This window comes from Caballeronia temeraria, assembly GCF_001544795.2.
GTDB classification, from domain to species: Bacteria; Pseudomonadota; Gammaproteobacteria; order Burkholderiales; family Burkholderiaceae; genus Caballeronia; species Caballeronia temeraria.
Genome location: NZ_FCOI02000028.1, coordinates 57,461 through 99,194 on the forward strand (window position 1 = coordinate 57,461; position 41,734 = coordinate 99,194).

Genomic DNA, 41,734 nt, shown 5'->3' on the forward strand with positions numbered 1-41,734 from the left:
AGCGGCAGGCGAACCGCTGTTCCGCCTTTAGTCCGCCATGCGATTGCCGAGTTATTTCCGTTTCAATAACGCACCCGCGGGTCGTCATCTCACGTTGCGACTCATCGAAAGCATTTTCGTCGCGATCTGCGCGATGGTCATGCACAGGCATGCCGAAGGCAGTGCTCTGGCGGCCTATCGCAGCACGGCTGTCGCACTCACGATCATCTACGCGTGGTGCGCGATGGATGCAAACCCGACGCCACGCGCGACGCCGGTTCGGGGCGCGCTTTTGACGGCGCTCGGCTGGGTGTTCTGCGAAGCCCTGGCCGTGGGAACGGTCAAGCTGATGCATCCGGACTACGAGCCGTCGCTTCGATCCTTCGCGGGCCTGGCGGCGTTGACGGCGGCCGGCATCTTCGCGTGCAGGATCGCCCGTGCGCCCGGCACGCGCGTCCACTCGGTGGCGGTCGTCGGACGCGGCGATCATTGCGCTGTCCTCATGCGCAACCTCGACGCGATGCGCGAGCCGATTTACCGGATCGAGGCGCAATTCGAGACGGGCGGCGAGGCAGCGGCGCCGCTCGACGGCGTGCAGCGCTTTTCCGACATCGCGGCGTTCGTATCGCATTTGCGAGCGCAGCGAATCGACGAACTGTGGCTCGCCTTGCCGCTCACCGATGAAGACGCGCTGCATCGTTTCATCGATGCGTTCCGCAATGAACTGGTGAACATCCGCTTCATCCCGGACGTGAGCAACCTGACGCGCTTCCAGAGCGGCACGGTCGATCTCGACGGCGCGCTCGCGATCAACCTCGTTGCCTCGCCGCTCAATGCGGACGCACTCGCCGTCAAGACGATTTTCGACCGTGTGTTTGCCGCCTGCGCGATTCTCGCAAGCTCGCCGGTGCTGCTCGCGATCGCGCTTGCCGTCAAGCTCTCGTCGCCGGGACCGGTGCTGTTCAGACAGTTGCGCCGGGGCGCGAGCGGAAAGCCGTTCGAGATCTACAAATTCCGCACGATGCGCATGCACGCGGCGGGCGACGGCGTCGTCGTCCAGGCCACGCGCGGCGATCCGCGCATCACTCGTGTCGGCGCCTTTCTGCGCCGCACGAGCCTCGACGAACTGCCGCAATTCCTCAACGTGCTACGCGGCGAGATGTCGGTCGTCGGGCCGCGCCCGCATGCCATCGAGCATGACGCGCTTTATCAGGACATCGTCGACGACTACATCCATCGCTATCGCATCAGGCCGGGCATCACCGGCTGGGCGCAGATCAACGGTCTGCGCGGCGAGACCGATTCCATCGAAAAGATGCAGCGGCGTGTCGAACACGATCTCTATTACCTCAGCAACTGGTCGTTTGCGCTCGACATGCGCATCGTGCTCGCGACCATCGTGCGGGGATTCGTACATCGCAATGCGTATTGACGCGCAGGACCCATCATGAAGCAATCGATTGAACGCGTTCGCCCTACGTCGTGGCGCGCCTCGTTTCCACGGACGGCATTGACCCTCGCGCTGACGGCCTTGCTTGGTGCTTGCGCGGCCGCGCCAGGCTTTCGCATGCCGGTGAGCGCCGATCCGGCGACGAGCGCGAGCGAAGCCGGCACGCACGTCGAAGCCACTGCGGCGACGCCCGCAATTCCCGTCACGGAACTCGATCTCGCGGTCGTGAAACGCTTTGCGGGGCAACGCAAGGCGCGTCTGGATCAGCAGGTGACGCAGCTTTTCGGCGCACCGCAAACCTACACGGTCGGTACGGGCGACGTGCTGCAGATCGTGGTCTGGGATCACCCGGAACTCGCGGCGGCGGCCGGTCCGGGCCAGTCTCAGTTGCCTGCGAAGCCGAGCGATCCGGCGGCGGGCTTCGTCGTCGATCAGAAGGGCAACCTGCGTTTCCCGTATGCAGGGACGATCGCGGTCGCCGGACTGCGCACCGATGAGATTCAGCAGAAGCTGACCACGGCGCTTTCGACGTATCTCGTGAAACCGCAGGTGACGGTGCGCATGGCGTCGTATCGCGCCCGCCAGGTGTATGTCGATGGTCAGGTGCACAGCCCCGGCGCGCTCTCGCTGACGGACGTGCCGCTCAGCTTCTACGACGCGATCGCGCGCGCGGGCGGCTTCAGCGACAACGCCGATCAGAGCGATGTGGTGCTGGTGCGCGGCGGTGTTTCGCATCGGATCGACGTGCCGCAACTGCTCGCGCAAGGGCTCAATCCGTCGAAGCTGTATCTGAAGTCGGGCGATCTGCTGCGTGTCACTTCGCGCGACGACAACATCGTCTATGTGATGGGCGAAGTGAACAAGCCGGGCTCGGCCACGCCGCGTCGCGACGGCCGCATGTCGCTAGCGGATGCGCTCGCGCAGGCGGGCAGCATCAATTCGAACACGGCCGACACCGCGCAGATGTTCGTGATCCGCCCGGGCGACGACGCGCCGCAAGTGTTCCATCTGGATAGCCGTTCGCCCGTCTCGATGCTCGTGGCGAATGAGTTCGAGCTGCAGCCGAAGGACGTCGTTTATGTCGACGGTAACGGTCTCGTGCGCTTCAACCGCGTGATCAGTCTGTTGATGCCGCTGATCAGCTCTGGGCTTACGGCTGGGGTGATCGCGAAATGATCCGGTCGGTTTTGATGGTGTGCGAGGGAAACATCTGCCGCAGCCCGATGGCCGCGGCCCTGCTTGCGCGTGAGTTGCCTGAGCTCGAGGTCACGTCGGCGGGCACGCATGCGGTGGTGGGGGCGGGTGCGGATGCGGTGATCGTCGAGATCGCGCAGGCGCACGGCCTTGCACTCGATACGCACGTCGCAACCCAACTCGATGCTTCCCGCGCGCAGGCCGCGGATCTGATTCTCACGATGACACAGGCGCAGCGCCAGTGGATCGAGTCCAACTGGCCGTCGCTGCGCGGCAAGGTGTTCCGGCTTTGCGATGAAGAACGCGTCGACGTAATGGATCCGTATAGACGCCACCGCGCAGTGTTTGACCTGGCCTTCGTCCAGATCCGGGGTGGCATCTCGCAATGGAGCCGCAGTCTGGCGGCGCAACGATGAAAGAACTGCATATCAAAACTTCCCAGCCCTCTTCCGACGCCGGCAGCGACGATGAAATTCGACTGTCCGAGGTCGTCGGCGTGCTGCGCGAGAATCGCAAGCTGATCGCGATCGCCACGGCGTGCACGTTGCTGGTCGGATCGGTATACGCGTTTCTCTGGACGCCCACCTACCGGGCCGACGCGCTTATTCAGGTCGACGATGACAGCGGCGCCGGTACGCTCAACGACAAGCTGGGCGATCTGGCCGCGCTGTTCCAGAACAAATCGAGTTCCGATGCGGAAATCGAACTGATGCGCTCGCGCATGGTGGTCGGCGATGCCGTTTCGCGGCTCCATCTCGATATCGATGCGCATCCGCATTACTTCCCGCTTCTCGGTGCGCCCTATGTCCGCTATACGGCGGGTGACGGGCTCGCGAGTGCGCCGCTCGGTCTGTCCAGTTACGCCTGGGGCGGCGAGCGCATCATCGTCTCGACCTTCGACGTGCCAGTCTCGTTGCATGACAAGACCTTCATGCTGGTCGCACGGGAAGGTGAGCGTTACGAATTGCTATCGCCGGACGGTGATGTCGTGTTGCGCGGAAAGGTCGGAGAAACTGTGTCGGCTCAATACAAGGCCGGTGCTATCAGACTGACCGTCATGTCGCTTCTCGCACACCCCGGCACGCGCTTCGAACTGACGCGAGCGTCGACACAGCAGACCGTCGCTGATCTGCAAAAGGCACTCAAGATCGACGAGAAGGCGAAACAGTCTGGGATTATCAGCATGTCGCTCGATGACGCGGACGCCGAAGCCGTTACCGGAACAGTAAATACGATCGCGACGATCTACGTCCAGCGCAACGTCGATCGCAAGTCCGCGCAGGCGGAACAGATGCTCGCCTTCCTGGCCGACCAGCTACCGCAACTGCGCGCTGACCTCGACCGGGCCGAGGCGCGCTATAACGAGTATCGCGCAAAGCACGGTGCGATTGACTTGGAAGAGCAAAGCAAGCTGCTGCTGCAGACGGTCGTAGAGAACCGCACGAAGATCATTGAATTGCAGCAGCAGCGTGGGAGTCTCGTGCAACGTTACACCGCGTTGCACCCGTCAGTTACGGCTATTGATGCGAGCATCGTTGAACTGCAACGCCAGTCCGACGAGTATGAGAAACAGGTCAGCAGTCTTCCAAACTTGCAGCAGGACGCTGTGCGCCTCCTGCGAGATGTGAAGGTGAGCAACGATCTCTACACCAATCTTCTTGACAGTACTCAGCAGTTGCGCGTGCTGAAGGCCGGGCAACTCGGCAACGTCCGGACGGTTGATTATGCTGTTACACCAGAGAAGCCGGTTGCGCCGAAGAAAGCTTTGACGATCGTGCTTTCCGCGCTAATCGGACTATTCCTGGGAAGTGTTCTCGCGATAACGCGTCGTATACTCAATCGCGGGCTGGAAACGCCCGGGGACATCGAGGCCGCTATCGATGTTCCTGTGTACGCGATCATCTCGCGTTCGGAGCAGCAAGCTGCGCTTGAATCCGCGCGGGGACGCGATAAATCAAAGGTCAGCGTGCTCGCGCGTCTTTCGCCAAATGACGTTGCGATCGAGGGATTACGCAGCCTGCGCACCGCTCTTAACTTCAAAATCCTAAAGAAGCGTAACGAGGTTCTGATGTTCACCGGACCTCGTCCCGGCGTCGGGAAGTCATTCGTCTCTCTCAACTTCTCCGCCGTGCTTGCCGAAGGCGGCGACAAGGTATTGCTCATCGATGGCGATATGCGGCGCGGCAATCTGCACGGCTTGCTCGGTCTCTCGCGCAAACCGGGGCTCTCAGAACTTCTCAACGGTGCCGAACCCGATCTCGTCATCAAGCGCGATGTGCTTCCGGGTCTCGACGTCGTCACCGGTGGATCAATTCCTTCGCATCCTTCCGAGCTGTTGATGGGGAGTCGGTTGGCCGATGTACTTGCGCGCTTGCGTCAACGCTATGACTACGTGATCGTCGACTCGCCTCCAGTGCTCGCAGTAACCGATCCCGGCCTGATCGGTCGCCATGTGGACGCGACCCTGCTTGTCGCACGGCACGGCCGCCATACAGCGGCGGAACTCAGCGAAACGATGCGTCAACTCGCGAGTGCCGGCGTTCCGTTGGATGGAGCGCTGCTCACGGATACACCAGCAAGCGGGATGTCCTATGGCGCGTTTTCCAAGTATCACGACCGTGACGAGTGAATTCATTAAACGACTCTCGTTGCCCTGGGAAAGCATGCGAATCGCCGGATCATCGTTGGTCGTTTAACCCGCTTCAAATAATCAAGAGCATCTGATGTCAGTCAAACAACTTTCCATTATCGGCACGCGCGGGATTCCGGCGAGTCATGGCGGATTCGAAACTTTTGCAGAACGTCTGGCCCTATACCTCGTTCAACGAGGCTGGCACGTGACGGTGTATTGCCAAGGCGCGACCGATCAAATCGAAACGATGGAGGATATCTGGCGAGGTGTGCATCGGATCGTGATCCCGGTCAGCCGGTCCGGCGCGCTGGGCACGATGGAGTTTGACTGGAAGTCTGTAAAGGATGTGGTGCGGCAGCGGCCGGCGCTTGTATTGACGCTTGGCTACAACACCGCTGCCTTCTGCACGTACCTTCGCTGGAACGGGATCACCAACCTGATCAACATGGACGGACTCGAATGGCGACGTGAGAAGTGGAAGTTCCACGAACGCATCTGGCTCTGGATCAACGAGCGGATCGGGTGTTGGACGGGCAATCACCTCATCGCAGATCACCCGGCAATCGCGGCGCATCTCGCCACGCGAGTCAAGCGCTCCAAGATCACGACCATCCCCTATGGAGCCGATGCGGTTGGCGATGTCGCGCGTGATCCGCTCAAGGCGCTAGGTCTGGAAGGCATGCGGTACGGCATCGTGATCGCGCGGCCAGAACCCGAAAACTCAGTGCTCGAAATCGTTACGGCCTTTTCCCGAAGAGTGCGAAACGCGAAGCTTGTCGTGCTCGGCAAGTACGATTCCAACTCGAACGCGTATCACCGTCAGGTGCTTGCCGCTGCGAGCGACGAAGTGCTGTTTCCCGGCGCAATCTACGATCAGGCGTTCCTGCGCGCATTGCGTCGGCATGCGGAATTCTATTTGCACGGGCACCGCGTGGGGGGAACCAATCCGTCGCTGGTCGAGGCATTAGGCGCAGGGAATGCTGTAATCGCCCACGACAATGTCTTCAACCGCTGGGTCGCAGGTCCAGGCGCGCGCTTTTTTGCGTTCGAAGCCGAGTGCGACATACATATCTCAGCACTGCTTGGTGATCCCGACACAGCTCGCGCGATGAGCCAGGCGAGCACGCAACGATTCGAGGGCGCGTTCCGGTGGCGTAGCGTGTTAGCACAATATGAGGCGCTGCTAGACCGTCATTTGAACGACAGCGCGCGCGTTCCGACGAGCGTATCCGAGGCACTTGACAAACCTGAGCGTGTGCGCAATCTCGCTCCGAAGGCCCAACACAATGAGGCGACAGACGACCCGATCAATGCGCGATCCCTGAGAGAGCTTGAAGAGGAAAAGTGAGTTGCTCTCGAAGAGTGCGAGGATGGATGCGTTGCGCCGACTTTCGATCCAGCAATTGAAATAACGGATCGATAACTGAGCGCGTTCTTACCGCTCGCCTTCGAAGATTCCGGGAGTTGCAACTTGCTGCCAGCGTAAGGCCCCCATCCGGGATCCGCTACATGAAGTTGACGCAGTTTTCGAGTTAGGAGTCTGCCGCTTAGTGTCCGCCGCAGTGTGCCTCAATCGCTGGAAAGTTCCTCCATCGACATGCGCTCACTACAAAGACGCTTTCCGTGAATTTCCTCGTTCCAGCCCGGTGTTGAACGACTGGATTTGGAATGCCGAATTCGCTCAACGCATCAGATCAAGCGCGCCGAAGTTGGGGACGTATGTCTCGAGAACAGCAGTGCCCGCGCTGCTTCCGCTTCAGAGTCCTGAAGTTATTATCAGTCAATTAAAGGTCAGTCCGTGAAAACCGTCCTTGTCGTAAATGAGCTTGACTCAACAAACATTGGGGATCAAGCGATTTTTTCAGGAATTGAGAGTGCCCTTCTAGAACAGCGTTGCGCAGTACTCGCTGCAGGTCTCCAATCCGGGAAATGGTTCGGCGGGGAACGGCCTGCGAACATTGCGGCAAATCATACTGCCGCAAGCTCGTTCGCACCTATGAAGCGACTCAAGGGCGTGCTTCGGCGCCTCTATCTTCCTATCTGGACCGCACGCTATCTTCTGAGAGCTTGCCGCGATATAAGACGGATTCCCAACGATGCCCTAGTGATGATCGGCGGGGGCGGCGTTCTGATGAATAACAATTATCATTTTCCCCTCGCGATATTCTTAAGAACGCTTATTGCCCGCATATGCTCCCGTTCGATTGGGTTCGTCGGTGTAAGCCTTGGAGGACATCTCAATTGGATGTGCCGTCTGCTGATTAAGCGCAGCCTTTTAAGCGCCGACTTTGTCTATGTAAGAGATGAAATAACGCTGAGCTATCTGCGTGAAACCCTGAAATTTCCTTCGGCCCAGATTGGGCCTGACTGTGCTTTTTTGGGCCAACCTCCTGCACCAACATCGATTCCAGCCAGTTCGACGGACTCGGTTCCGCCCGAGGCAGAACTGAGTGTTGCAATCAACGTGATGGAGAATTCAACGGGCCTTTCAGCGATGAAATTCGCGCTGTATCGCCAATTTATCAGTCAGCTTGTCGTCCAGAACGCGTCGCGGGTGAAATTTATCTTCTTCACCACAGGCTGGCCCGCGGATCACGGAGTGGCAAAGGATCTTGCTGAACGTCTAAGGGAGAGTACAAACGGGGCAGTGAAAATCGAAGTGGCGCACGTCACCAATGTCAATAGTCTTAATTTGGTGCTGCTCCATGCTGATCTGGTGATCGCGTCGCGGCTGCATTCAGCCATCTTGAGCATCAAACTCGAACTGCCCCCATTGTGTTTGAACGTAAGTCGTAAGAATTCCGGCTTTATGAACTCTATTGGCTTGGATGATCTGGTGTTGGATTTTACCTCACCTCCTCCATCTTTAGACGCCCTCCAAAGCATGGCGGAAGCGAACCGAGGCAAAATTGCCGAGATTGTGAGGCGTCAACGCGAATTGGGCGCTTGCATGCTAAACGCAGTCCTGTCGTGCGAGAAACAATAACTCTATGAACTTTGCATCCAGCAGATTGCGCGATCCACGCTTACCCGGTTTTCTGCAAGTGTTCTTTGCCGCGACAGCATTCATCATCCTGTTCAAGGAGTTGATCACCCGCTTAGAGATTCCCCTCGGCCTGGTTGATGATCTTGTCGTTGCAATGGTCCTGGGGTGGACAGTTCTTCGAGCGACGGTGAAGCGCAGGGTGTCGCGTTTCGATTTCATATTGATCGGAACGGCCGTTTATCTCGTCCTAATCTCGCTCAGGGGGCTTCAGCCCAATGTTTGGAGGCAGATTGGGCAAGTCGTCATCCACATGAAGTTTTTCTGTCTTTATATATTCGCGCGAAACCTCAGTGCCGGCGCGTTCCGACGTCTATGGGCGGAACGGATTTTTTTCGCGCTTTTTATCTTTTCAGTCATCGGATTCGTGGCGAATCTCATCCTTCAGGATACGTTCTTGGCGATGTTCAACGTCAAGTTTGTCGAAACGTCTCGCGGCGGGCTCGCACGAATCGTTGGCTTCCAATTGAAACCGAATGATATTGCATTCTTGTTTTCCCTATTTTACGCCTACATCGTTTCAAAAAACATCAACAGATGGAGTTTTCTGAAGAGTATTCTCGTATCGCTGATCTTTTTGCTTTTAATTTTTCTTAACGGATCACGAACGGCACTCGCTATCTTCCCGCTTGTCGCATTTCTGATATGCGCAGAGCGGAGATCAGCTAGGCTTCCGATAATTTTTTTCTGCTTGGCTGCTGCCCTACCTTTATTCGCTAGCAACGCCTTGGACTACGCGATAACGGAAACCACGAAAAACATCGGGGAATTGTCTCGAATCGATCAATCGCAATATATTCGCGCGATCATGGTCTACTTTGGGGCGATGCTCATGTATCAATATTTTCCTATCGGAGCGGGCGCTGCAACTTTCGGAAGCGTGCTTTCAGATAATAGTCCAGTGTACGCTCAGTTACATCTTCTTTACCTACCGTTCTTCGAGAAAATGGAGGGGGTCTATGACAGCAATCTTGCAACGGTCATGGGGGAGTTTGGTTTCGTGGGTGTTCTTCTTTTCTATGGCATCTTGGTCACGATCTATCGGGACTTGAAAAGAAATGGAGATGGCAGCGCTTTTCAGAACAGATATTGGAAAATTGTTCTGATATTTGCCGCCTTCTTATCGATAACAAATCCGTTTTTTCAATATTCTTACAACGGCTTGATATTTGCGATCGCGTTGGTCATCCGACCGCATTCGGAAAAGAAAACATGATTCGTTCTTATTCCCCCTCAAGATTGAGAGGCTTAACGATATTGAACATTGGGCAGAACCATCGTATAACCGGCGGCTCGGATCGCTATTTTTTTGATCTAGCTCAAATGCTCGAGGCCGAAGACAATACGGTGGTGCCGTTTGCGGCGCAACACCCCGAAAATTTACATTCGAAATGGGAAGCCTATTTCCCTCGTGGTGCCGATTTCCAAAGTATTTCGCCTCTCAATCTCGCGCGATTTCTTCATTCTCCGGAAGCGGCGCAGCGACTGGCGACACTGATAAGTCGCGTCGGGCCACAACTCGCGCATTTACATATTTATTATGGAAAACTGACATCCTCAATCCTCAAAGTATTGAAGAGCAACAGCATTCCCGCGGTCCAGACACTGCACGAATACAAACTTATTTGTCCGGTTTATACGCTTAACAGTAATGGGGAAAACTGCCAGAAATGCTCAGTCGGCCACTACGCACCTTCGATCTTGGGAAGATGTAATCAAGGTTCCCTCGCTCGGAGCATGTTAAGTGCAGTGGAAGCTTCTATTTCGGTGCGCGCCGGAGCCGTAACCATTCCGGACCGTTTTATCGCGGTCAGCGAATTTGTTCGTCAACGTGCGATAGAAGGAGGCATACCGTCAAGCAAGATCTCTGTGTTGCACAACTTCACGTTTCCAGATCGACTACGGCCAACTGTGAACGAGGGCTCATATTTCGTCTATTACGGTCGAATCGAGCGACTCAAGGGAATCTTCACTCTGCTCAGAGCAGCAGAGGCTGCGGGCGTGAAACTGGTGATTGTCGGTGTTGGTAAAGCGAGCGAGGAGGTCGCAGAGTACGTCGCTGCGGGGGGCTTGGGCGAGCGCGTTTCGCTTTTTCCGTTTCTGAGCGGTGAAGCTTTAGGAGATATCGTTCGCGGAGCGATCTGCACAGTCGTGCCGTCTGAATGGTATGAGACCTTTGGCCTGACAGTCATAGAGTCCTTTTGTTACGGACGGCCAGTGATCGCAAGTAAGATCGGCGGGATGACAGAAATCATAGATGAAGGCAGTGACGGGTTCCTTTTTGCTCCGGGAGACGAGCGGGACTTGGCGGACAAATTGCGTTTCCTCGATAAAAATCGCAGTGTCGCAGTGAGGATGGGAGTGCGAGCAAGGGCTAAGGCTGAAAGGCGTTTTTCCCCGGAGAAGCATTTCGAGGGACTTTCCAGGATTTACAACGAAATTTTATGATCCGTCGTCGTCTGGCTCTTACATTCGTTGCCCTAGTTTCAGCACTATTTTTTCATTCTTCCATTGCGGGCGAGGATAACTGGTATCAATTCGGCATCGACTTGGACAGGCTCAGCGGTCCGGTGGATTTTTCCTTTTTAAATCATAAGATCGGTGAGCACGATTGGATTGGTACCGATCGAGCCCACTTCGTAGTTTTTGATGAGCGAGCAAAAAAGGCAACCAGTCGAACAATTCGGTTTTTCGGCGTCAGTCTGGGCTTTGATGCAGCCTTCCCGGACGCAACCGAAGGACGTCAACTTGCGGATCGCTTGTCCAGGCTCGGGGTCAATCTTGTCCGTCTTCATCAACTCGACTTTGTTCTCAGAGCTAAGGATGAGTCTCGGATTGGCGGCGTTCTCACGACCGCGCCTTATCCAACGCTGGACGTTGAAGCGATTTCAAGGCTTAAGACATTCATTTCGGTATTAAGAGACCACGGGATTTACGTCGTCCTGAGCATTCACTGTGGATATACCTTTCGCGATATCGACGGCGTCTACGTTGGAGGGGGGCAATTTCCGGCAAGCAGACCTCTCAACGAGATATTCCCGAAAATGATCGATCTGCAGCAGAAATTCGCGGAATCGCTCATTTCTGCTCTGGGCCTTGGAAACGATCCAACATTAGCTTTCGTGGAAATCAATAACGAAGGTTCGATTCTGAACGCTTGGCAGAAGCGAAAAATAGATGTCAATTCTAACGACGCGGTTGGCGCCGAACTGCGTGCTAGACGGAAGCAATTATTTGATAAAAATCCGGCCATTTCAGATGTCGACTTTCTTACCGCCTTGGATCGCGATTACTTCGATCGTATTCGTGGTGCGGTGCACCGTGCGGCGCCGCGCGCATTGATCATCGGGACTCAGACGGATTTCGGCGGTCTAGGAAATTATACTAGCGACGAGTCTGCCGACTACCGCGATACGCATTTCTATGTCGACCATTACGACTTTCCAAATGGGCTTTGGAATAAATACGACTGGAGGCAACGGAACACCTCGTTGATTGGGAGTGGTCTCAGCGAACTCTTACGCGTTGCAGTGCTGCGCGACGTACGAAAGCCGTTCATGGTGAGCGAGTTCAACGAACCTTGGCCGAACACGCATGGCTCGGAGATTCTGCCGGTTACGGCTTCCTTTGCATGCTTTCAGGACTGGGGAGGTTTGGCGTTTTATGACTACGCCCATCGTGCTTTTGCACAGGAATCGAACACGCCCCATGAATTTAGCTTGTCAGGTGATCTCTCTAAGCTCGCTGTTTTCGGGATCTCTGCGGCGATTTTTAGGCAAAGCTTGGTCGATCAAGGCGGCCAATTGATTGCCATTCCCCTTCCCGCATCGACGCGCGCTGCTGCGACGACAGCCCGTGCAAATGGAAATGTGCTCGCATTTCTCGAGCAGCGCGGTGAATTGAAGAAACGAAGTATCCTGGTCCATAAGATCGGCGTCGATCCTTACGCACAGGATGCAGTCCGAGTTCCGAATGCAATCGACGCGTCGTCTACATTAAATCCTGTTGCGGCAGACAACGGGCAAGTGAGCTATTCGTTGAACCGCCTCTATGTGATCGATGCGCCACGCATAGTTGGTTATATAGGCTACTTGCCTGCCGGCAACGCTGTGTCGACGAAATTCACCTCGTTGACCTCTCTATCGAGGGATGAGATCTTCAGCAGTATTCTGGCGCTCAGCTTGGACAGTAGGCCGATCAGTGAGTCAAAACATATTTTGCTCGCGGTCAGCGCAGCCACCGCGCGATCCGCTGCAGACGGCCGATCTGCACTTTCACTGCAGGCTTACCAAGGAGAGTCCGATTGGTGGACGGTAAAGAGCCAAGCGAATCCGAAACCTTCAGATATGCTGACTGAAGGAAGTGGATCGGTGTGGATGCAGCGAACTCCTTTCTTCTTTCATCTCCGAGGGGCTTTTCGCGCGGCGGACATCTATGCTCTCGATGGCGCAGGCCGCCGTTTCGAAAAACTGCCGTCCGGCATGATCCAAATGGTACCCGACGGGATGAAATTTGGAATCCAAACAGACGTCAGCATTAAAAGCAGCCCTTGGTACGAAATCGTCATACATGAGTAAAGCGGGCTTTCTAGCCTCGCCCCTCAGCCTGTTACCCCAAAAAAATGAATTTTCCACGTTCTATAACGCAGCGCCTGCGTTCCAGCGGGTCAGCCCTTGAGCTCGTTTTCAAGGGCGCTAATGCACTCTTCGTCAAGTTGGCCGGTACCGCCTTCTCTTTCGCTTTTATTGTTTTGCTCAGTCGAGGTGCCGGAAAGAGTGCCGCCGGGAACTATTTCTTGGCATTGAACATCACAACTGTTCTCGCCACAATTGCTCGATTTGGACTCGATAACGCAGTGACCCGGTCCGCTGCGCTTGCTCTTAGACAAGAAGATCGTCAAACACTCAAGGGAATCCTGCTGTCTAGCTTGATTTTCACATTGACGATATCAATTGTCTTTGCGTTGTTGCTCGCATGTTTTTCGGATCCGGTCGGTAGAGTTTTTAACAATGCGGACTTGTCACCAGTGCTGCGGTTGATGGCAGTCTCTATCGTTCCAGTTGCTCTTTATACAATCTGCTTCCAATTTTTGCAGGGAGTTGGGTCGACGCAATCGGCCGTGAAGTTGTCTACCATATGGCCTCAGTTGGCAAGTTTGATCATTTTGGCACCCACGCTGTATATCATGCCTGCTAACGCCGGTGGCATTGCCTACGCGCTCGGAGCCTTCGTTGCGTTAGGTATCGCTTACATTTATGTTTCACGTCATCCGCTATTGCAATGGAAAGCGGTAAGACCGAATTTTAATCAAGGTTCGGTGTTTAGTATGGGAAAGGTGCTGTTCGTGGCATCGCTGTGCGAACTATCCATGACATGGGCACCTTCGATCCTCGTCGGATTCATGAGGTCTTCAGGAGACGTCGCTCTGTTTTCGGTGGCCCAGCGCATAACGATGTTAATTGGCTTCTTCTTTATTTCCATCAATATGATAGCCATGCCCAAGATCGCTGCCTTATGCGCGGACTTTGATTGGCGCGGTGTTGCCCATACCGTAAAGCGGTCATCCATATTAATGACTGCCGGAGCGTTGCCTCTATTTATTCTTTGCGTAGTTTGTCCGAGATTTCTTCTGCGTGTCTTTGGCGACGGTTTTGTGGACGCGTCGAGTGCATTGATCATTCTTGCGATTGGTCAAATGGCAAGTGTTGTCACAGGGCCAGTAGCCAGTACATTGGTAATGTGTGGGCGTGAACGCACGTATCGTAATATTCAAATAATAGCCGGGCTCTTCTGTTTGTCGTCTTTGACGATACTTACTCGCGCCTACGGCCCCAACGGAGCCGCACTCGCAGTAGCGGCAACGAATTGGCTTCAGAAACTGCTATGTGCCTACTTCGTTTGGTCCAGATTTTCAACTGACTCGCGGACCGTGCCTTCGCGTACTCGTTAGCTCGAAGGGGTCACTCCAGAGGGGGCCCGATTAGTGGTGACGTTGTCTTGGGAGTCTTCTCACCCCCCCACCACCAAAAACCCCCTCCTCCTCAACAACTCCAGCACCCCCCTGGGCCCGCCCAAATGCAACGCCCCGATCGCCACAAACACCGGCTTATCCGGCGCGGCCATCGCAACAATCCTCGTGACGAACCGCTGATTCCGCTGATAAACCACCCGGTTATCGATCTGCGCCGCCAGCGTCTTCGACCTCGCCAGCTTCGAGCTCTTGGCATCGTCCCAGGCCTTCAACGCATCCGCATCTCCGATACGCCATAGCCTGTGCAACTCCTTCACATCGGCGACATTCTCCGCTGGCGTCTGCACCAGATCCTGCGCCAGCATCTCCCTCTGCTGCGCCGACGTCAGCCGCGTAAAAGTCGAAATCTGCTCGTTCAGCGTCTCCAGTCCGACGATCTTCCCCCGCGCGCGCAAATAAACATTCTGCAACTGCGCTTCGGTCCCATACTCGCTCTGAAATCCCGCCTTCAACGTGTCGTAGGTTTCGATCAGCATCGACGCGAGCCACGGCCGCGTGTGCCGCAACTCCTTCAACGCCGCCGGATTGCTGCGCATGCGCGCCTCGACCTGCTTCCACAACGAGTCCGGCAAATAGTCGATCAGACACTCGCTGCGGCACATGCCGTAGCGGTTCACATCGTCCTGGGAGAGCAGCAGTTCGTCGGGGGAAATTTCGAGCGCCAGTGTCGGCGATGCATCGAGTGCCGCGAGTATCGATTTGCGAAACGGCTGCTCGGGCGGATAGTCGCTCGCGAAACCAACGTGGAGCGTGCCGAGCACATAGATGGTCGTCGCGCCCTTGGTCGCGACGTAGAACGGCATGCGCGGCGGTTGCGCACGCACCGGACCGCTCGCGGTCGTGCCGTTCGTGCGGTCGACGCGCGGCGGTGAAGCAGGATTGGCCGGCGCGGCGGCGGAGCCCGCATCGCCCGCGGCCTGCGGCGTGCGCGATCCGACCACCGCAAAACCCGGCGACGACACCGAGACACCCGCCGTAAACAGCACGAACGACAGCACGAGGGCTGTCGTTTTGGCGAACGCCGCGCGCAGAAAACGCGGCTTGTCGTATGAATCCGGCACGACCGACATCTTAAAACATTCGCATGACGCGCCGCGCACCCGCCCGGCGAGAATCAGACGTCGATTTCGCCGACCTCCTCGGCGCGATGACACGACACCTGACGTCCATCGACGGCACGCAGCTTAGGCTCCTCTGCGCGGCATCGCTCGATCGCATACGGGCAGCGCTGATGGAACGTGCAGCCCGACGGCGGATTGAGCGGCGACGGCATCTCGCCCTGCAGCTTGATCTTGATGCGCCGGTCTTCCTCGAAGATCGCGGGCGTCGCGGACATCAGCGCGCGCGTATACGGATGGCGCGGCTTCGCAAAGATCGTCTTCTTGTCGCCGACTTCGGCCACGCCGCCGAAGTACATCACCATCACGTCGTCGGCGATATGCTCCACCACCGACAAGTTATGCGAGATGAACACGTAGCTCGTGCCGAACTGCGCCTGCAAGTCCATGAACAGATTCAGAATCTGCGCCTGGATCGACACATCGAGCGCGGACACGGGTTCATCGGCGACGACGATCTGCGGATCGAGAATCATCGCCCGCGCAATCGCCACGCGCTGACGCTGCCCGCCCGAAAACATGTGCGGATAGCGCGACGCATGCTCCGGCCGCAAACCGACAGTCCGCATCATCTTCGCGATGCGCTCGGCGCGCTGCGTCGACGAAAGCGACGTGTTGATCGCGAGCGGCTCGCCGAGCGTCTGCTCGACGGTCTTGCGCGGATTCAGCGACGCGAACGGGTTCTGAAACACCATCTGCACGCGCTGACGCAACTCGGCGATCTTCGCCTTGCTTGCGCCCGCGACATCGTCGCCTTCGATCAGCAGACGGCCCGACGTCGGCGGTTCGATCATCGTCAACTGACGCGCGAGCGTCGACTTGCCGCAGCCCGATTCACCGACGACCGCGAGCGTGCGCCCGCGCTTCAGCTCGAACGACACGCCGTTGAGCGCCTTCACCGTGCCGTGCTTGAACGCGCTGCGCTTCACGTCGTAATGCTTCGTGAGCTGGTCGGCGGCGAGCACGATGTCCTGAGTCACTTCCTTCGGTACGGCGTTCATCGCGCGCCTCCTTCCACCACCACATCGATATTCAACGGCTTGATGCATCGCGCGCGCACGGCCGGATCGTTCTTGTCGAGCTGATAGAGACTCGGCCGCGCCTTCCGGCAATCGTCGACGGCATACTTGCAGCGCGGCGCGAAGAGACAGCCGCTCGGCCGGTCGTCCTTGCCCGGCACCATGCCCGGTAGCGCGGCGAGACGGTCCGCGCCGCGCGAATGCTCGGGAATCGCGGCGAGCAGCGCTTCCGTGTACGGATGATGCGGCTCGCTGAAGATCGTCGGCACATGATTCGTTTCGATGATCTCGCCCGCGTACATCACCGCGACGCGCTGCGCCACTTCGGACACGACCGCGAGATCGTGCGAAATCAGCACGAGCGCCATGCCGCGTTCCTTCTGCAGCTTCACGAGCAGTTCCATGATCTGCGCCTGGATCGTCACGTCGAGCGCGGTGGTCGGCTCGTCGGCGATCAAAAGCTTCGGATTGCACGCGACCGCCATCGCGATCATCACGCGCTGGTTCATGCCGCCCGACATCTGATGCGGAAACGCGTTGATGCGGCTCTTCGCGTCCGGAATGCCGACCTGATCGAGCAGCTCGAGCGCGCGTTTGTCGAGCGCGGCGCCGCGCAGACCTTCGTGCAGCTTCAGCACTTCCTTGATCTGATAGCCGACGGTGTAGCTCGGGTTCAGGCTCGTCAGCGCGTCCTGGAACACCATCGCGATGTCCTTGCCGATGATCCTGCGACGCTCGCGCGCCGACGCCTTCAGCAAGTCCTTGCCATCGAACGTGACCTGATCGGCGGTGACCTTGCCGGGTGCGTCGATGAGGCCCATCAGCGCCATCATCGTGACGCTCTTGCCCGAGCCGGATTCGCCGACGACGCCGACGACTTCGCCCGGCTTCACGGACAGATCGATGCGATCGACGGCCTGCGTGCCGCCGAACGTCACCTGCAAATTGCGGATAGTCAGAAGATCGTTCATATCAGCCCATCCGTTTGAGTTTCGGATCGAGCGCATCGCGCAGACCGTCGCCGAGCAGGTTGATCACGAGCACCGAGATCAGGATCGACAAGCCCGGCATCGTCACGATCCACCATGCGCTTTCGATGTAATCGCGCGCCGATGCCAGCATCGCCCCCCACTCCGCCGCCGGCGGTTGCACGCCGAGGCCGAGGAAGCCGAGCGCGGCGGCATCGAGAATCGCGGACGAGAAGCCGAGCGTCGCCTGCACGATCAGCGGCGCGGCGCAGTTCGGCAGCACTTGCGAGAACATCAGCCGCACGGTGCCGGCACCCGCCACGCGCGATGCCGTCACGTATTCCTTCTGCAATTCGCCGAGCGCCGACGCACGCGTGAGACGCACATAACCCGGCAGCGCGACGATTGCGATTGCGAGCATCGTATTGACGAGTCCCGGCCCGATGATCGCGACGACCGCGACCGCCAGCAGCAGCGAAGGCAACGCGAGCAGCACGTCCATCACGCGCATGATCGGCGTATCGAGCCAGTTGAAGAACGCGGCCATCAGACCGAGCACGACGCCCGGAATCAGCGCGAGCACCACCGACACGAAGCCGATCCAGAACGACAGCCGCGCGCCGTACATCAGACGCGAGAGGATGTCGCGGCCGGCTTCATCGGTGCCGAGCGGGAACATGCGGTTGCCGCCTTCGAGCCACGCGGGCGGAATCTTCACGTAATCGCGATATTGCTCGATCGGACTATGCGGCGCGATCAGCGGCGCGGTGATCGCGACGATGATCAGCACCAGCACGATCAGACCCGCGACGACAGCGCCGCGATTGCGCGAGAAGTTCGCCCAGAATTCGCGCGCCGCGACCATGCGGCCGGACGGCGGCGTCAGCGCGCCGGGCGGGAGATTGTTTTGAACGTCAGCCATCGTGTGTCCTCAGCGAGTATGGCGAATGCGCGGATTCAACACGCCGTAAAACAGATCGACGACCAGATTCACGACGATCACGAGCGTCGCGATCATCAGAATGCCGCCTTGCACGACCGGATAGTCACGACGCGAAATGGCGTCGATGAGCCACTTGCCGACGCCCGGCCACGAGAACAGCGTCTCGGTCAGCACCGCGCCCGCGAGCAGCGTGCCGACCTGCAGGCCGATCACGGTCACCACGGGAATCAGCGCGTTGCGCAGCGCATGCACGACGACCACGCGCAGCGGCGACAAACCCTTCGCGCGCGCCGTGCGGATGAAGTCCTCGCGCAGCACTTCGAGCATCGACGAACGCGTCATGCGCGCGATGACCGCGAGCGGAATCGTGCCGAGCACGATGGTCGGCAGAATCAGATGCGACAGCGCCGACTTGAACGCGCCTTCATCGGTGGAGAAGAGCGCATCGATCAGCATGAATCCGGTGACGTGCGGAATGTCGTATTCCACCGCGATGCGGCCCGACACCGGCGTCCAGCCGAGCTTCGCCGAGAAGAACATGATGAGGATCAAACCCCACCAGAAAATCGGCATCGAGTAGCCGGTGAGCGCGGTGCCCATCACGCCGTGATCGACGACCGTGCCGCGCTTCAACGCCGCCGCGACGCCCGCCGGCAGTCCGACGACGAGCGCGAAGATCATCGCGCAAATGGAGAGTTCGACGGTCGCGGGAAAGCGCGCGAGGAACTCGCCCATCACGCTGGTATTCGTGATGATCGACGTGCCGAGATCGCCCTTCAGCGCGTGGCCGACGTAAGTCAGGTATTGCAGAGGAAGCGGCTGATCCAGACCTAAGCGCTTCATGGCTTCGGCGTGCATGGCCGGGTCCACGCCGCGCTCGCCCATCATCACTTCGATGGGGTCGCCAGGGATCAGGTGAATGAGCGCGAACGCGAGAATCGTAATGCCGATGAACGTCGGTATCACCATTCCTATGCGTCGCAAAACGAATCGGAACATGATCGCCCTTTTCGGTATTGGGAGGACTGAAAACGCGTCCGGCGGCTGGGATCGTTGTCGACCCGCGCCGCCGGACCTGTTCGATTAGTTATGGTTTAGTGCAAAAACTGTTCGGCAGCAAAACCTTATTGCAGGCCGACGCCATCGAAACGCGCGTAGCCGAGCGGCTCGATCTTCATGCCCGTCACCTTCTTGCTCACCGGCTGATACACCGTCGAGTGCGCGATCGGCGAGAACGGCAATTGCTGCGCGAAGATCTGCTGCGCGTCGGTGTAAGCCTTCGTGCGCGCGGCGACATCGGTCGTCGAACGGCCCTTCACGACGAGATCGTCGAACGGCTTGTAGCACCACTTCGAGAAGTTGCTGCCCTTCACCGCGTCGCAGCCGAGCAGCGTGCCGAGCCAGTTGTCCGGATCGCCGTTGTCGCCCGTCCAGCCGATCAGGAGCGCGTCATGTTCGCCCGCGTGCGCGCGCTTCAGATACTCGCCCCACTCGTACGAGACGATCTTCGCCTTCACGCCGATCTTCGCCCAGTCCGCCTGGATCATTTCGGCCATCAGGCGCGCGTTCGGGTTGTAGGCGCGCTGCACGGGCATGGCCCACAGCGTGATCTCGAAGCCGTCCGGAAAGCCCGCTTTCTTCAGCAGGTCCTTCGCCTTCGCCGTGTCGTACGTCTGGCCTTTCAGATTCTTGTCATAGGACCACTGCGTCGGCGGCATCGGTGCGGTGGCCGGCTGGCCCGCGCCCTGATACACGGAATCGATGATCGCCTTCTTGTTGATCGCCATGTCGAGCGCGCGGCGCACGTCGGTGTTGTCGAGGCCCTTCTTCGTCACGTTGTACGCGACATAGCCTTCGTTGAAGCCCGCCTGCGACGGCGTATCGATGTTCGACGCCGACTTCAGCGCCGCGATATCGCCCGGACGCGGATAGCTCATCACCTGGCATTCGTTGCTCTTCAGCTTCTGCACGCGCACGGCGGCGTCCGGCGTGATCGAGAAGATCAGCTTGCTGATCTGCACCGCGTTCGGCTTCCAGTAATCAGGATTGCCGTCGAAACGGATGGTCGCGTCCTTCGTATAGCTGCGGAAGATGAACGGGCCCGTGCCGACCGGCTGCTGGTTGATGTCGGCGGCCTTGCCGTCCTTCATCAGCTTGTCGGCATACTCGGCCGACAGGATCGACGCGTATTCCATCGCCATGTTCTGGATGAACGGCGCGCTCACTTCCTTCAGCGTGAACTTCACGGTGTACGGGTCCACCTTCTCGATCTTCGAGATCAGCTTGTCCATGCCGAGGTCCGTGAAATACGGAAACTGCACGTTGTACGCCTTGCGGAACGGATTGTTCGGATCGAGCATGCGGTTGAACGTGAAGATCACGTCGTCCGCATTGAATTCGCGCGTCGGCTTGAAGAAGGACGTCGTCTGGAACTTCACGCCATGACGCAGATGGAACGTGTAGGTCAGGCCGTCGGAGGAAACATCCCACTTTTCGGCGAGACCCGGCTCGACCTTCGTGCCGCCGCGTTCGAATTCGACGAGACGGTTATAGACCGTGAAGGTGTTCGCGGTGAAATCGGTGCCGGTGGTGTACTGAGCCGGATCGAAGCCGGCCGGGCTGCCTTCCGAGCAGTACACGAGCGTCTTGTTCGGGATCCCGGCCGCGTTCGCCGCGCTTGCCGCGAAAAGCGTTGCCGTGGCCACGGCGCCCGCGAGCGCTGAACTGCGGATGGCTCGCAACAGGCTGTTTTTGTTCATGTTTCCTCCAAGTCGATGCCGGCTCCTGGCCGGCGTAGCGCGAGTGTACTTGATCGCGCCGCCCCGTTTTTTACGGAGCACACGCGCAAAGTGGGCGCTACCCTAGCACGAACAAAAGTGACGTGCGTTGTTGGTTTTCCCCACTAGAACTTGTCGTCGATGACGCTTCGATAAGGGTAGGTTATTACCCATGCCGGCAGGTGATACATCGGTCGGCAAAATATTGCGCTTGCAGACGCGAGCCAGCGAAAAAAGACGATGAAATCAGAAGGAAAAGAAAGAACCGCGCGACGAACGCCGCGCGGGTGAAACTTCGATGCCGAATCAGACGCTCTTGAAGCCGAGCCGCTCGCACACCGTTTTCGACGCCCACGAGCCGTTGAGCGTGTAGAAATGCAGCCCCGGCGCGCCTTCGTCGATGAGACGGCGGCACAGGCTCGTCACCACGTCGACGCCGAACGCGCGGATCGACTCGCGATCGTCGCCGAAGCTTTCGAGACGGCGCGCGATCCACTTCGGCACTTCGGCGCCGCACATGTCGGAAAAGCGCATCAGTTGCGTGAAGTTCGTGATCGGCATGATGCCCGGCACGATCGGCACGTCGACGCCCAGCTTGCGTGCTTCCTCGACAAACTTGAAGTACGAATCGGCGTTGAAGAAGTACTGCGTGATCGCCGAGTTCGCGCCCGCCTTCACCTTGCGCGCGAAGTTTTCGAGATCGGCTTTCGGCGACCGCGATTGCGGATGGAACTCCGGATACGCGGCCACTTCGATGTTGAACCAGTCGCCGTGCTCCTGGCGGATGAACGCCACGAGCTCCGACGCATAGCGCAACTCGCCGACTTCGCCCATACCCGAAGGCAGATCGCCGCGCAGCGCGACGATATGGCGAATGCCGTGCCCGCGGTACTGCGAAAGAATGGCGCGCAGATTGTCCTTCGACGAGCCGATGCACGACAGATGCGGCGCGGCCTCGAATCCTTCCGAGGCCATTTCGAGCACGGTGTCGAGCGTGCCTTGCTGTGTGGAGCCGCCCGCGCCGAACGTCACGGAGACGAACTTGGGCGACAGCTTCTTCAGTTCGGCGCGGGACGCGCGCAGCTTGTCCACGCCTTCCTGCGTCTTCGGCGGGAAAAACTCGAATGAGAGTTCGATCGGTTTCATGATGTTTTATGACGCACGGCAGCGCCCGCGGTCAACGTCAACCGAAATTGCGATTCCCGAAAATCAGCGCCGACAACAGCCACGACACGATGCTGTACAGAATCGAGCCGAAGAACGCGGACCAGAAGCCCGATACTTCGAAGCCCTTCAGCAGCGACGAGCACAGCCAGAAGCACAGCGCATTCACGACGAGTATGAAGAACCCGAGCGTGACGATCGTCACCGGCAGCGTGAGGATGATGAGGACGGGTCGGATGATCGCGTTGATGAGACCCAGCACCACTGCGATGATGAGCGCCGTGCCGAAACTGCGAATGTGAATCGACGGCACGAGGTAGGTGATGATCAGGAGCGCGAGCGCGTTGATCAGCCATGTCAGCAGCACGGTCATCGAGGAATCTCCGGTTGATGCATTGAAGCGCGCGGACGTGGTCGTCACGCCCGCGCAGGGTACCGCCACCGTCAGCGATTAATAGCGGTAGTGGTTCGGCTTGAACGGGCCGTTCTTGTCGACGCCGATATAGCCGGCCTGCTCGTCCGACAGCACGGTCAGTTCCGCACCGATACGGCCGAGGTGCAGGCGCGCGACCTTTTCATCCAGATGCTTCGGCAGCACGTAGACCTTGTTCTCGTACTTCTTGCCCTGGGTGAAGAGTTCGATCTGCGCGAGCGTCTGGTTCGTGAACGAGTTCGACATCACGAAGGACGGATGGCCCGTCGCGCAACCGAGGTTCACGAGACGCCCTTCAGCCAGAATGATGATCTTCTTGCCGTCCGGGAAGACGATGTGATCGACCTGCGGCTTGATGTTGTCCCACGTGTACTGACGCGTCGACGCAATGTCGATTTCCGAGTCGAAGTGGCCGATGTTGCAGACAATCGCGTTGTTGCGCATCGCCTTCATGTGATCGTGGTTGATGACGTGGTAGTTGCCCGTCGCCGTCACGAAGATATCGGCGCGGCTCGCGGCGTATTCCATCGTCACGACGCGATAGCCTTCCATCGCGGCTTGCAGCGCGCAGATCGGATCGATTTCCGTGACCCACACCGTCGCGCCCAGACCGCGCAGCGATTGCGCGCAACCCTTGCCCACGTCGCCGTAACCCGCGACGACCGCGATCTTGCCGGCGATCATCACGTCGGTCGCGCGCTTGATGCCGTCGACGAGCGACTCGCGGCAGCCGTACAGGTTGTCGAACTTCGACTTCGTGACCGAATCGTTGACGTTGATGGCCGGGAACGGCAGACGCCCTTCCTTCTCCATCTGATACAGGCGATGCACGCCCGTCGTGGTTTCTTCCGTCACGCCCTGAATGTGCTTGAGGCGCGTGGAGTACCACACCGGATCGGCGTCGAGGTGCTTCGCGATCGACTTGTACAGCGCGACTTCTTCCTCGTTCGTCGGCTTGGCGATCACCGAACGATCCTTCTCCGCCTTCGAACCGAGGATGAGCAGCAGCGTTGCGTCGCCGCCGTCATCGAGAATCATGTTGGCGAACTCGCCGTTCGGCCATTCGAAAATGCGGTGCGAGAATTCCCAGTATTCGTCGAGCGATTCGCCCTTGAACGCGAACACCGGCGTGCCGCCCGCGGCGATCGCGGCGGCGGCGTGGTCCTGCGTGGAGAAGATGTTGCACGATGCCCAGCGCACGTCCGCGCCCAGCGCCGTGAGCGTTTCGATCAGCACGCCCGTCTGGATCGTCATGTGCAGCGAACCCGCGATGCGCGCGCCCTTCAGCGGCTGCTGCGCCTTGTACTCTTCGCGCGTCTGGATGAGACCCGGCATCTCCGTTTCGGCGATGTCGAGTTCCTTGCGGCCCCATGCGGCGAGCGACATGTCGGCGACGAGGTAATCATTGGAATCGAGAACTGCGGCGTTCATCACGCCCTCCTTTTCTAAAAAGACTAGAAATGTTGACGTGAGCGCCGTTCGATGCGGTGGCTCAGCGGGCGCCTTGACTGCGTGGCGCTTTCGAACCGTCCGGATTGAATGCTTCCGAGCCTGGCGGGTGGATTTGCGAGAAATCACCCGTCGCAACGCTCCTCGGAAGCGAAAGTGGATTGTAGCAAAGTCTCGCAGCGGACATGGCGCGTGAGAGAAGCGCCGATCCGGTTTCTTGCCGCGATGCCGTCACCGCCCGCCAATAGGACTCAGTTCGTCTGCCAGACGATTTTCCGGGCATTCTCCAGATAACGCTCGGCACTTTCGCGAAAGGCCTGATTCTCGTGATCCGGCGTTTTGAGAACACGCATCGCGCGATAGAAAAATCGCGCCACATGGCTGCGGGGATGGTAGTGCAGACGCACGCGTTTGCGGTCAACCATGCGAATGCAGCCGTAGATTTCCACGATCGCTTCGAATAGGACAGCATCCTCCCCGCCGAACTCGCGCAAATTCTGGTCGACGGGAAATCCGCCCAGCGCCAAAAACACGGATCGCCGGATGACGAGACTGCTCGTGACCGTGTCACTCATTCTGCCGGCATATTTCTCGAACTCGGAGAACGCATAAATCTCGGGGGGAAAGCCGGCGTACTGCACGTCGAGGCGTATCGCCGGGTGCATGGGACGGGCGTGCAAGGCCGCGGCTGCATCCGCCAGGGCGTTCGGCAGATACTCGTCGTCCGCATCGAGAAAGGCCAGCAGAGGGAACGTTGCGTGTTGAGCGGCGAAGTTGCGGGCCCGCGCGGGGCCGCCGTTTTCGGGCATGCGCAGCAGCTGGATTCTCGCGTCTTTCAGTGCGTAATAGGCGGCAACGTCGCGAGAAGCGTCGCCGGAACAATCGTCCACGACGATGATCTGTCCCACCTGCGCCTGCGCGAGGCAGCTATTCAGCGCGCGCGCAAGTGTTTTGACCGCGTTGTAGCAGGGGATGATGATGGAGATCCGAAGCATGATCGACCGCGAATATGAGACGCAGTTTTATCGCATGCGACGATTCGGACGACGCTACTGAATATTCCGAAAATCCGCGTCCCTAACCGAAACTGACTAGAACGGTAAAACGCTCAATACCGGCGCGAGCAGCACCATGACGACGCCCGCGATCATCATCGTCAGGCTGGCGACGACGCCCTCTTCGCTCCCCAGTTCGCGCGCCTTCGCCGTGCCGACGCCATGCGCCGCCGCGCCGAACAACGCGCCGCGCGCGAGCCGCGTGCGCAGCGGCACCAGCGCCAGCACGATTTCGCCGAACAGCATGCCGCAGACGCCCGTCGCGATCACGAAGAGCGCGGTGAGGTCTCGCGGCGCGTGGATCTTGTCGGAGACGGCGAGCGCGAACGGCGTCGAAACGGAACGCGTCGCGAGGCTGCGCTGCAGTTCCGGCGACAGATGCAGCAGTTTCGCCAGCGCCAGCGATCCACCGACCGCCACCAGAATGCCGACCGTCACGCCGACAGTGAGCGAAATCCAGTGCCGCTTGATGAGTTCGCGGTACTCGTAGATCGGCACCGCGAAGGCGACCGTCGCCGGGCCGAGGAGCCACATGAGCCAGCGCGTATCGGTGTAATACACCGCGTAGGGAATGCGCGCCACCACGACGACGATCGCGAGCACCGCCGGCACCGCGAGCAGCGGCGTGAGCCACGGCCGTTTGAAGCGCGCGTAGAGCTGCTTGGCCGCGAAATACAGCGCGACGGTCAGCACGAAGCAACCCGCCGCGATGAGGCGCGCGGCGTCGTCTTCGAGAAGGGAGGCGAGGAAGTGGTTCATGTTCGCTCGCTCAGGCGCGGGCCGCGTGGCGCGCGACGAGCACGCGACGCAATGCGAGACGGCGTTCGAGGCGCGCCGCACGATCGACGGCGAAGGCGACCGCCACCATCACCATCAGCGTGCCGCCGACGACCACGAGCGCGAGCCGCCAGCCGTCTTCCATGAAGAGGCCGCCGTACTGAACCGCCGCGACCGCCGCCGGAATGAAGAACAGCAGCATGTCCGAGAGCAGCCAGTCCGCGCCCGCCTTGACCCAGCGCGGCGCGATGCCGCCGCAAAACAGAAGCGCGAGCAGCGCGACGAGTCCGATCACGCCGCCCGGCACCGGCAGCGACAGCTTGCGTGCGACGAAATCCGCGACGACCCAGATGGCCGCGAGCACGGCGGACTGCCCCGCGATGCGCAGAAAGCGGGCGAAGGCGGACGGCGTTTTCGTCAGAAGGATGGCGGACATGGCGGTTCTCTGCGGTAAAGACAATCGATTAGGGTTATCCCGTAGGTCGAGTATATGGGCGCCCCTTACATAATAAAAATGACTTAACCTTATCGAAATCATTCCAAACTGGAATTCCGGAGCCGAAGATGGAATTGCGCGCCCTGCGGTACTTCATCGAGGTGGTGAAGCAGAAGAGCTTCACCGCCGCCGCCGAACACATGTTCGTCACCCAGCCGACGATCAGCAAAATGGTGAAGGCGCTGGAAGACGAGGTCGGCTCTCCGCTCCTCTTGCGCGAAGGCCGGCAGATGGTGCTGACGGACGCCGGGCAGATCGTGTGGCAGCGCGGCGTCGAGGTGCTGGCGGCGCATGCGCGCCTGGAAGCGGAATTGAACGATCTCGGCACGTTCGGGCGCGGCACGCTGACAATCGGCATTCCGCCGATGGGCGGATCGCTCTTCACGCCCGCCATCGCCGCGTTCCGGCGCCGGTATCCGAAGGTCGAGCTGAAGCTGTTCGAGCGCGGCTCGAAGGCGATCGAAGCGGCGCTGATCGACGGCGAACTCGAACTGGGCGGCGTATTGCAGCCGGTCGACACCGCGATGTTCGACGTGCTCCCCGTCAGCCGGCAGGTTCTGTGGCTCGTCGCGCCGAAGGGCTCGCGTTGGGACGATGCCCGCGAAGTCGCGCTCACCGATCTCGCCGCCGAGCCGTTCGTGTTCTACGGCGAGAGCCTCGCGCTGAACGACGTCGTGCTCAACGCATGCCGCGAGGCGGGTTTCGCGCCGACGATCGTCGGGCGCAGCGGGCACTGGGATTTCATGGCGGCGCTGGTGCAGGCGGGCATCGGCATCGCGCTGCTGCCCGCGCCGTACTGCCGCCGTCTCGACGCCAACGCGTTCACCTGCCGCCGGGTCGTCGCGCCCGAGATTCACTGGGACATGGCGCTCGGCTGGCGGCGCAACGGTTATCTGTCGCACGCGGCGCGCGCGTGGATCGAAGTCGCGCGGGAAATGCTGCCCGCCAATCTCGATCAGGATTTCATGGCCGATGGCTTCCCGCGCGCGCAACCCGGCACGCCCGGAAACTGATCCGCGGAGCGCCAAAACAAAACGCGCCGGCCCGCGATATGCGGGCCGGCGCGTTGTTCAAAGCGGCTTGATCGAGCGTTCGCCGATCAGCTCAGTTCCTTGAACTCGATCCGGCGATTCGCCGCGCGGCCTTGGTTCGTGGCGTTGTCGCCGATCGGATGCGCGTCGCCGAAACCTTCCGCCGTCAGCGTCTCCGCCGGCACGCCGTGCTGGATCAGATACGAACGCACGGCCTGAGCGCGCTTTTCCGACAACTGGAGGTTCACGGCTGCATCGCCCGAACTGTCCGTGTAGCCGCCGATTTGCAGCTTGACCGGCGTGCCGGCGGCGTTGCAATCCGAAAGCGCCTTCGCGGACTTGGCGAGTTCGTCGAGGGCCGCATGCGGCAACGAATTCGACGCAAAGCCGAACTTGACCGGACGCATAGTCTTCGCGATGTCCGCTGCCGCGCAGGCCGCTGCGGCGTGCGCATCGGAGGCGGCGAGCGCCTTCTCCGCGGCCGTCGTGTCGGAGGCGCTGATCGTCCAGCCGTCGCCGAAATACGCTTTCAGCTTGTCGAGCCAGCCGAGCGACGCATCGCCCGCGCGGCCGCTCAGATCGATCTTGTCGCCAGCGATGCGCACTTGCGCGCCCGGCAGCGTCAGGACCGGCAGCAGGCCTTCGAGCTTGCTGATCCACGTGGCCGGCTTCGTGTCGGGATCGACGGTGATGTCCGCCTTGAACTTGCCCGCGCCGAGCTTGGCCGTGAGCGCGTCGATCAGCTTGCTGCGCTCCTGCTCGTCGTGGACCGTCGCGGTCAGCGTGGGCGTGCCGGATGCGTCGACGACGACGGACATCGCTGCGTCCTTGGTCGGCTGCGCGACAGGCGTGGACGCCTGATCGGCGGCCGCTGCGGTCGAGCCGGTTGCCGTGCTGGCAGTCGAATCGGATGTTGCGTCCGGCTTCGCGGCCGGCGCGGCGTCTTCCGTTTTCTCCGTCGAGCAACCGCGTCCGAGCAGCAACGCGAGCAGCGCGAGCGCGGCGGCGAGCGCGACCCACCACCACTTCTTCGTGCGCGCGTTTTCCTTCACGGGTTGTTCGGGCGCTGCGTGCGCGTCAGGCGACAGCGGGAACGCGGATGCCTCGTGCGTCGCCGGATGCTCCAGATGCGCCGACACCGCCTTCAGCCGCGACGCCACGCCTGCGATGAACGCGCCGACCGAGCCCAGGCCGAGCGCGTGGGCGAACGCGTCCGTCATGTTCGCGCGCACCACCGGCAACTGATGGCCGAGCAGCGTGGGAAGCTGGCCGGGATTGCCGTTGTGCTGCGTGAAATAGCGCTTGAGCACGCCGAAGATCGTTGCGCCGACGATGCCGCCCAGCGTGCGCGTGGAACTCGCCGCCACGCCCGTGTGCTCGGCGACGCGCTCGGCGAGCGAGTTCAGGTTGTCGTGCGAGGTGATCGCGTGATCGGCATGCTCGCTGGCATCGACGAGCGTTCTGAAACTGTCGTCGTGAACGACGACATGCGGCAACTCTTCCGCGATCAGCGCGTTCGTGCGCGGCGACATGACCGCCGCGAACAGGTTGCGTGCGCCTTCGAGCGACGACGCCTTGTTCATCATCGCGCCGATGAGGGCCGGCCCGCACAGCGACACCACGCGCTTGGCGGATTCCGGCGCGCAGCCGATGCGCCCCGCGATTTGCTGCAACACGCTTTCGGTCAAAGCGCCCTGGACAAGTTGATTGAGGTTGATGCTCATTGAGAATGCTTCCGTAAAAGGCGTCATTGCATCCGCCGAAATTAGGCGAGCCGATTATAGGTTCGGGCTCCTGCCCGTCATTGGGGCGGGATTAACAATCGGATTTGTCTCAGTGAGCGGCGCTTTCGGACGGCGCATCGGAAAAATATCGGCGGCTTCGATCAGAGCCATGCTTCTACCGTCCGATCGATGCCCGGCCTATGATTCTTGAATTCGAGATGGCGCGCGAACGCCCGATGCCGTCGCAGCGGCTGTTGCGTCCGTCCGACAGTGACGAGCCACCGCGCCGCCCGTTCGCGCGCGCAAGGAAGGAGACCGACGATGTCCGATCCCGCCGATCGCCCGTTCGGGCAGACACACGACGTCACGAATCAGGTGCCGCCGCTCATCGGCTATGACGCGTTCGCGTTCGATCGGGCGCTCGCCGATGCCGTCAGGCGCGAAGGCGCGCAGTGGCACGCCGAGGCGCTCTCGCGCGACGGGATGACGCTGACGCAGCCGGACGTCGTCGCGCTCGCGGATCTCGCCAACCGGCACGAGCCGGAACTCGCGACGCACAATCCGCGCGGCGAGCGCATCGACGCTATCGAGTTTCATCCGGCCTGGCACGAATTGTTGCGCCGTCTGCGGCACGAAGGATTGCACGCGATGCCGTTCGAGCCGTCCGCGCGCGCCGGATCGATGGCCGCGCGCTGCGCCGGTTACTACCTGCACGGCCAGCTCGAATCCGGCTCGCTGTGCCCCGTCACGATGACTTTCGCGAGCATTCCGGTCCTGCGCAGCGAAGCCGGCCTGTTCGCGCGCGTGTCCCGTGCGCTCTTGTCGCGCGAACACGATCCGCGCGACATTCCGCTCGAAGCCGGCAAGCATTCGATGATGATCGGCATGGGCATGACCGAAAAGCAAGGCGGCTCCGACGTGCGCAGCAACCGCACGCGCGCGCATGCGCTCGGCGCGCCGGGACGCGGCGGGGCTTATCGGCTGGTCGGTCACAAATGGTTCTTCTCCGCGCCGCAATGCGACGCGCATCTCGTGCTCGCACGCACCGACGACGAAGGCGGCCTGTCGTGCTTCTACGTGCCGCGCTTCACGCCGGACGGACGCAAGAACGCGGTCCAGATCCAGCGCCTGAAAGACAAGCTCGGCAATCGCTCGAACGCGAGCAGCGAAGTGGAATTTCTCGATGCCTACGGCGTGATGATCGGCGACGAAGGACGCGGCGTGCCGACCATCATCGAAATGGCGAACTTCACGCGGCTCGACTGCGTGATCGGCAGCGCGGCGCTGATGCGCGCGGCGCTCGTGCAGGCGATCCATCACGCGCGCCATCGCAGTGCATTCGGCGCGCATCTCGTCGATCAGCCGCTGATGCGCAACGTGCTCGCCGATCTCGCGCTCGAATCCGAAGCGGCGACGGTTCTTTTCATGCGGCTCGCGGGCGCGTTCGAGCAGAGCGCCGCGCCGGGCGGAGCGCTCGCCGAGCGTGCGTGGCGGCGCATCGTCACGCCGGCCGCGAAATTCTGGGTATGCAAGCGCGCGCTCGAATTCACCGGCGAGGCGATGGAAGTCTGGGGCGGCAACGGCTATGTCGAAACCGGGCCGATGGCGCGTTTCTATCGCGAGGCTCCGGTCAATTCGATCTGGGAAGGCTCGGGCAACGTCATGTGCCTCGACGTGCTGCGCGCGTTCGAGCGCGAGCAGGACGCCGCGCACGCGCTCTTCGACGACTGGAAAACGACGGCGGCCGCGCATCCGGTGCTGTCGGGCGCGCTGTCGTCGCTAGTGACGATGCTGACGGGCGATCCATCGGCGCGGGAAGCGTCGGCGCGCCGCATTGCGCAGCAACTGGCGTTATGTGCGCAAGGCGTGCTGCTCGCGCGGCACGCGCCGGAGAATGTCGCCGATGCGTTCATCGAATCGCGTCTGGGCGATGCGCGCGGCGAAAGCGGGCGCGTGTACGGCACGCTGCCGGCGCGCTTCGATCATGCGGCGATTGTCACGCGGGCGTTCGCCGCCTGAGGCGCGTCAGCGGATCGCTGCCTTGCCCGCTTCCCGCAACGGCTCCTCGTTCTCCAGCCGATACACCCACGACAGCAATTCCGCCACCGCCTGATACAAGGCGGGCGGAATATGCGCATCGAGATCGACCTGCATCAGCAGCGACACCATTTCCGGCGATTCGTGCACGTACAGCCCCGCTTCCTTCGCGCGCTGCACGATCATGTCCGCGACCATGCCGTAGCCCTTCGCGACGACGCGCGGCGTTCCCTCGCGATTGCCCGCCTCGTAGACGAGCGCGGTCGCCTGCCTGCGCGTGTACGGCGGCTGATCCTGACCGCTCATGCTTCACTCCCATCGCCATGCGGCGAGCGGAACAGATGTTCGAGCGGCGAGCGCATCGGCTTTTTCACGGCGCTTTTCTCAGCGGAGAGCGCGAGATCGGTCGTGCCGTCCATCGAGCGCACGGACAGCGACGCCAGCGCGATGCCCGCCGCCTCCAGTTGACGCGCGAACGCGGCGCCGTCGGCGGCGAGACGGCGCGCGCCCGAGTCGCCCGCCTTGATGCGCGCGACGAGCTTCTCGCCCGACAGCACGAGCTCGGCGTCGACCGTGCCGAGCGCGGGCAGCGACAGCGTGATGCGCGTACGCCACGCGCGTTCGTCGGCGATATCGTCGGAGGCGCGCTGATCGCGCGGCTCGCGCGCCACTTCCCATTCGAAGCGCGTGCCGGGCCACGCCTCGCCCTGCCAGCGAAACTGCTGGTTCGCGAGCACATCGAGTTGCTGGCGCACGACATTGAGCGTCGCCGGATGGATGCCCGCCGCGACCGACGCCTGCAACGCCGATTCGCGCTCGCTCGGCTGCGCGGCGTGGGCGTTCGCGCCGCCCGCCGCGCTGCCGCTCTGCGAGTTCGACAGCGCCGACGGCGACGCATCGCGCACCGACGCCGCGAGCGCGGCCGCCTGCTGCGGCGTCTGCGGCGTCGCGATCTGGCGGCCGTGGAAATCGGGCGAATCGGGTGGGATCTGCGGCGCGCGGGCATCGTCGAGACCGGTGTCGGCGGGCGTCGCGGCGTTCGCGAAATCGAACGGCAAGGACATCGATTGCGCATCGACGCGCGCCTGCGGTTCGTTGCCGAGCGACGCCGCCGTGCGCTGGCCCGCGAGCCATTGCACCAGATGCGATTCGTAGAACAGTCCGCTTTCGTCGACGGTTTTCGCCAGCGCGCTCGCGAGCGCGGCGGCCGGCAGCGGCGGCAGATTCTGCGTCGCAGCGCGCGCGGCCGCGACGGCGGCGGCGTTGGAGGAGAAAGCGGTATCGAAGAGGCCCGTCGTGAGCGCGGCGAAGGCGCTCGCGGGGCGGGGCGGCGTCGGCCAGAGCGGAGCGTCGCTGGTCAGCGCGGGCGTCGCGCCGCCGAAGCGGGAAATCACGTCGAGCGTGCGCGCGACGCTGGAGAATGCGGCCTGCGCCGATGCCGCCGGGCCCGTTGCGCCGGCGGGCGCGCCGACGCTCTGCGGCACGTCGATCGGCGTCGTGGTCTGCCCGACGCTCGCGCCCGCGAGGCCGGCGTTGCCGACCCCGTTGGGCGCACGCAGCGCGGACATGAGGAGCTCGGTGCGGTTGGCGAGCAGCGATGCGATCGCGGTATCGAGTCCAGTCATGCCCACATCCTCATAGGCGCGCGCCGGATCGTCCGGCCGCGGCGCGCGGCTGCGTCTAGCGCAGTCCGATCATTTTTTTCAGTACGCGGGCCGGGCTGTTGACCGTGAAGAGCGCGGACAGGCGCGCGAGGCTCGGCGAGGTCAGATCGCGGATCGCGGCGTCGTCGGCGAGAATCTTCTTCACGAGGTCCAGCTTGCGTGCACGGGCGTCATCGTCGAGATCCGAGCCCGAATCGGCTTCCTTCAGCTGATCGACCAGATCGCGATAGGTGCCCTGCAACGCCTTCAGCTCGCTCCATTCGCCGCCGCGCGCGGCCGCCAGCATCTGGCCGGACACCGCCGCAATGGCTTCGTAGTGGGCGAAATATTCTTGTGTCGTCTTCATTCTTTCGAGGCAGTCGACGCACATGCCCGTCAAACGGGCACGGCCGTCATTTGCGCCACTTCCGGTCCAATTCCAATCCAGGCTTCCTCGAGCGTCGCGAGCAGGTCGTCGACCTCGACGAGCATCGTCTCGTCCTGCTTCACGTTCGCCTCGAGCAGCCGGCGCGTCATATACGTGTACAGCGCGTCCAGCCGCTGCGCGATTTCGCCGCCCGCATCCTTGTTGAGCGCCTGCTGCAAGCCGCTCTCGATGATGCTGATCGCCTTGCTGATGGCCGCGCCGCGTCCGCCGACGTTGTTCTGCTGCAGATGCATGCGCGCCTGCGCGATCGCCTGACGCGCGCCCTGGTACAGCATCACGATCAGCCGGTGCGGGCTCGCTCCCATCACTCCTGTCTGCACGCCGACGCGTGCGTACGCGTTGGCTCCAGCGTGTCCTGGGGAATACATCTCTCGGTTCTCCTTGTGCGATGCCGCAGCGTCCGCGGGTTTCATGCGGACGCCGTGCCTCTCGTCCTGATGCGGGTGATTCCGGTCAAACCGGTGCAGGCGAGCGTGCCGCCCGCCGAAGCGGGCGAACCATCGTTCGCCGTGCCGTTACCGGGGTTATCGGAAAAGCGCGGAAAAGCTTTAGGACTCAAGGCTCCAGGGCGAATCGCAGCAATCGAGGGCGGGATCGCGAAAGTGGCGTCAGACGGAGATCTGCATGATGTCGTTGTAGGCCGAAACGAGCTTGTTGCGGACCTGCAGGCCGAACTGCATGCCGACGTTCGCCTTCTGCATGTCGACCATCACGTCGTTGAGCGAGACGTTCGGCGCGCCGATCTCGAACGCGTGCGCCTCGCCGAGCGCCTTGGTCTGGTTGTCGCTGATCTTGTCGATGGACGATTTCAGCGCGTCGGCGAAGCTGGTCGCGCTCGCCGCGCCCGATGTCCCGCTCTGCCCCAAGACGGCGCCCGACGCGACGGTCGCGGCGCCCGCAGCGCCGGTGCCGCCTGCGGCTTGCGACGCCATCGACTGAATGGCCGACAGAGCCGAGGAAAGCGGATTGATCGGAAAGTTCATGTTGACTCCGGATGACAGGAATAAACCGGTGCCGCTCGTCGCGGAAACCCGATGCTCGGGCCGCATTTGCGGAGGTTCACCGAGTACGAAAAAGATTAGCAGCCGGCGATTTTTCAAAGCGCGGGAAGAACGGGGAAAACCCCGCTCTATTCACCGAATCGACTTGCAATCTTCTGCGGATAATCCCCATCGTGAAAAGTCCTCCACCGCCGCTTACATGGAAAGCGGGAAGCGGCGGGAGGAGAACCCAGGATTCGGAGCTTCGACGCTAAATGGAAACGCCCAACAACTCACTCATTACGCCAGACGCCAGAATGGGCCTGGCAGGCGCACAGCCGGGCGCGGCCGGAACAGCCGCCGCGGGCGCCGGCCTCGCGGGTGGCACGGGCGCCGATTTCGGCGGTTTCGCGCAGCGCGTGCCGATGCTCAACCAGTTCCGCTCGAATCCGCGCGTGCCGCTCATCGTGGCCGTCGCGATTCTGGTGATGGTGGTCGCGGGCCTCGTCATGTGGTCGCGCCAGCCGGACTATCGCGTCCTCTTCTCCAATCTCTCCGACCGGGACGGCGGCGCAATCGTTGCCGCGCTCCAGCAGGGCAACATTCCCTACAAGCTCTCCGACGGCGGCGGCGCCATTCTCGTGCCGGGCGAGCAGGTTCACGAAACGCGTCTGCGTCTCGCGAGCCAGGGCTTGCCGAAGAGCGGCTCGGTCGGCTTCGAACTGATGGACAACCAGAAGTTCGGCATCAGCCAGTTCGCCGAGCAGGTCAACTATCAGCGCGCGCTGGAAGGCGAACTTGAGCGCACGATCGGTTCGATTTCGTCGGTGAAGTCGGCGCGCGTGCATCTGGCGATTCCGAAGCCGAGCGTCTTCGTACGCGACAAGGAACTGCCGACCGCCTCCGTCATGGTCAATCTGTATCCCGGCCGCGTGCTCGACGAAGGCCAGGTGGTCGCGATCGCGCACATGGTGGCGTCGGGCGTGGCGGACATGCCGGTGAAGAACGTCAATATCGTCGATCAGGACGGCAACCTGCTGACGAGCCAGAGCGCCGCAAATGGCCTCGACGCGTCGCAACTGAAGTATGTGCAGCAGATCGAGCACAACACGCAAAAGCGCATCGACGCGATCCTGGCGCCCTTGTTCGGCGCCGGCAACGCCCGCTCGCAGGTGAGCGCCGACATCGACTTTTCGAAGCTGGAGCAGACCGCCGAAAGCTATGGCCCGAACGGCAACCCGCAGAGCACGGCGATCCGCAGCCAGCAGTCGAGCGAATCGAGCGAATCCGGCGGCGGCAGCATCGGCGGCGTGCCGGGCGCGCTGTCGAACCAGCCGCCGCAGCCGGCGTCCGCGCCGGTCGATGCAGCGGCATCGGGCGCGGCGGGTGCATCGGCGAAAACGGGTCCGCAGAACCAGCGCAAGGACACGACGACGAACTACGAAGTGGATCGCACCGTGCGCCACTACGAGCAGGCGACGGGCGGCATCAAGCGCCTGTCCGTGGCGGTGGTCGTGAACTACGAGAAGAAGGTCGACGCGAAGGGCAACGTCACGATGACGCCGCTCGCCGCCGACAAGCTCGCGCAGGTCCAGCAGCTCGTGAAGGACGCGATGGGCTTCGACGACAAGCGCGGCGACTCGGTGAACGTCGTGAACAGCGCGTTCTCCGCCGACCTGAACGCGACGCCGGACGTGCCGTGGTGGAAGACGCCGGAATCGATCGGCATGGCGATCCAGGCGGCGAAGTATCTGGGCATCGGCATCGTGGCGCTGTTCCTGTACTTCAGCATGGTGAAGCCGGCGATGCGCCGCGCCTTCCCGCCGCCGCCGGAAGCCGCGCCCACGCTGGCCGCGCCGGACGAGCTTTCGCTGCTCGACGGCCCGTCGCTCGACGGCGGCACGAAGAAGGAAGACGAAGACAAGGATGCCGAGGTGAGTCTCCTCGGTCATGAAAGCAAGAAAGCCAAATTCGATCGCAATCTCGACTACGCGCGCATGGTGGCGCGTCAGGACGCGAGAATCGTTGCGACGGTCGTAAAGAACTGGGTGTCCGATGAACGCTGAAGGCCTGAACAAAGCCGCTCTCCTCCTGATGTCGATCGGTGAGGAAGAAGCCGCCGAAGTTTTCAAATTTCTCGCGCCGCGCGAGGTGCAGAAGATCGGCGCAACGATGGCGGCACTGAAAAACGTGACGCGCGAGCAACTCGACAACGTGCTGACCGAATTCGTGAGCGAAGCGGAGCAGCACACCGCGCTGTCGCTCGATTCGAGCGAGTACATCCGCTCGGTGCTGACGAAGGCGCTCGGCGAGACCAAGGCCGGCGCGCTGATCGACCGTATCCTGCAAGGCAGCGATACGAGCGGCATCGAAGGTCTGAAGTGGATGGACTCGGGCGCGGTCGCGGAACTCATCAAGAACGAGCATCCGCAGATCATCGCGACGATTCTCGTGCACCTGGACCGCGATCAGGCGTCGGAAATCGTGTCGCTGCTGACCGAGCGCCTGCGCAACGACGTGCTCCTGCGCATCGCGACGCTCGACGGCATTCAGCCCGCCGCGCTGCGCGAACTCGACGACGTGCTGACGACGCTCCTTTCCGGCAGCGACAACCTGAAGCGCGCGCCGATGGGCGGCATCCGCACGGCGGCCGAGATTCTCAACTTCATGTCGAGCAATCACGAGGAAGGCGTCATCGCGAACGTGCGCGAGTATGACGCGGAGCTGGCGCAGAAGATCATCGACCAGATGTTCGTGTTCGAGAACCTGCTCGACCTGGAAGACCGCGCGATCCAGTTGCTGCTCAAGGAAGTGGAGTCGGAGACGCTGATCGTGTCGCTGAAGGGCGCGCAGCCGGCGCTGCGTCAGAAGTTCCTGTCGAACATGTCGCAGCGCGCGGCCGAACTGCTCGCGGAAGACCTCGATTCGCGCGGTCCGGTGCGCGTGTCGGAAGTCGAGCAGCAGCAGCGCAAGATTCTCCAGATCGTCCGCAATCTCGCGGAAAACGGCCAGATCCAGCTAGGCGGCAAGGCGGAGGATGCCTATGTCTGATGCCCGCGCGCAGAAGGCTCCGGTCTCGGCGTATCAGCGCTGGGAAATGGCGTCGTTCGATCCCGTCGAAATCAAGGTCGACAACAGCGCGGCGGAACAGGCCGCGCTCGAAGCGCACCTGCGCCGCGTCGAGGACGACGCGTATCAGCAAGGGCTCGCGAAGGGTCACGTCGCGGGGCAGGCGCTCGGTTATCAGGCTGGTTACGAGCAAGGCCAGGCGAAGGGTTTCGAGGACGGCCGCAAGGAAGCGCTGGCGGAGGCCGCGCGTCTCGCCGATATCGCCGATGCGTTCAAGACCGCGCTGCTCGCCGCCGATGCGGCCATCGCGGAATCGCTCGCGGAACTCGCCGTCGATATCGCGCAGCAGGTCGTGCGCCAGCATCTCGCGCTCGATCCGACGGCGCTCGTCGCCGTGGCGCGTGAGGTGATCGCCGCCGAGCCGGAGCTGTCCGGCGCGCCGACGCTCATCGTGAATCCCGCCGATTTGCCGATCGTCGATGCCTATCTGAAGGACGAACTCGAGGCCGCCGGCTGGACCGTGCGCCCCGATCCGGAAGTCGAGCGCGGCGGCTGCAAGGCGCACGCGGCGACCGGCGAAATGGACGCGACCAACGTGTCGCGCTGGGAACGCGTCGTGGCCGCATTGGGGAGAAACAAGCCGTGGTAAATCAACGCATCACGCAGGACGGCCTGAGCGAACTCGAACAGGAACTCGCGCGCGCGTCGTTCGGCCCGCTCGCCGCCGACGACGACTTCGACACCGAATCGCCCGACGAACTCGCCGCGCGCACCATCGCCGAACTCGCCGATATCGCGGGCAATCCGCACATCGACACGTGGCGCGACAAGCTCGACGCGCTCAAGTCGCGCAACGCCATCGCGAAGCCGCTGCGCTCGTGCGGCCGTCTCACGCGCGCCGCCGGTCTCGTGCTGGAAGCGGTCGGCCTGAAGATGGGCGTCGGCTCCGAGTGCATGATCGAGTTGCCGCCGGGCAGCGCGATTCCGACCGCCGAAGCCGAAGTCGTCGGCTTCGCGGGCGACAAGCTCTTTCTCATGCCGACGACCGAAGTCGCCGGCCTGTTGCCGGGCGCGCGCGTCTATCCGCTCGAAAGCGCGCCGATCAACGATCCGATGGCGGGCGCGAAGCGTCTGCCGGTCGGCTGGGAAATGCTCGGCCGCGTGGTCGATGCCTCCGGCCGTCCGCTCGACGGACTCGGCCCGCTCGGCGCCAAGGTCGATGCCCCGCTGGCGGGTCCGGTCATCAATCCGCTGAATCGCGAGCCGATCAGCAAGGTGCTCGACGTCGGCGTGCGCGCGATCAACTCGCTGCTCACCGTCGGACGCGGTCAGCGCATGGGCCTGTTCGCGGGCTCGGGCGTCGGCAAGTCGGTGCTGCTCGGCACGATGGCGCGCTACACGAGCGCGGAAGTGATCGTGATCGGGCTGATCGGCGAACGTGGCCGCGAAGTAAAGGAATTCATCGAGCAGATTCTGGGCGAGGACGGTCTCGCGCGCTCGGTCGTCGTAGCCGCGCCAGCGGACGTGTCGCCCGTTTTGCGGATGCAGGCCGCCGCGTACACGACCTCGCTCGCCGAGTATTTCCGCGATCAGGGCAAGCACGTGCTGATGCTGATGGATTCGCTCACGCGCTACGCGATGGCCCAGCGCGAGATCGCGCTTGCGATCGGCGAGCCGCCTGCGACGAAGGGTTATCCGCCGTCGGTGTTCGCGAAGCTGCCGGCGCTCGTCGAGCGCACGGGCAACGGTCCGGAAGGCGGCGGCTCGATCACGGCGTTCTACACCGTGCTCACCGAAGGCGACGACCAGCAAGACCCGATCGCCGATTCGGCGCGCGCGATTCTCGACGGCCATATCGTGCTGAACCGCTCGCTCGCCGAAGCGGGACATTACCCGGCCATCGACATCGAACAGTCGATCAGCCGCGTGATGACCTCGATCATCGACGACAAGCATCTGGAGCGCGTGCGTCTCTTCAAGCAGATGCTTTCGCGTTATCAGCGCAACAAGGATCTGATCAACGTGGGCGCGTATTCGAGCGGCCGCGACCAGCTGCTCGACCGCGCGATCGCGCTGTATCCGCGCATGGAGTCCTTCCTGCAGCAAGGCTTTCGGGAAGAGGCGCCGTTCGAGCCGAGCATCGAAATGTTGAATCAACTGTTCGAATAATTTTCGACTAGTATCCGAAGCATTCATCAGAAGAACGCCAAAAGACCATACGGGACCGCCACGCCATGTCGAAGAATCTGCCGATCAACACCCTCATCGAACTCGCCGAAGAGGAACTGGATGCCGCCGCCAAGAAGCTCGGCAAGCTTCAGCAGGAAAGAGACGAGATCGAGACGCAGCTGAACTCGCTCGTGACTTACCGCGACGAATATCACGCGCGCTTCACGGCATCGGCGCAGGAAGGCACGACGGCGCAGACGCTGCGTAACTTCCAGGCGTTCGTCGATACGCTCGACAACGCCATCGCGCAACAGCGCACGGCGCTGCTCATGGCCGATCAGCGCATCGAGGCGGCGAAACCCGACTGGCGTCTCAAGAAACAGAAGCTCGGCAGTTACGAAGTGCTGGCCGCGCGCGGCGAGGCGATGCTCGCGAAGAAAGCCGCGCGCGTCGAACAGCGCGAATCCGACGAACACGCCGCCAAGGTGCTGCGCATGCGCGCCGAGCGGGCTTCGTCGTAATCCATTCATCGATTTATCCAGAGGCTCATCAGCATGTCCTCCGTTTCTTCCCTCGGCGCGCTTTCGGGCGCCATGTCATCGAGCAAGGCTTCGGCGCAGCGCGCGGCAAGCGCGGCCACGTCGTTCGGCATGACGCTGCAAGGCATCACCGACCGCGCCAATGCCGACGCGCAAGCGGCGCAGGCGCTGGCGGATTCGTCGGCGGACACGTCGAGCGTGCATGACGCGCCGAAGCCGTCCGACGATGCCGCGAAGAGCGACGACGCATCGGATGCGCACGCCGCCGCGAAGCCCGATCAGACGGACGCGCCGAAGGAGGCGTCGAAGCCTGCGGACAAGGCGGATACGGCGCAGGCATCGAAGCCTGCGGCGCAGACGTCGGGTTCTTCGTCGGCGGATGCGGCCGCTGCTGCGGCGCAGGCGAAAGCTCGCGCGGATGCCGCGAACGCCACCAGCACCGATGACGACGACACCAGCGTCACGCTCACCGATCTGACCGATGCCGCGACCGCCACGGCATCGACCGACGACGACAAATCGACGGGCGCCACGCACAAGAGCGGCGATGCGAAGTCGGCGCAGGACGCGCTTGCCGCCGCGCTGGCATCGATGAACAACGCGCAGCCCAACGCGGTTCCCGCGAACGGATCGGTCACGACGGCGCGCGAGGGCGCGAACGGCGAGGATCAGGGCGGTCTGTTCGCCAAGGGCGGCAAGGGCGCGACGCTGACCGGTCTCGTGGCGAATGCCAGGACCGACGACAAGACTGCCGGCGCCACCGATTTGGCCAGCGCGCAAGCCGTGCCGGCGACGTCCACGGATGCCGCGACGGCAGCCTACAAGCAGGCCGCCGACGCTGCGGCGCACGCGGTGGCGATGCAGACGGCATCGGCGAGTTCGGCGGTGTCGAGCCCGCAGGGCGCGATGGCATCGGCGACGAGCGCGGCGATTGCACCGCATGTCGGCGGCTCCGGCTGGGACGATGCGTTCAGCCAGAAGGTCGTGTTTCTGTCGAAGTCGGATCAGACGAGTGCTGAGCTGACTTTGAATCCCAAGGATTTGGGGCCTTTGCAGGTGACGTTGCAGGTCTCCGAGAATCACGCGCATGCGCTGTTCGTGTCGCAGCATCAGCAAGTGCGTGAGGCGGTCGAGGCGGCGATGCCGAAATTGCGTGAGGCGATGGAGGCGAATGGCATCAGTCTCGGGAGCGCTTCTGTGTCCGATGGGTCGGCGTTTGCGCGGCAAGGCAGCGGGGATGATCGGTCGGGGGCGGGGTCTTCTGGGGGCAGGCGTGGTGGCGGTGGAGGTGGCGTTGTTGCTGCCAGCGGCAATGTGGCCGTGCGGCGCACTGTTGGGCTTGTCGATACGTTTGCTTGAGGTTTTGTTTTGTTGTTGGATCCCGGTTTGCTTTTGGTCTATTAGCGCTGCCCCTGTGCGGGGCGGCAGTCACTTTCTTTGCTGCTGCAAAGAAAGTAACCAAAGAAAGCAGCTTCTCAAGCCCGCGGTCACACGCAATTGGGGTAGTTCTCTCGTCCCAGGCGGCACTCGCCTAAGTGTCGCCCTCAAAGGCCCAACCGGGCTTGG

Annotated in this window: 36 protein-coding genes and 1 riboswitch; of the genes, 18 read left to right on the forward strand and 18 right to left on the reverse strand. The window is 61.6% G+C overall.

Annotation, left to right across the window (positions count from 1 at the left end; genetic code table 11):
- The first annotated feature begins 94 nt into the window (after positions 1-94).
- The 10 genes from AWB76_RS29685 (at position 95) to AWB76_RS39530 (ending at position 14,248) form a co-directional block, all read left to right on the forward strand.
- Complete coding sequence (locus tag AWB76_RS29685; protein WP_244173498.1) at positions 95-1,411, forward strand: undecaprenyl-phosphate glucose phosphotransferase; 1,317 nt, start codon at positions 95-97, stop codon at positions 1,409-1,411.
- A 15-nt stretch (positions 1,412-1,426) separates the two neighbouring features.
- Positions 1,427-2,605, forward strand: coding sequence for a polysaccharide biosynthesis/export family protein (locus AWB76_RS29690; protein WP_244173499.1), 1,179 nt, complete (start codon positions 1,427-1,429; stop codon positions 2,603-2,605).
- Positions 2,606-2,619: 14 nt separating this feature from the next.
- Positions 2,620-3,039, forward strand: coding sequence for a low molecular weight protein-tyrosine-phosphatase (locus AWB76_RS29695; protein ID WP_279616464.1), 420 nt, complete (start codon positions 2,620-2,622; stop codon positions 3,037-3,039).
- Positions 3,036-5,252, forward strand: coding sequence for a polysaccharide biosynthesis tyrosine autokinase (locus AWB76_RS29700; protein WP_061163711.1), 2,217 nt, complete (start codon positions 3,036-3,038; stop codon positions 5,250-5,252). The genes AWB76_RS29695 and AWB76_RS29700 overlap by 4 nt, the downstream gene beginning before the upstream one ends.
- A 94-nt stretch (positions 5,253-5,346) precedes the next feature.
- Complete coding sequence (locus AWB76_RS29705) at positions 5,347-6,603, forward strand: DUF1972 domain-containing protein (RefSeq protein WP_074171435.1); 1,257 nt, start codon at positions 5,347-5,349, stop codon at positions 6,601-6,603.
- 450 nt (positions 6,604-7,053) lie between these two features.
- On the forward strand, positions 7,054-8,241 hold the full coding sequence (locus AWB76_RS39525; RefSeq protein WP_157696237.1) for a polysaccharide pyruvyl transferase family protein: 1,188 nt from the start codon (positions 7,054-7,056) through the stop codon (positions 8,239-8,241).
- Between the two features lie 4 nt (positions 8,242-8,245).
- A complete protein-coding gene (locus tag AWB76_RS29715; protein ID WP_157696238.1) occupies positions 8,246-9,514 on the forward strand; it encodes an O-antigen ligase family protein in 1,269 nt (422 codons plus the stop codon).
- On the forward strand, positions 9,511-10,746 hold the full coding sequence (locus AWB76_RS29720) for a glycosyltransferase family 4 protein (RefSeq protein WP_061163676.1): 1,236 nt from the start codon (positions 9,511-9,513) through the stop codon (positions 10,744-10,746). Before AWB76_RS29715 ends, AWB76_RS29720 begins: the two co-directional genes overlap by 4 nt.
- Positions 10,743-12,875, forward strand: a complete 2,133-nt coding sequence (locus tag AWB76_RS29725; RefSeq protein ID WP_061163677.1) for a hypothetical protein — start codon at positions 10,743-10,745, stop codon at positions 12,873-12,875. The genes AWB76_RS29720 and AWB76_RS29725 overlap by 4 nt, the downstream gene beginning before the upstream one ends.
- Positions 12,876-12,919: 44 nt before the next feature.
- On the forward strand, positions 12,920-14,248 hold the full coding sequence (locus AWB76_RS39530) for an oligosaccharide flippase family protein (RefSeq protein ID WP_074171437.1): 1,329 nt from the start codon (positions 12,920-12,922) through the stop codon (positions 14,246-14,248).
- Positions 14,249-14,307: 59 nt separating this feature from the next.
- On the opposite strand, the gene AWB76_RS29735 is transcribed toward AWB76_RS39530, so the two are convergent.
- The 12 genes from AWB76_RS29735 to AWB76_RS29790 form a co-directional block, all read right to left on the reverse strand.
- A complete protein-coding gene (locus tag AWB76_RS29735) occupies positions 14,308-15,399 on the reverse strand; it encodes a TraB/GumN family protein (protein ID WP_061163679.1) in 1,092 nt (363 codons plus the stop codon).
- A 44-nt stretch (positions 15,400-15,443) separates the two neighbouring features.
- Positions 15,444-16,448 carry a peptide ABC transporter ATP-binding protein gene (locus AWB76_RS29740; RefSeq protein WP_061163680.1) on the reverse strand — a complete coding sequence of 335 codons (1,005 nt, stop codon included), beginning with the start codon at positions 16,446-16,448 and terminating at the stop codon, positions 15,444-15,446.
- The gene (locus tag AWB76_RS29745) at positions 16,445-17,437 is read right to left on the reverse strand and encodes an ABC transporter ATP-binding protein (RefSeq protein WP_061163681.1); all 993 of its coding nucleotides are present in this window, start codon (positions 17,435-17,437) and stop codon (positions 16,445-16,447) included. Before AWB76_RS29745 ends, AWB76_RS29740 begins: the two co-directional genes overlap by 4 nt.
- Before the next feature lies 1 nt (position 17,438).
- Complete coding sequence (locus AWB76_RS29750; protein WP_061163682.1) at positions 17,439-18,356, reverse strand: ABC transporter permease subunit; 918 nt, start codon at positions 18,354-18,356, stop codon at positions 17,439-17,441.
- A 9-nt stretch (positions 18,357-18,365) separates the two neighbouring features.
- The gene (locus tag AWB76_RS29755; protein WP_061163683.1) at positions 18,366-19,376 is read right to left on the reverse strand and encodes an ABC transporter permease subunit; all 1,011 of its coding nucleotides are present in this window, start codon (positions 19,374-19,376) and stop codon (positions 18,366-18,368) included.
- A gap of 125 nt (positions 19,377-19,501) precedes the next feature.
- Positions 19,502-21,136: an ABC transporter substrate-binding protein gene (locus AWB76_RS29760; RefSeq protein WP_061163684.1), complete on the reverse strand. Its 1,635-nt coding sequence runs from the start codon at positions 21,134-21,136 to the stop codon at positions 19,502-19,504.
- Positions 21,137-21,460: 324 nt separating this feature from the next.
- Positions 21,461-22,300: a methylenetetrahydrofolate reductase [NAD(P)H] gene (gene metF / locus AWB76_RS29765; protein ID WP_061163685.1), complete on the reverse strand. Its 840-nt coding sequence runs from the start codon at positions 22,298-22,300 to the stop codon at positions 21,461-21,463.
- Between the two features lie 37 nt (positions 22,301-22,337).
- Positions 22,338-22,691: a phage holin family protein gene (locus tag AWB76_RS29770; protein WP_008352606.1), complete on the reverse strand. Its 354-nt coding sequence runs from the start codon at positions 22,689-22,691 to the stop codon at positions 22,338-22,340.
- 78 nt (positions 22,692-22,769) lie between these two features.
- Positions 22,770-24,182, reverse strand: coding sequence for an adenosylhomocysteinase (gene ahcY / locus AWB76_RS29775; protein ID WP_061163686.1), 1,413 nt, complete (start codon positions 24,180-24,182; stop codon positions 22,770-22,772).
- A gap of 32 nt (positions 24,183-24,214) precedes the next feature.
- Positions 24,215-24,352, reverse strand: a riboswitch (S-adenosyl-L-homocysteine riboswitch).
- A gap of 99 nt (positions 24,353-24,451) precedes the next feature.
- Positions 24,452-25,195: a glycosyltransferase family 2 protein gene (locus tag AWB76_RS29780; RefSeq protein ID WP_061163687.1), complete on the reverse strand. Its 744-nt coding sequence runs from the start codon at positions 25,193-25,195 to the stop codon at positions 24,452-24,454.
- A gap of 96 nt (positions 25,196-25,291) precedes the next feature.
- Positions 25,292-26,014, reverse strand: a complete 723-nt coding sequence (locus AWB76_RS29785) for an LrgB family protein (RefSeq protein ID WP_061163688.1) — start codon at positions 26,012-26,014, stop codon at positions 25,292-25,294.
- A gap of 10 nt (positions 26,015-26,024) precedes the next feature.
- Positions 26,025-26,468: a CidA/LrgA family protein gene (locus AWB76_RS29790; RefSeq protein ID WP_061163689.1), complete on the reverse strand. Its 444-nt coding sequence runs from the start codon at positions 26,466-26,468 to the stop codon at positions 26,025-26,027.
- Positions 26,469-26,596: 128 nt separating this feature from the next.
- Between AWB76_RS29790 and AWB76_RS29795 the strand changes: the two genes are divergently transcribed.
- The gene (locus AWB76_RS29795) at positions 26,597-27,541 is read left to right on the forward strand and encodes a LysR family transcriptional regulator (protein WP_061163690.1); all 945 of its coding nucleotides are present in this window, start codon (positions 26,597-26,599) and stop codon (positions 27,539-27,541) included.
- A gap of 86 nt (positions 27,542-27,627) precedes the next feature.
- Here the strand turns inward: AWB76_RS29795 and AWB76_RS29800 are convergent, their stop codons facing one another.
- Positions 27,628-29,283, reverse strand: a complete 1,656-nt coding sequence (locus AWB76_RS29800) for an OmpA family protein (RefSeq protein WP_061163691.1) — start codon at positions 29,281-29,283, stop codon at positions 27,628-27,630.
- Between the two features lie 321 nt (positions 29,284-29,604).
- Here AWB76_RS29800 and AWB76_RS29805 point away from each other — a divergent pair, with 321 nt between their 5' ends.
- Positions 29,605-31,302: an isovaleryl-CoA dehydrogenase gene (locus tag AWB76_RS29805; RefSeq protein WP_061163692.1), complete on the forward strand. Its 1,698-nt coding sequence runs from the start codon at positions 29,605-29,607 to the stop codon at positions 31,300-31,302.
- Between the two features lie 6 nt (positions 31,303-31,308).
- Here the strand turns inward: AWB76_RS29805 and AWB76_RS29810 are convergent, their stop codons facing one another.
- The 5 genes from AWB76_RS29810 to fliE form a co-directional block, all read right to left on the reverse strand.
- Complete coding sequence (locus tag AWB76_RS29810; RefSeq protein ID WP_061163693.1) at positions 31,309-31,626, reverse strand: EscU/YscU/HrcU family type III secretion system export apparatus switch protein; 318 nt, start codon at positions 31,624-31,626, stop codon at positions 31,309-31,311.
- The gene (gene fliK, locus AWB76_RS29815) at positions 31,623-32,945 is read right to left on the reverse strand and encodes a flagellar hook-length control protein FliK (protein ID WP_061163694.1); all 1,323 of its coding nucleotides are present in this window, start codon (positions 32,943-32,945) and stop codon (positions 31,623-31,625) included. The genes AWB76_RS29810 and fliK overlap by 4 nt, the downstream gene beginning before the upstream one ends.
- A 55-nt stretch (positions 32,946-33,000) precedes the next feature.
- Positions 33,001-33,330: a flagellar protein FliT gene (locus AWB76_RS29820; protein WP_061163695.1), complete on the reverse strand. Its 330-nt coding sequence runs from the start codon at positions 33,328-33,330 to the stop codon at positions 33,001-33,003.
- Positions 33,331-33,359: 29 nt separating this feature from the next.
- On the reverse strand, positions 33,360-33,779 hold the full coding sequence (gene fliS, locus AWB76_RS29825) for a flagellar export chaperone FliS (protein WP_061163712.1): 420 nt from the start codon (positions 33,777-33,779) through the stop codon (positions 33,360-33,362).
- 240 nt (positions 33,780-34,019) lie between these two features.
- Entirely contained in the window at positions 34,020-34,394 is a 375-nt protein-coding gene (gene fliE, locus AWB76_RS29830) for a flagellar hook-basal body complex protein FliE (RefSeq protein WP_061163713.1), read from the reverse strand.
- A 272-nt stretch (positions 34,395-34,666) separates the two neighbouring features.
- On the opposite strand from fliE, the gene fliF reads away from it, so the two are divergent.
- The 6 genes from fliF to AWB76_RS29860 all read left to right on the forward strand — a co-directional run bounded on the left by fliF (position 34,667) and on the right by AWB76_RS29860 (position 41,527).
- Positions 34,667-36,457 carry a flagellar basal-body MS-ring/collar protein FliF gene (fliF, locus tag AWB76_RS29835; protein WP_061163696.1) on the forward strand — a complete coding sequence of 597 codons (1,791 nt, stop codon included), beginning with the start codon at positions 34,667-34,669 and terminating at the stop codon, positions 36,455-36,457.
- On the forward strand, positions 36,447-37,442 hold the full coding sequence (gene fliG / locus AWB76_RS29840) for a flagellar motor switch protein FliG (protein WP_061163697.1): 996 nt from the start codon (positions 36,447-36,449) through the stop codon (positions 37,440-37,442). Before fliF ends, fliG begins: the two co-directional genes overlap by 11 nt.
- Positions 37,435-38,109, forward strand: a complete 675-nt coding sequence (gene fliH / locus AWB76_RS29845) for a flagellar assembly protein FliH (protein WP_061163698.1) — start codon at positions 37,435-37,437, stop codon at positions 38,107-38,109. The genes fliG and fliH overlap by 8 nt, the downstream gene beginning before the upstream one ends.
- Positions 38,103-39,629, forward strand: coding sequence for a flagellar protein export ATPase FliI (gene fliI / locus AWB76_RS29850; RefSeq protein WP_061163699.1), 1,527 nt, complete (start codon positions 38,103-38,105; stop codon positions 39,627-39,629). The genes fliH and fliI overlap by 7 nt, the downstream gene beginning before the upstream one ends.
- Before the next feature lie 65 nt (positions 39,630-39,694).
- A complete protein-coding gene (gene fliJ / locus AWB76_RS29855) occupies positions 39,695-40,150 on the forward strand; it encodes a flagellar export protein FliJ (protein WP_061163700.1) in 456 nt (151 codons plus the stop codon).
- Between the two features lie 33 nt (positions 40,151-40,183).
- Positions 40,184-41,527 (forward strand): flagellar hook-length control protein FliK, encoded by a 1,344-nt coding sequence (locus AWB76_RS29860; protein ID WP_061163701.1) that lies wholly within the window; start codon positions 40,184-40,186, stop codon positions 41,525-41,527.
- The last annotated feature ends 207 nt before the right edge of the window (positions 41,528-41,734 follow it).

Excerpts from the sequence above, each read along its gene's own strand:
- AWB76_RS29690 (WP_244173499.1), top strand. The coding sequence starts at position 1,427 with ATGAAGCAATCGATTGAACGCGTTCGCCCTACGTCGTGGCGCGCCTCG.
- AWB76_RS29695 (WP_279616464.1), top strand. The coding sequence starts at position 2,620 with ATGGTGTGCGAGGGAAACATCTGCCGCAGCCCGATGGCCGCGGCCCTG.
- AWB76_RS29700 (WP_061163711.1), top strand. The coding sequence starts at position 3,036 with ATGAAAGAACTGCATATCAAAACTTCCCAGCCCTCTTCCGACGCCGGC.
- AWB76_RS29705 (WP_074171435.1), top strand. The coding sequence starts at position 5,347 with ATGTCAGTCAAACAACTTTCCATTATCGGCACGCGCGGGATTCCGGCG.
- AWB76_RS29715 (WP_157696238.1), top strand. The coding sequence starts at position 8,246 with ATGAACTTTGCATCCAGCAGATTGCGCGATCCACGCTTACCCGGTTTT.
- AWB76_RS29720 (WP_061163676.1), top strand. The coding sequence starts at position 9,511 with ATGATTCGTTCTTATTCCCCCTCAAGATTGAGAGGCTTAACGATATTG.
- AWB76_RS29725 (WP_061163677.1), top strand. The coding sequence starts at position 10,743 with ATGATCCGTCGTCGTCTGGCTCTTACATTCGTTGCCCTAGTTTCAGCA.
- AWB76_RS39530 (WP_074171437.1), top strand. The coding sequence starts at position 12,920 with ATGAATTTTCCACGTTCTATAACGCAGCGCCTGCGTTCCAGCGGGTCA.
- AWB76_RS29735 (WP_061163679.1), bottom strand. The coding sequence starts at position 15,399 with ATGTCGGTCGTGCCGGATTCATACGACAAGCCGCGTTTTCTGCGCGCG.
- AWB76_RS29740 (WP_061163680.1), bottom strand. The coding sequence starts at position 16,448 with ATGAACGCCGTACCGAAGGAAGTGACTCAGGACATCGTGCTCGCCGCC.
- AWB76_RS29745 (WP_061163681.1), bottom strand. The coding sequence starts at position 17,437 with ATGAACGATCTTCTGACTATCCGCAATTTGCAGGTGACGTTCGGCGGC.
- AWB76_RS29750 (WP_061163682.1), bottom strand. The coding sequence starts at position 18,356 with ATGGCTGACGTTCAAAACAATCTCCCGCCCGGCGCGCTGACGCCGCCG.
- AWB76_RS29755 (WP_061163683.1), bottom strand. The coding sequence starts at position 19,376 with ATGTTCCGATTCGTTTTGCGACGCATAGGAATGGTGATACCGACGTTC.
- AWB76_RS29760 (WP_061163684.1), bottom strand. The coding sequence starts at position 21,136 with ATGAACAAAAACAGCCTGTTGCGAGCCATCCGCAGTTCAGCGCTCGCG.
- metF (WP_061163685.1), bottom strand. The coding sequence starts at position 22,300 with ATGAAACCGATCGAACTCTCATTCGAGTTTTTCCCGCCGAAGACGCAG.
- AWB76_RS29770 (WP_008352606.1), bottom strand. The coding sequence starts at position 22,691 with ATGACCGTGCTGCTGACATGGCTGATCAACGCGCTCGCGCTCCTGATC.
- ahcY (WP_061163686.1), bottom strand. The coding sequence starts at position 24,182 with ATGAACGCCGCAGTTCTCGATTCCAATGATTACCTCGTCGCCGACATG.
- AWB76_RS29780 (WP_061163687.1), bottom strand. The coding sequence starts at position 25,195 with ATGCTTCGGATCTCCATCATCATCCCCTGCTACAACGCGGTCAAAACA.
- AWB76_RS29785 (WP_061163688.1), bottom strand. The coding sequence starts at position 26,014 with ATGAACCACTTCCTCGCCTCCCTTCTCGAAGACGACGCCGCGCGCCTC.
- AWB76_RS29790 (WP_061163689.1), bottom strand. The coding sequence starts at position 26,468 with ATGTCCGCCATCCTTCTGACGAAAACGCCGTCCGCCTTCGCCCGCTTT.
- AWB76_RS29795 (WP_061163690.1), top strand. The coding sequence starts at position 26,597 with ATGGAATTGCGCGCCCTGCGGTACTTCATCGAGGTGGTGAAGCAGAAG.
- AWB76_RS29800 (WP_061163691.1), bottom strand. The coding sequence starts at position 29,283 with ATGAGCATCAACCTCAATCAACTTGTCCAGGGCGCTTTGACCGAAAGC.
- AWB76_RS29805 (WP_061163692.1), top strand. The coding sequence starts at position 29,605 with ATGTCCGATCCCGCCGATCGCCCGTTCGGGCAGACACACGACGTCACG.
- AWB76_RS29810 (WP_061163693.1), bottom strand. The coding sequence starts at position 31,626 with ATGAGCGGTCAGGATCAGCCGCCGTACACGCGCAGGCAGGCGACCGCG.
- fliK (WP_061163694.1), bottom strand. The coding sequence starts at position 32,945 with ATGACTGGACTCGATACCGCGATCGCATCGCTGCTCGCCAACCGCACC.
- AWB76_RS29820 (WP_061163695.1), bottom strand. The coding sequence starts at position 33,330 with ATGAAGACGACACAAGAATATTTCGCCCACTACGAAGCCATTGCGGCG.
- fliS (WP_061163712.1), bottom strand. The coding sequence starts at position 33,779 with ATGTATTCCCCAGGACACGCTGGAGCCAACGCGTACGCACGCGTCGGC.
- fliE (WP_061163713.1), bottom strand. The coding sequence starts at position 34,394 with ATGAACTTTCCGATCAATCCGCTTTCCTCGGCTCTGTCGGCCATTCAG.
- fliF (WP_061163696.1), top strand. The coding sequence starts at position 34,667 with ATGGAAACGCCCAACAACTCACTCATTACGCCAGACGCCAGAATGGGC.
- fliG (WP_061163697.1), top strand. The coding sequence starts at position 36,447 with ATGAACGCTGAAGGCCTGAACAAAGCCGCTCTCCTCCTGATGTCGATC.
- fliH (WP_061163698.1), top strand. The coding sequence starts at position 37,435 with ATGTCTGATGCCCGCGCGCAGAAGGCTCCGGTCTCGGCGTATCAGCGC.
- fliJ (WP_061163700.1), top strand. The coding sequence starts at position 39,695 with ATGTCGAAGAATCTGCCGATCAACACCCTCATCGAACTCGCCGAAGAG.
- AWB76_RS29860 (WP_061163701.1), top strand. The coding sequence starts at position 40,184 with ATGTCCTCCGTTTCTTCCCTCGGCGCGCTTTCGGGCGCCATGTCATCG.